General features: G+C 51.2%; 48 protein-coding genes (1 of these 48 running past the window's edge). 11 read left to right on the top strand and 37 right to left on the bottom strand.

The window, feature by feature from the left end:
- On the bottom strand, nt 1-189 hold the 5' end (the start) of the coding sequence (gene recQ / locus RIN56_07035; GenBank protein ID MDR7866560.1) for a DNA helicase RecQ. Its footprint begins 1,935 nt before the window's first position; only the first 189 of its 2,124 coding nucleotides appear in the window; its start codon is at nt 187-189; the stop codon falls past the left edge of the window.
- A gap of 184 nt (nt 190-373) precedes the next feature.
- Between recQ and RIN56_07030 the strand changes: the two genes are divergently transcribed.
- Complete coding sequence (locus RIN56_07030) at nt 374-739, top strand: hypothetical protein (protein ID MDR7866559.1); 366 nt, start codon at nt 374-376, stop codon at nt 737-739.
- Nucleotides 740-756: 17 nt separating this feature from the next.
- Here the strand turns inward: RIN56_07030 and RIN56_07025 are convergent, their stop codons facing one another.
- From RIN56_07025 to RIN56_06990, 8 genes are all read right to left on the bottom strand, one after another.
- Nucleotides 757-1,611, bottom strand: a complete 855-nt coding sequence (locus RIN56_07025) for a methyl-accepting chemotaxis protein (protein MDR7866558.1) — start codon at nt 1,609-1,611, stop codon at nt 757-759.
- Nucleotides 1,612-1,651: 40 nt separating this feature from the next.
- The gene (locus tag RIN56_07020; protein MDR7866557.1) at nt 1,652-2,302 is read right to left on the bottom strand and encodes a 3-oxoacid CoA-transferase subunit B; all 651 of its coding nucleotides are present in this window, start codon (nt 2,300-2,302) and stop codon (nt 1,652-1,654) included.
- A gap of 11 nt (nt 2,303-2,313) precedes the next feature.
- On the bottom strand, nt 2,314-2,961 hold the full coding sequence (locus RIN56_07015) for a CoA transferase subunit A (GenBank protein MDR7866556.1): 648 nt from the start codon (nt 2,959-2,961) through the stop codon (nt 2,314-2,316).
- A gap of 59 nt (nt 2,962-3,020) precedes the next feature.
- Nucleotides 3,021-4,073, bottom strand: coding sequence for a ketopantoate reductase family protein (locus tag RIN56_07010; protein MDR7866555.1), 1,053 nt, complete (start codon nt 4,071-4,073; stop codon nt 3,021-3,023).
- Nucleotides 4,074-4,094: 21 nt separating this feature from the next.
- Nucleotides 4,095-5,675: a sodium:solute symporter family protein gene (locus tag RIN56_07005; protein ID MDR7866554.1), complete on the bottom strand. Its 1,581-nt coding sequence runs from the start codon at nt 5,673-5,675 to the stop codon at nt 4,095-4,097.
- 203 nt (nt 5,676-5,878) lie between these two features.
- Nucleotides 5,879-6,907, bottom strand: a complete 1,029-nt coding sequence (locus RIN56_07000; GenBank protein ID MDR7866553.1) for a ketopantoate reductase family protein — start codon at nt 6,905-6,907, stop codon at nt 5,879-5,881.
- A gap of 19 nt (nt 6,908-6,926) precedes the next feature.
- Complete coding sequence (locus RIN56_06995; GenBank protein ID MDR7866552.1) at nt 6,927-7,856, bottom strand: 3-keto-5-aminohexanoate cleavage protein; 930 nt, start codon at nt 7,854-7,856, stop codon at nt 6,927-6,929.
- 416 nt (nt 7,857-8,272) lie between these two features.
- Complete coding sequence (locus RIN56_06990) at nt 8,273-9,619, bottom strand: sigma 54-interacting transcriptional regulator (GenBank protein ID MDR7866551.1); 1,347 nt, start codon at nt 9,617-9,619, stop codon at nt 8,273-8,275.
- A gap of 432 nt (nt 9,620-10,051) precedes the next feature.
- Between RIN56_06990 and speD the strand changes: the two genes are divergently transcribed.
- Entirely contained in the window at nt 10,052-10,867 is an 816-nt protein-coding gene (gene speD, locus RIN56_06985) for an adenosylmethionine decarboxylase (GenBank protein MDR7866550.1), read from the top strand.
- A gap of 96 nt (nt 10,868-10,963) precedes the next feature.
- On the opposite strand, the gene RIN56_06980 is transcribed toward speD, so the two are convergent.
- Together RIN56_06980 and msrB are read right to left on the bottom strand one after the other, a co-directional pair.
- Nucleotides 10,964-11,128 carry a hypothetical protein gene (locus RIN56_06980; GenBank protein ID MDR7866549.1) on the bottom strand — a complete coding sequence of 55 codons (165 nt, stop codon included), beginning with the start codon at nt 11,126-11,128 and terminating at the stop codon, nt 10,964-10,966.
- Between the two features lie 157 nt (nt 11,129-11,285).
- Nucleotides 11,286-12,359: a peptide-methionine (R)-S-oxide reductase MsrB gene (gene msrB / locus RIN56_06975; protein MDR7866548.1), complete on the bottom strand. Its 1,074-nt coding sequence runs from the start codon at nt 12,357-12,359 to the stop codon at nt 11,286-11,288.
- A 298-nt stretch (nt 12,360-12,657) separates the two neighbouring features.
- On the opposite strand from msrB, the gene RIN56_06970 reads away from it, so the two are divergent.
- A complete protein-coding gene (locus RIN56_06970) occupies nt 12,658-13,785 on the top strand; it encodes a hypothetical protein (GenBank protein ID MDR7866547.1) in 1,128 nt (375 codons plus the stop codon).
- 58 nt (nt 13,786-13,843) lie between these two features.
- On the opposite strand, the gene RIN56_06965 is transcribed toward RIN56_06970, so the two are convergent.
- The 11 genes from RIN56_06965 to RIN56_06915 all read right to left on the bottom strand — a co-directional run bounded on the left by RIN56_06965 (nt 13,844) and on the right by RIN56_06915 (nt 26,003).
- Complete coding sequence (locus tag RIN56_06965) at nt 13,844-14,365, bottom strand: DUF1453 family protein (GenBank protein MDR7866546.1); 522 nt, start codon at nt 14,363-14,365, stop codon at nt 13,844-13,846.
- A 62-nt stretch (nt 14,366-14,427) separates the two neighbouring features.
- A complete protein-coding gene (locus RIN56_06960) occupies nt 14,428-15,522 on the bottom strand; it encodes a metallophosphoesterase (GenBank protein ID MDR7866545.1) in 1,095 nt (364 codons plus the stop codon).
- A 75-nt stretch (nt 15,523-15,597) separates the two neighbouring features.
- Entirely contained in the window at nt 15,598-16,545 is a 948-nt protein-coding gene (locus RIN56_06955; protein ID MDR7866544.1) for a hypothetical protein, read from the bottom strand.
- Between the two features lie 35 nt (nt 16,546-16,580).
- Nucleotides 16,581-18,101 (bottom strand): hypothetical protein, encoded by a 1,521-nt coding sequence (locus tag RIN56_06950; protein MDR7866543.1) that lies wholly within the window; start codon nt 18,099-18,101, stop codon nt 16,581-16,583.
- Nucleotides 18,102-18,163: 62 nt separating this feature from the next.
- Nucleotides 18,164-18,850 carry a carboxypeptidase-like regulatory domain-containing protein gene (locus tag RIN56_06945; GenBank protein ID MDR7866542.1) on the bottom strand — a complete coding sequence of 229 codons (687 nt, stop codon included), beginning with the start codon at nt 18,848-18,850 and terminating at the stop codon, nt 18,164-18,166.
- A gap of 42 nt (nt 18,851-18,892) precedes the next feature.
- Nucleotides 18,893-20,011, bottom strand: a complete 1,119-nt coding sequence (locus RIN56_06940; GenBank protein ID MDR7866541.1) for a hypothetical protein — start codon at nt 20,009-20,011, stop codon at nt 18,893-18,895.
- Nucleotides 20,001-21,182, bottom strand: a complete 1,182-nt coding sequence (locus tag RIN56_06935; protein MDR7866540.1) for a hypothetical protein — start codon at nt 21,180-21,182, stop codon at nt 20,001-20,003. Before RIN56_06935 ends, RIN56_06940 begins: the two co-directional genes overlap by 11 nt.
- 58 nt (nt 21,183-21,240) lie before the next feature.
- Nucleotides 21,241-22,236, bottom strand: coding sequence for an HAD family hydrolase (locus RIN56_06930; protein ID MDR7866539.1), 996 nt, complete (start codon nt 22,234-22,236; stop codon nt 21,241-21,243).
- Between the two features lie 47 nt (nt 22,237-22,283).
- Nucleotides 22,284-23,210 (bottom strand): transporter, encoded by a 927-nt coding sequence (locus tag RIN56_06925; GenBank protein MDR7866538.1) that lies wholly within the window; start codon nt 23,208-23,210, stop codon nt 22,284-22,286.
- Between the two features lie 58 nt (nt 23,211-23,268).
- Nucleotides 23,269-24,978: a TIGR03768 family metallophosphoesterase gene (locus tag RIN56_06920; protein ID MDR7866537.1), complete on the bottom strand. Its 1,710-nt coding sequence runs from the start codon at nt 24,976-24,978 to the stop codon at nt 23,269-23,271.
- 224 nt (nt 24,979-25,202) lie between these two features.
- Complete coding sequence (locus RIN56_06915) at nt 25,203-26,003, bottom strand: LytTR family DNA-binding domain-containing protein (protein ID MDR7866536.1); 801 nt, start codon at nt 26,001-26,003, stop codon at nt 25,203-25,205.
- Nucleotides 26,004-26,071: 68 nt separating this feature from the next.
- Here RIN56_06915 and RIN56_06910 point away from each other — a divergent pair, with 68 nt between their 5' ends.
- Complete coding sequence (locus RIN56_06910) at nt 26,072-27,376, top strand: GHKL domain-containing protein (protein MDR7866535.1); 1,305 nt, start codon at nt 26,072-26,074, stop codon at nt 27,374-27,376.
- A gap of 244 nt (nt 27,377-27,620) precedes the next feature.
- Here RIN56_06910 and RIN56_06905 read toward each other — a convergent pair whose 3' ends face one another.
- Nucleotides 27,621-27,977 carry a GHKL domain-containing protein gene (locus RIN56_06905; protein MDR7866534.1) on the bottom strand — a complete coding sequence of 119 codons (357 nt, stop codon included), beginning with the start codon at nt 27,975-27,977 and terminating at the stop codon, nt 27,621-27,623.
- 120 nt (nt 27,978-28,097) lie between these two features.
- Here RIN56_06905 and RIN56_06900 point away from each other — a divergent pair, with 120 nt between their 5' ends.
- Entirely contained in the window at nt 28,098-29,063 is a 966-nt protein-coding gene (locus RIN56_06900; protein MDR7866533.1) for an IS481 family transposase, read from the top strand.
- A gap of 184 nt (nt 29,064-29,247) precedes the next feature.
- On the opposite strand, the gene RIN56_06895 is transcribed toward RIN56_06900, so the two are convergent.
- The 8 genes from RIN56_06895 to RIN56_06860 form a co-directional block, all read right to left on the bottom strand.
- Nucleotides 29,248-29,694, bottom strand: coding sequence for a chemotaxis protein CheW (locus RIN56_06895; GenBank protein ID MDR7866532.1), 447 nt, complete (start codon nt 29,692-29,694; stop codon nt 29,248-29,250).
- 14 nt (nt 29,695-29,708) lie between these two features.
- Entirely contained in the window at nt 29,709-31,394 is a 1,686-nt protein-coding gene (locus RIN56_06890) for a methyl-accepting chemotaxis protein (GenBank protein MDR7866531.1), read from the bottom strand.
- Between the two features lie 444 nt (nt 31,395-31,838).
- Nucleotides 31,839-32,273, bottom strand: coding sequence for an ATP-binding protein (locus tag RIN56_06885; protein ID MDR7866530.1), 435 nt, complete (start codon nt 32,271-32,273; stop codon nt 31,839-31,841).
- On the bottom strand, nt 32,270-32,578 hold the full coding sequence (locus RIN56_06880) for an STAS domain-containing protein (GenBank protein MDR7866529.1): 309 nt from the start codon (nt 32,576-32,578) through the stop codon (nt 32,270-32,272). The genes RIN56_06885 and RIN56_06880 overlap by 4 nt, the downstream gene beginning before the upstream one ends.
- Nucleotides 32,579-32,608: 30 nt before the next feature.
- Nucleotides 32,609-35,182, bottom strand: a complete 2,574-nt coding sequence (locus RIN56_06875) for a PAS domain S-box protein (protein MDR7866528.1) — start codon at nt 35,180-35,182, stop codon at nt 32,609-32,611.
- Nucleotides 35,183-36,658: a diguanylate cyclase gene (locus RIN56_06870; protein MDR7866527.1), complete on the bottom strand. Its 1,476-nt coding sequence runs from the start codon at nt 36,656-36,658 to the stop codon at nt 35,183-35,185.
- Nucleotides 36,659-36,842: 184 nt separating this feature from the next.
- Nucleotides 36,843-38,240 carry a sigma-54 dependent transcriptional regulator gene (locus RIN56_06865; GenBank protein ID MDR7866526.1) on the bottom strand — a complete coding sequence of 466 codons (1,398 nt, stop codon included), beginning with the start codon at nt 38,238-38,240 and terminating at the stop codon, nt 36,843-36,845.
- A gap of 147 nt (nt 38,241-38,387) precedes the next feature.
- The gene (locus RIN56_06860; GenBank protein ID MDR7866525.1) at nt 38,388-40,409 is read right to left on the bottom strand and encodes an ATP-binding protein; all 2,022 of its coding nucleotides are present in this window, start codon (nt 40,407-40,409) and stop codon (nt 38,388-38,390) included.
- Nucleotides 40,410-41,391: 982 nt separating this feature from the next.
- Here RIN56_06860 and RIN56_06855 point away from each other — a divergent pair.
- Entirely contained in the window at nt 41,392-42,237 is an 846-nt protein-coding gene (locus RIN56_06855) for a hypothetical protein (GenBank protein ID MDR7866524.1), read from the top strand.
- Nucleotides 42,238-42,571: 334 nt separating this feature from the next.
- On the opposite strand, the gene RIN56_06850 is transcribed toward RIN56_06855, so the two are convergent.
- Genes RIN56_06850 through RIN56_06840 form a run of 3 tightly spaced genes read right to left on the bottom strand, consistent with a single transcriptional unit; the run spans nt 42,572 to nt 47,017 of the window.
- Entirely contained in the window at nt 42,572-43,669 is a 1,098-nt protein-coding gene (locus RIN56_06850) for an AAA family ATPase (protein ID MDR7866523.1), read from the bottom strand.
- A gap of 14 nt (nt 43,670-43,683) precedes the next feature.
- Nucleotides 43,684-46,260 (bottom strand): TnsA endonuclease N-terminal domain-containing protein, encoded by a 2,577-nt coding sequence (locus tag RIN56_06845; protein MDR7866522.1) that lies wholly within the window; start codon nt 46,258-46,260, stop codon nt 43,684-43,686.
- Nucleotides 46,250-47,017, bottom strand: coding sequence for a hypothetical protein (locus tag RIN56_06840; GenBank protein MDR7866521.1), 768 nt, complete (start codon nt 47,015-47,017; stop codon nt 46,250-46,252). Before RIN56_06840 ends, RIN56_06845 begins: the two co-directional genes overlap by 11 nt.
- Nucleotides 47,018-47,877: 860 nt before the next feature.
- Between RIN56_06840 and RIN56_06835 the strand changes: the two genes are divergently transcribed.
- On the top strand, nt 47,878-48,159 hold the full coding sequence (locus tag RIN56_06835) for a helix-turn-helix transcriptional regulator (GenBank protein ID MDR7866520.1): 282 nt from the start codon (nt 47,878-47,880) through the stop codon (nt 48,157-48,159).
- Between the two features lie 96 nt (nt 48,160-48,255).
- Here RIN56_06835 and RIN56_06830 read toward each other — a convergent pair whose 3' ends face one another.
- On the bottom strand, nt 48,256-49,173 hold the full coding sequence (locus RIN56_06830; protein MDR7866519.1) for a PD-(D/E)XK nuclease family protein: 918 nt from the start codon (nt 49,171-49,173) through the stop codon (nt 48,256-48,258).
- Between the two features lie 598 nt (nt 49,174-49,771).
- Here RIN56_06830 and RIN56_06825 point away from each other — a divergent pair.
- A complete protein-coding gene (locus tag RIN56_06825; GenBank protein MDR7866518.1) occupies nt 49,772-50,905 on the top strand; it encodes a nucleotidyltransferase in 1,134 nt (377 codons plus the stop codon).
- A gap of 76 nt (nt 50,906-50,981) precedes the next feature.
- Here the strand turns inward: RIN56_06825 and RIN56_06820 are convergent, their stop codons facing one another.
- Nucleotides 50,982-51,425, bottom strand: coding sequence for a hypothetical protein (locus RIN56_06820; protein MDR7866517.1), 444 nt, complete (start codon nt 51,423-51,425; stop codon nt 50,982-50,984).
- On the opposite strand from RIN56_06820, the gene RIN56_06815 reads away from it, so the two are divergent.
- The 3 genes from RIN56_06815 (at nt 51,406) to RIN56_06805 (ending at nt 54,396) form a co-directional block, all read left to right on the top strand.
- A complete protein-coding gene (locus RIN56_06815) occupies nt 51,406-52,368 on the top strand; it encodes a CBASS cGAMP-activated phospholipase (protein ID MDR7866516.1) in 963 nt (320 codons plus the stop codon). The genes RIN56_06820 and RIN56_06815 overlap by 20 nt on opposite strands.
- 112 nt (nt 52,369-52,480) lie before the next feature.
- Complete coding sequence (locus RIN56_06810) at nt 52,481-53,572, top strand: zinc dependent phospholipase C family protein (GenBank protein ID MDR7866515.1); 1,092 nt, start codon at nt 52,481-52,483, stop codon at nt 53,570-53,572.
- 41 nt (nt 53,573-53,613) lie between these two features.
- Nucleotides 53,614-54,396: a hypothetical protein gene (locus RIN56_06805; protein ID MDR7866514.1), complete on the top strand. Its 783-nt coding sequence runs from the start codon at nt 53,614-53,616 to the stop codon at nt 54,394-54,396.
- Between the two features lie 270 nt (nt 54,397-54,666).
- On the opposite strand, the gene RIN56_06800 is transcribed toward RIN56_06805, so the two are convergent.
- The gene (locus RIN56_06800; GenBank protein ID MDR7866513.1) at nt 54,667-56,574 is read right to left on the bottom strand and encodes an AAA family ATPase; all 1,908 of its coding nucleotides are present in this window, start codon (nt 56,572-56,574) and stop codon (nt 54,667-54,669) included.
- Nucleotides 56,575-57,671: the final 1,097 nt, after the last annotated feature.

Here is a 57,671-nt window from a genome sequence, read left to right as displayed (position 1 = left end):
TTTCATCAGCGAGATCAGCGGCGAAACAACGATAGTTATCCCCGGCAGCATCAGCGCCGGCAGTTGGTAGCACAGCGACTTCCCGGCGCCTGTCGGCATAACGGCCAAAGTATCGGTACCATTCGTCAGGCTGTTGATTATCTCGGCCTGTCCTGGGCGAAAATCGGCGTAGCCGTAATATTTCTGCAATAAAGTCCGGGCATTTCGCACTATCTTTTTCTCCTATTGGCTTTATTTTAATTTCTTTTACGCACTCTCCCCCATTATAACACGCTCGCAGGAAAAAGCCTCTCAATGGAGAGAGGCAATAGAAAAGCAACTTTGCGGCATTTTTTGTTTAATATGCAATTTCACCACAGGAGGCAACAATACCGTGACCGCTTTTGACAAGTTGAGGGGGATAATTATTGAACTGAAAAAAGGCAAATTCTCCCCAGCCGACATGGAACCGGGCACTATGCTGGTTGAAGATTTAAAACCGGATTCTCTCGATTTGGCCGAGCTGCTTGTCCTGATGGAAAATGAGTTTTCCAAGCGTCACAGCCGGGGATCTGATGAAATCGCTAACGCGCCACCTGCCGGATTATATGATTCCTGCCCACATCATAAAGCTCGACCGCCTGCCGCTCAATTTCAGCGGCAAAGTCGACCGGAATGCCTTGCCTGCTCCAGAATGCTAAACCAGCAAGAGCCCCGGCCGCCGGAAAGGCGGACGGGGCTCTTTAACGGAGTTATCTGACTCGCATCACAGAGATCCTAACTTTTCATCTTCAAGCCTTCCGCCACCTGATCCAATTTGGCGGCCGTCGCGCCGACCGCCTGCACTGCCTCAGCCACATGACTGATGGCCGCGGCAATCTGGGAACTCATCTCATCGATATTGGCCAGTTTCTCTTGATTATGCTCGCTATCGGCCTGAATACTTTTTATAATATCGGCAATTTTTTTAACCGATGCTGCCGAATTATCGGCGAGTTTCCTGATCTCGTCGGCAACCACCGCAAAACCGCGCCCCTGCTCGCCCACGCGGGCGGCCTCTATGGCGGCGTTGAGGCCGAGCAGGTTTGTCTGCCCGGCGACGTTTTTTATTATCTCCAGCACTTGTGCTGTTTCCTGGACCCTGGCCCCCGAGTCGTGCGACAATCGGACCAGCGCCTTGCAGGCAGCCGCGACCTCCTGAGTCTGCGCCGAGACCTCCTCCGTAGTACTGGCGATTGTACCTAGTGCTTTTGAAAGCTCCGCCGCCAAATCAGTCATCGTATCTTGAAGGTCCACCGACTCGACGAAAGCCACCGCCCCGACTACCCGGCCATCTTCCGAAAATATCGGGGCCGCGGCCCCGATATAGGGTACGCCGAATTTTTCCTTGTCCCCGCGCATATGGACGACCCTTCCTTCGTCCATCGCCTTGACGATGGCCGTACCGGGCTTCAGCGGCATTCCCGCCTGAACCCCGGTATCTATTTTGGGGTTTATCAGGCTGAATATATACTTTTCCCGGTCACATACCGCCATCGTAATATCGCCGCGGACAAGCTCCTTCACAACCGGCAGAGCCGCGAAGAATTTCGCCAGAACCGTAGAATTCTCCCCAGCGTCCAACTCTCTCACCGCCTTAGCATCTAAGTCCTTTTTGCCGGGATTGCAAGCGTCAATCCAGCCGCATGATGGATAAATCGTCAGCGATGGCAAACTCGGCCGCAGTATTTGCACTTACATCCTGGGCCGTCACGCCCGGAGCCAACTCTTTGAGCAAAAGCCCCTTATCCGTCACCGCGAAAACGCACAGGTTCGTAACGATAATATCCACCACCCTGCTGCCCGTCAGCGGCAGAGTGCATTTCCTCAATATCTTCGGAAGCCCGTCTTTAGCCGTATGCTCCATAGCGACGACCACCCTTTTAGCCCCCGACACGAGATCCATCGCCCCGCCCATGCCTGGCACCAGTTTCCCCGGCACCATCCAGTTAGCCAGGTTTCCCTCCTGGTCGACCTCCAACGCCCCGAGCACGGTCACATCCACGTGGCCGCCGCGGATGATCGCGAACGACATGGCGCTGTCGAACACGGCGCCGCCGGCGGCGATCGAAACCGGCTTCCCGCCCGCATTTGTCAAATCCTCATCAGCCCGTCCCTGCAAGGGAGCCAGCCCGACAAACCCGTTTTCCGACTGCAGGATGACTTCCACGCCGGCCGGCAGGAAATCGGCCGCCAATGTAGGGATACCGATGCCCAGATTGACGACATAGCCATCCTTGAACTCTTGTGCCACCCTTTTAGCGATTACGGTCTTGGCATCCATCTCTCCGCCCCCTACCCTTGTACAATATAGTCGACGAATATTCCGGGCGTCATCACCTCATCCGGGTCTATCTGCCCTGCGTCGACGATCAATTCTGCTTCCACGATAACAACATCGGCCGCCGTCGCCATCAGCGGATTGAAATTGCGGGCCGACCGGCGGAATACCAGATTGCCGGCGGTATCCGCCATATACGCCTTCAGCAGCGCCACATCGGCCTTCAGCGGCTTTTCCAGAAGATAATCCCTGCCATCTACCTTAATCGCTTCTTTCCCGTCGGCGACCGAAGTACCGATACCCGTCGGCGTGAGAATACCGCCAAGGCCGGCGCCGCCGGCGCGAATCCGCTCCGCGAGCGTGCCCTGGGGCACAAGCTCGACACTAAGCTCGCCGTTATTCATCTGCCGGCCCGTCTCGGGATTAGTACCGATATGGGATACAACAGCCCGCTTCAGCCTTCTCGCCACGACCAGCTTGCCGATTCCCTTTTCCGGCGTCGCGGTATCGTTGGCAATCACGGTAAGCCCATCCGTGCCTTTCTGCAGCAATGCGTCTATTAATCGCTCCGGCGTCCCCACGGCAAGAAAACCGCCGATCATCACTGTCATGCCGGCCTTAACCGCCGCGAGGGCTTGGCTTATCGCCCTAACTTTGTCCATCATATCCTCCCGATTGTTTAATAACCGGAGAAGCCGGATTCCTCCGGCTTCTCCGCTTCTCACAGTGTCACTTGGATGCCCTTCGCATATTGTTCTAGCAGCGCGTCGAAACGGCTCAAGTAGCTGAAATCGTTTACCCCTCTTCTATTCTGGGCTTCGGTTACCAACTCGACGACTTTGTCGTTGAAGGGAGTCGGAACACCGCTTTCGCGCCCTTTCCGGCAGACGATCCCGTTGATATAGTCGATCTCGCAGTCGCGCCCCTTTTCGAGATCCTGCAGCATACTGGCCTTCAGTTTGACATGCTGCCCCCATATTTTTTTGTAAAGAGGCATTTTCGCGGGGATTTCCCTGGGATCCTCAAATTCGAAGGATTCCATATCCTCCCCCTGCATTTTCGCCATCTGGACCCCCTGCGCATGGCTGACTTTGATACACTCGTCAGCGATGAATGCCAGGCAGGTCATGGCCTTCGGATCGGCCAGCACGTCCCCGAACGTGCACCCCAAAGCGGCCGACATACCGCTGAAAGTAGAATTCATCAACACCTTGGCCCAACGGATACCGGTAAGATTCGTCAGAATCTCCGTAGTTCCCACACACTGCAGGTACCCTTGCACCGCCGTCAGGCGGGGACGGACGACGCCATCCAGTTCGCCGATTTCAAAGGCGAATTTCCGGACCGCTTCCTGGGTGGTTGTCAGCATCGAAACGCCCGGTTTCAGCCAGGTGGCGCCAAATCCTACCGCCCCGCCGATGGTCCGCTGGCGTCCCACGGTCTCGGCCACACTTTCTTCGGGAATACCGTTCTGCAGTGTGCAAACGATGCTTTCCTCATGCAAAAAAGGCAGCAAATTTTTCAATACCACGGGGTTGGTCGTCTGCTTGTTCAGCAGGAACACCAGATCGTACTTCCCGGTCATTTGCTCCGGCGTATACGCCCGCACCGGTACATTCAGCTCCATAAAGCCCGTGATCGTCGCGCCGGCGGCATTGAGCGCCGCCACATTCTCCTTGCTGGCGTCAATCAGATCAACGCTTTTCCCCTTATGATTCATCAATGCCCCGATGATCGTTCCCAGAGACCCCACACCGATAATTGCGGCTCGCATAACTAGTTCGTCTCCTTGTTGTTATTTTGCCGCCGGCCTGGCGGAAAGCGAAACCTTCTCATGCGACGCTTCGTCGGACTCCTGACGGATACGCATGGCAACCTCGCGCGTCGACGGGCTCACATCGGCTTCGAAATACGCTTCGTAAGCCTCCTTGGGCGGAGCGTCGGTCATGAATACCACGATCAGCACGGCGACAAGCGACACTGCGGCCCCAACGGCAAACGGGTTCGTAGCGTCCATTATCTTCGCGATAACATATACGGCCGCGCCGACGAAGACGCCGGCATACGCCCCGGCCCTGTTCATCCTCTTCCAGAAAAGCCCGAACCAGACCGGCCACATAAACGCAGCTCCAAACGCCCCGTATACGTACGTGAAGCCCATGGCCAGCATCATTGGCGGCTTTATGGCGCTGAGGACCGCCAGAATACCAAGCACGAATACGGATATCCGCAGATGGTTCGTCGCCTTGGCTTCGTTTATTTCGCGATTGGGGAACACGGCGCGGTAAATATCGTAATAAATGGATGTCCCGCAGTGGAGCAGCATCGAGTTCGCCGTGGATACGGCGGCAGCCATAATGGCGATCAGAGTCATGGCGCCCACGAACGGCGGAGCGTACTGCTGGACGATAAGCGGCATGATATAGTCGGTCGTCTTGCCGGCCGGCAGGCTGGGCAGCAGTGCTTTGGCCCCGAGGCCGATGATTATCAGGCAGATAAATATGGGAATAAGCGCGATTACCGTCCACATCATCTGTAGCACGGCCGCCTTGGCGTTCTTGGGAGCCATGAACCGGGCGATCCAGTGCGGAGCTACCGAAGCTCCCAGCGCGTTAGCCATAAAAATCGCCATCAAGGCGCCCCACCCGAAGCTGCCCTCAGGCGTGAGCATAATCCCCGCCTTGATCGGCGGCCCGCCGACGTTGACCGGGGCAGTGGTTACGGCCACCGCGTCGAGAATATTGCCGACGCCGCCCGTCGCCGTCAGCACGGCGCCCAAGCCGAACGCCAAGCCGATGAGAATCAGGATGGCGTTGACGGTATCGGTCGCCGCCACCGACCAGAAGCCGCCCATGCACGTCATGAGCAGAAATACCAGGAAGCCGAAAATTGCCCACTCGTAAGGAATCCCGGTAATAGTATTGAAGACGATGCCAAAACCGACCACCTGCAGGTGGGAAAAGATAAAATAACCGATAAACATAAGAACGGCGACGATAATTTGCAGACTGCTAACCTTCTGGAAAGGCTCGTAACGCATGCGGATAAATTCCGGGAAAGTCCGCGCGGGAATATCCGGCCGCCTAACCTTGTAGGCAAGCATCGGCATGATCGCCGTGGCCAGGAACCAGCCCGCAACCCAGCCGATAATCGCCGCCGCGCCGGTGCGGTACAGAAACCCGGGGACACCCATAACGGACGCTACGCTGACCCAGGTAGCCACCGACGTACCCACGCCGAGGAACAGCCCCATCCGGTGTCCACCGGTGGTGAAGTCGGACAGACTTTCCACCTGTTGGGAGCTTTTCCAGGTCGTCCAGGCCAAAAAGATAACATATAGGCTGAAAACTATGATGTAGGAAATATCCAAATTCATTTATTTCGCCTCCTCCTTTTCATAACTGAACAAGCTACCCGTCGCTCCCCACCGCTTGACGCCGGATGCCTCAATCTTCTGGCACAGGATCAAAGCAACCACCAAAACGAACAAAATACTGCATCCCCAGAATAGTAACGCTATGGCCACTACACTCACCTCCCTCCGTTCGGATTGCATTGCTATTTGCCCAAGCCGCGATATTATTGGGCCGCGGCGATAATGTCGGCGAATCTGGCAAGATAACTAAAATCGTTTACTCCTTTCCTGGCTTCGGCTTCTTTCACCAACTCAACCACCTTATCGTTGAATGGCGTAAGAATACCGCATTTGCGCCCGCCCCGGCAAACAACGCCATTAATAAAATCAATCTCCGTCTTTTGACCCTTTTCCAGGTCCTGGAGCATACTGGCCTTATTATTGTGGCGCCCCCAGACTTTTTTATAAAAATCCATCTTCGCCGGGATATCAGTCTTGCTGTTAAGCTCCAGGAACCCGAAATCGACCCCCTGCATCTCCACCATGCTATAGCCCAACCCCCGGCACACTTTTATCACCTCATCGGCGATATGCGCCACGCAAACCATCGCGGTCGGGTTGGCCAGCACCTCGCTGAACGTGCCGTTAAGGGCCGCGGACATGCCGCTGAAAGTCGCGTTCATCAGCAACTTGGTGTAACGGATACCCATAAGATTGGTCAGGATCGTCGTTCCCCCGGCCGCGCTGAGGATCTCTCTCACTTTTTCCAGCCGCGGGCGCAACACTCCGTCTACCTCGCCAATCTCAAAGGCAAACTTCTCGACCGCCTCCAAAGTCGAGGTCAGCTCGGACACCCCAGGCCTGAGCCAGGTGGCGCCGAACCCGACCGCGCCGCCGATTGTCCGCTCTTTGCCCACCAAGCCGGCTACCGAATCTTCGGGAACGCCGTTCTGTAAAGTACATACGATACTGTCCTTGTGAAGAAACGGCAGCAACTTCGTTAACGCGATTTCGTTGGCCGTCTGTTTCGTCAAGACAAAAACAAGATCGTACATTCCGGTCATCTGCTCCGGCGTAAGCGCCGTAACTGCCTGATGCAAGCTAAGGTTGCCGGTGACCGTGGCGCCGTTGGCGTTCAGCGCATCCACATTCTCCTTATATGAATCGATCAGATCGACCTGTTTGCCGTTCTTGGTCATGAGCGCGCCGATGATAATCCCGAGCGCCCCTGCCCCCAAAATAGCCGTGCGCATAAGAATCCCCCTGTTATTCTTAATAATTGACCTTATCGATCCCCTTGAGAGCGAGCATCGTCCTGGCCTCGTCGGCGGTAGCTACCGCCAGCCCCAGTCGCTCGGCGATCTCTTTGAGCTGGATGACCTGTTCGGCGCTCGACTTCGCCAGCACCCCCGGCTTGAGATAAACATTGTCCTCCAGGCCGACCCTGGCATTGCCGCCCATGCACAGCGCCGCAGTCACAAGCGGGAACTGGGCCTTGCCGGCGGCGGCGCACGACCAGACGAAATCGCCAATCTGTTCGCGGGCCGTTTTGACGAGATAGGCCAGATTCTCGACCGTAGCAGGAATGCCGCCCAGAATGCCCATAACGAACTGCATATATATCGGTTTTTTCACAATTCCCTTATTGTAAAAATAAGCGATATTGTTGATCATGCCTACGTCGTAGACCTCGAATTCGGGCCGGATGTCGTATTTGTTCATCGTCTCGATGTAATACTCCATGCCGGAAAAAGTATTCGAGAAAATCAGGTCGTACGTACCTTTCAGATGAGGAATCTCCCAGTCATATTTCGGGTTTTTCAACTTCGCCGCGAGATCGGCGAATACAAAGTTCACCGACCCGGCATTGCACGAAGCCAGTTCCGGCTGCAGATCAACCGCCGGAGCAAGGCGCTCCTCTTTGGACATCCACACTGCGCCGCCGGTAGTAACGCACACAACAGCATTACACTGCTTTTTGATGGAAGAAACGATATGTTTCATAATCCCCAAATCGGAAGTTGGCTTGCAATCCTCGGGATTGCGGGCATGGACGTGGACGACCGCCGCACCCGCCTCATGGGCCTTGACGGCATCGGCGATGATCTGTTCCGGCGTGGACGGGAAATAGGGACTAAGGCTCGGGGTATGGGTCGCCCCCGTAACTGCTGCGGTAATGATGATTTTCTGTTGTTTCGCCATCTGGATTCCTCCATATTCTGATAATTGCGCCTGCTAACCCGCACAGTGTCGCCTGTGCCCTGGTATAACGCCCTATTGCAACGCGTTGCTGGCACCTATATATAGCACAAGTCGTGCCACCGTCAAGTTTATGTAGACAAAATATTCGTTCAGCCCTCCTTATCCGGCGGCCGATTCGCACAACCAAGCCGGTCACAGCAAGCAGCAAGCACTTTCAGCCGGGCCGAAAATTCGCGCTAATTTCACCGATAATTAGTTGACAGTGAATGAATCAGCAGCCGCCAAAAATGTAAGCGAAAAATTACACAAAACTGTGCGAATATTAAATAAGTTGCTAGCAGACCCGATAAACGGCCGAAAAGAAACAGTGTAAGCTGTCGCTTACACTGTTTCTTTATACTTACACAATATTATCGTTAGCCTATTCCCAGCCGGCGCATTTTTTGATACAGCAAGGGTCGGGCGATATCGAGCAGCTCCGCGGCTTTCTTTTTATTTCCCTGCGTTGTGCGCAAGGCGTTCAGGATCATCTCCTTTTCGGTGGCCGCCTTCGCTTCCTGGATACCGCGCCCGGCTGACAGCTGACCCCTGCTTTCTATCTTCGGCGCCAGCCACGCGAAGTGCCGCTCTTCAAGAAAATTGCAATTGCACTGATTGATCGCCCTTTCCACGGCATGCTCCAGTTCGCGGATATTCCCCGGCCAATCGTATTTCATGATCAGTCCCAACACCTCCGGGGCTACGGACACCGTCCCCAACCCCGCCTGGTCCCCGTATTTTTCCGCGAACTTTTCCACGAACAGCGGTATATCCGCTCTTCTCTCGCGCAGGGGCGGCAGCTTGATCGGAATAACGTTCAGCCGGAAAAACAGATCCGAACGAAAAGTCCCCCGCTTGACCAGCTCTTCCAAACTGTCGTTCGTGGCCGCCACGATCCGGACATCGACAGGTATCGAATCCGAGCCGCCCACCCGTTCGATCTCCTTCTCCTGCAGCACCCGCAGCAGCTTCGCCTGGGCCGCCGGCGACAGCTGGCTTATCTCATCCAAAAACAGCGTCCCCTTGTCGGCCTGCTCGAACTTGCCTTTCTTCCCGGACTTTCTCGCCCCGGTAAAGGCCCCTTCTTCATAGCCGAACAGTTCCGATTCGATAAGCTCCTGAGGGATGGCCGCGCAATTAAGCTTGACAAAGGGATAATAGGCCCGGTGGCTTTCCTGATGCAGGGCATGGGCCACCAACTCCTTACCGGTGCCTGTTTCCCCCTGAATCAGCACGGTGGAGTTCGCGGACGCCGCCTTGAGTATCGCCGCGCGGATCTCCACAGCGGCCCCGCTGGCCCCGATGATATCGGCCAACGAATAACGCACCCCGGAATATTTTTTGACCTTTTCTTTATAGTAGTCAAGCTGGCTTTGCAGTTCCTTGATAGATTCAAACAGCTTTTCAGCAACCTCAAACACCTGAAAAGACATGGCGCCGATAATGACGCCGTCCTTCACCAGCGGAATCCGGTTGACGATCAACGGCTTTCCCTGATGGTAAAATACATCTCCCAATATCGGCTTGCCGGATTCAATCACAAGAGGCAGCTTACTTGTCGGCACGACATCCTTGATGTTGCACCCGATAACCGCTTCCGGGTCGTAACCCCTGGACCGCGCGTACTTCTCTTCCATAAAAACAATGCGGGATAAATGATCGACAACGACCAACCCCCACATATGCGCGAAAACCTGTTTCATTATCTCGCTGTGCTTGGCCAAACATAACCCCTCCTTTCAACTTCAAGGCTCGGGAATCGCCAAACGCCGACTAGGCGGCTCAATTGTTCATCAGTTATGATTTTAACTATACGCCTACAAAAACGGTCAAGTCAACAAATTTACCCTGTTTCGCAGTAAACCGGCCTCAGCGGCGAAGCAGTCGATCTGCCGCAAGACATAGCCCTTTTTTCGATTATACCCTTTTCCGGCAAAATCGAAAAGAGCATAAACTTGCCGTCGAAATGGCAGCCGAATGTCCTCGGCCGCCGCCGCCGCCGGCTCGTCGAAAAATGACTGCCGTTACCCTAACATGGTGGAAAAACGTACTATTTGCCAGCCATTATCGTATATTTACTTATTTTTAACAACTTATGCGCAAACTTGCATTATAATAAAGAATGGGAATTTATTATATAGCGAAGGTGATTGATATTGGAGATTAAAGCGCTCAAGAAACTGCAATTATACGGCTTTAACAATCTTACAAAAACCCTCAGTTTTAACATGTACGACATTTGTTACGCCAAAAGCATACATCACCGCAACGAATATATCGCCTATATCGACGAGGAATACAACGCCGAAAGATTGACAGCCATCCTGACCGAAGTGGCCGACATAATCGGGGCGAATATCCTCAATATCGCCCGCCAGGACTACGAGCCGCAGGGCGCCAGCGTGACCATGCTCATTTCCGAAGGCAAGAACAACCCCGGCGCAGCCGACGAAGAAACCTTGCAAGAAACTACGGCTGGGGGGGAAGACATAGCAGCACATCTCGACAAAAGCCATATTACCGTCCACACCTACCCGGAAAGCCACCCTGACAAAGGCATCAGCACTTTCCGGGCCGACATCGATGTTTCCACCTGCGGCGAGATTTCCCCCCTCAAGGCCCTCAACCACTTAATCAGCTGCTTCAGCTCCGATATAGTAATCGCCGACTACCGGGTGAGAGGCTTCACCAGAGACATAAACGGCAAAAAGTTCTTTATCGACCATAAAATCAACTCCATCCAGAACTACATCGCCAAAGAAACCCGCGACCTTTATCAAATGATTGACGTTAATGTATACCAGGAAAACATCTTCCACACAAAAATGCTCCTGAAAGAATTCGATCTGGATAATTATCTGTTTGGAACCGCGAAAAAAGAACTGCTGCCCGGCGAAAAAAAGAAAATCAAGCAGCGCTTGAAAAAAGAAATGACCGAGATATTCTACGGCAAAAATATCCCGAAAGTATAATACCGATACCCCAAAAAATTTAACCATAAGCGTGCCGCAAACGACAAACTTATGGTTAAATCACACTATCCAAGCAAGCCTTTCTCTACAAGGCTCTCACCTTTCGCCGGTTGCCACTAGCGACTTAACAAATAATATTTTTTCGACCTTCACCGTAATTTTGCCGAACAAGCCTGCCAAGCTCGGCTTATAATAGACGCCAACCCCGTCGAGTTCCGTCTGATTGTAATTCTCCGGCTTTTCAGGTTTACCCAGTCGCACGGACGGGTAGCGGGGCGTCCCGCAATTGCCGCCGCCTCAGACGCCGCCGGCCCATTCCCGCACATCGAGAGCAATGACCTTCTCGGCTTTAGTGAATATATAATCCTTCGCCGGTTGGTCAATCACTATCTCCATAAATCTTCCCGCCCTCCCGCCATTATTTCACAAAAGGAATAAACTCCTCGTACCCTTCCGCGGCCATTTTATCAAGCGGTATAAATCTTAGCGAAGCGCTGTTCATACAATACCGCCGCCCACCCCGATCCTGGGGGCCGTCAGGGAAGACGTGTCCCAGATGGCTGTCGCCGTATTGGCTGCGGACCTCGATACGTTCCATTGAAAGACTTCTATCCGTCTTGGTAGTAACAGCATTGGCGACAATCGGTCTTGTAAAGCTCGGCCACCCGGTCCCTGAATCGTACTTGTCCCGGGAACTGAACAGCGGTTCGCCGGTAACAACATCGACATATATGCCTTTTTCATGATTATTCCAATACTCATTGGCAAATGGCGGCTCCGTCCCGCAGGACTGGGTGACCCGGTATTGCGTGCTGGTCAATTTCTTGCTGATTTCTTCCTGGCTCGGCTTGGCGTAAGTCCTGGAAGCCTCTGCCGCTTTATCGGTCCGGGGAACAGCCGCAGGTTCCACCGGCACGTTTACCTTAGCCATAGGGTCGTTAGCCAGGCTGGAAAGGTCAATGTGACAATATCCGTAGGGATTTTTATCGAGATATTTCTGATGATATTCTTCGGCCGCGCAATAGTTGCGAAGCGGCAACACTTCCGTAGCTATCGCCGCGGAATATTTTTTTTGCTCTTGGGCGATTACCTGATCGATTATTGCCTTATCGGCCATATCCTTGTAGTAAATACCGCTACGATACTGGCTGCCCCAGTCGTTTCCCTGCCTGTTTACAGAAGTTGGGTCAACCACTTTAAAAAAGTACGTCAACAGAGTGGCCAGATCAATATGCCTGGGATCATATTGAACATAGACCGTCTCCGCGTGACCGGTGTCGCCGCCGCAAACCTCTTCATAGCTTGGGTTCTCCGTATTACCGTTCGCATAACCGACGTTCGTGCGGACAACCCCTTTAAGCTTATCCAGATATGCCTCCAGTCCCCAAAAACAGCCGCCGGCAAGCCATATTTCCCGCCTGCCCTCAGCGACCAGCGGTCGAATTTGGCTGCTGCCTGTTTCCCCGGTGCCCCTGGGGTTATCCCCGCCCATTGCCACCCCTCCTTCGATTATCATTATTTATTAGTTTATCCCGATTTTATTGTATCATATTTAAGAATCTTACCGGGATAAGTCCCCGACAAACGACAAAAAACCGCGTACTGCGCGGGTTATCGGCTTTACTCAGCGATATTTTCCTTGCTCAAATATACCTTTCGCGGAGATTCGGCAGGTTTTTCGGGAAAATTGACGAAAACGGATAAGTCGTACATTTTAGCAGCACCAGCAAACGACTACATGCAGCATTGCAAGAAGAAAGATCGGGCGAAATAATCCGGATGGGGAAAAAATGATTAAAAACCTTAATATCGTCTGCGTTATGCTGATCGGCTCGGCCCTAATCGGCAGTCTGGTCGCTCAGCCAGCTTTTGCGAGTGGCGAGCCGCCGCTGTCCCGCGCGCTGCAGATATCGGGCCTCTATGTCGTTGATTTCCGGCTGATTGACGTATCGCCAGACCGGGTCGAATTCTTTAAAAACCAGAAAACCGTATACATCAGAAACAAGACCGACTTCAACGAAACCCTTTGGCTTAATATGAATATGCGGCTTGACAAAAGCTGGACCGCTTATGCGCGCGTTACGCAGAATTTTGCCCAGCATCCTAATATTTTTTCCGCCGACCAGTCCAGGTATATCAAGGGCGGCGACAATTTGGTCGCATATCTGGATATGTATGGCCTATCCTACGCAAATGGAGCCACTCACGCAAAGATTGGCCGCCAGGATTTGAAACTCGGTCCCTTGGGAATGTTGGCCGACACCACCCTAACGGTAGGCGATTCAAATGTCTACGGTGTCAGCATTTCAACAAAACGAGGCAAAATGACTTACACTGGTTCGTATTCCAGCCAAGTCGATAACAATACCCCAAGGAATTACGAAAATAAGATATGGTCTGTGGGCGCTTCTTACGCGGCTGACCAAAAGGTGACTGTCGGCGCCTACTACGCCGCGAAAACCAATGCCGACGCAGCCCTTAACTGGGGTTCTAAAACCGCCAACTACGCCGAAGTGAACCTGAATTACAAAAACATCGTGCCTAATGTCAGCTTTACCTGCGAAGTTGCCTGGACAAAGAACGATCCCTTCGTCAGCGGCCTGCCGGCACGAGTGTTGGCCACCTTTCCATCCGGCACGATCAAGTCATATATTTATCAGCTTGCGTACCAGCTGGACCGCCAGAATGTCCTGAAAGCCGGGATAGTTTCCATCCCCTTTCTGGCGGGGACCGGCATGTCCTCCCTTGCCCCCAGGGCGCACTTCATCAACTTCCAGCACGCCATTAACAAGCAGGAAATGGTGGAAGTGTATTATAAGGCCGGCAGATACGATTTCCCGTCCGCGCTTTACCAAATCTACGGGCCGGGCCCCTATCCCGAAAGATTCCTGCGCATCACTTACTGGCACAAGTTCTGACCCTCACCCGGAATTTGCCGAAGGCCCCCCGACCCGTAACTCCTGGCTAACCCAGGGGTTACGCTCTTTCTGCGAGCTTCGTCTGTTGCTCCCTCCGCATGAGGAACGTATAGAAAAAGATATAATAAGCGATCAATACAAACATAATAGCCGTTACAGACGGGTCGCGGACATACTCGGCTGACGGTACTTGCCGCGCCAATTGCCCATTGGCGGCCGCGCCAAACAAGGCGGCAATATCCTCATAGCCTTTGTGAATAAAACGGCCTACCAGTATCACGAAAATGCACTTGCCAATCACCTGATTCTGGCGGTAGAACCAGTCGTTGTCACGCCACTCGAACGCCGAGGTGCGGATCGAGTACCAGGCGATAATATACCCCAACAAAATGCCGATGCCATCGAAGAGGTACCGCACAGGATTCGCGTAGCCCGTGACCAGCAAACCAACCCCCAACCCGATCATCAGCGCTATCCTCAAAAGCGCGCGCCATTTGACGAACTTTTGAAACCTGAGTTCACGCCGGGCACGCAGGTAAATTTTGAACAACACCAGCACAACTATTATGATGATCGCCACTGTATGATGCTGCATACTTACTCCTTCAAAAGCCTGCCCCGTTTCCCGAACCCGGTGTAATGTCAGGGAATAAGCGCATATGTGTCATAAACGTATTTATTGTTATTCTGATCTAACCAATACTCCGTGGCCGTGAGCGACTTTTGGCCGTCATCCACCGTGAAAATGCTATACCCGGGGCGCCCCTGCGTATTGGGCACCGGAGTCGTCGGAAAGACATTCGTCAACCGGCTGTCCACCGTGGCGGGGTTATAATTGGCATCTGAACCCAAATTGCCGATAACGATTTGCGGCAGCCCGTTCGCCCGGCCGCGGAAATAAAGATGCTCATGTCCGGAAATATACGCCGTCACCTGATTATCAGTCAGCAGCTTCCAAAATTGATCACGCAGGTTAGTCTGATCAAACAAATTAAACTGAGCTATCTTGCTGCTGGCGGTTGTATCGGGAGTAAAAGCCGGGCTATGGCCCATAACGAAGATATGTTCCGCTCCTTGCCTGCTTGCCAGTTCGTCCTTTATCCACTCCATCGGCAGCGTAACAATGCCGTTCGCCGCATTAACATATTGGTCTACCATGATGAACTTTATTTTATTATGCACGAAACTATAAGATAATCCTTTTGCCGCCGGCGGTCCGTTCTGCGGCATGGTTCTGGCAATATCCGCCATATATGCCTTGTTTAATGCCGGATCCTCATTATGGAGACCATAATCATGGTTGCCCCTGATCACGAATAAAGGGATATTCGCCCGGCTGAAAGGGGCGGTTACTTGCTTATAATAGGCATACTGCATATCATATTTTCTAAATACCGGCGAAGTCATTAAAGTTTGGGCTCCGGTGATCAGATCTCCTGTTTGTATAACGAAATCAGGATGTTCGTCGACAATATAGTTTACGATGGGGGCGAGATGAGCGGTAACCCCTGTCCTGGTTCTTACCATGTCGCTGTCATGGGTATCGCTGATCATGGCGAATGTCCAGGTTTGCGCGTTTACCCCACCTGGCCGCGTTTCCGCCCGCGCGACGACAGCCGGCAATATAGCCGGCGACAATCCCAATAATCCGGTCAGAGCCACGCATGTTTTGATAAAGCGGCGCCGGGGCAATTTGCCCTGCTGCAACAACTCCCACAAAGACGGCCTATCGACCATAGAATCTTTTCATCCCCCAACACAGCGTTCCTCCGCGCCGGGAGGAACGCTGTTGTTTTGTTTCCGCTTCCGCGATTACAGCCCTTTCAGGAGACCGTTGTTATTGCTCGGCACCGCCAGGAATATCAACTGCATATCGGCATAACCGCCGGCCTGAAGGATAACGACCAGATCAAGCCCGGGCGTACCGCCGGCCACAGCCGAAAAATTGGGATAAGCCAGGCCGGAAACATTCAGGAAGGCCGGTATCGGCACTGGTGTGCCTTTTGCCGAGCCGTCCGCCCCTGGTTGAGTGTTCCAAAATCCGCCGAGGTTTTTGACTATCGGCTTCCAGCTATTAGCATTTGTCCCCAGCCCCTGAATCATAAGGAAATGCGTGGTGTTTTTCCAGTTGCTGTAGTAGATCATCGTATCATGGGCTGTAAAACCGTAATTATTGGTGCCGTCGCCGAAGCTGAGGGCGGTTGCCGCATAGTTCTCGGTATTCCCGGCATAAGGCGTGTCAAAGCCCACGCTGGAGGTGACGATAAAATTCAGGGCCGCGGTATTTCCGCTCTGGGTAAAACTGTTGCTGTTGAACACAATCGGTACCGAATCGTACCACATTGGCTGCGAGTAGCCGGACTTCACCTCGTTTTTCAGCACCCAGCCGTTGTTCAGGTTGTTCAGCGCCACCTGATAGGAATGATAGGCGGCGCTGCCGCCGAAATTGTTGGTGTTTGTGCTTGGCTTGTGGATGCCGGCCAGCCAAAACCCGTTGAACGACCCGGTCGTCATCCCGCTAAGCATGGGTTTGCCCAACCCGGCGCCGAGCGATATATCCCAGGGCGTCATATTGATAATATCCAGCACTCCCAGTGTGGAGACATTGGGATTGTTCGATGACACCCCCCACCCCGGAGCCATCTCATTATAGGCAATTATGTTTGCATAAGGAGCGGCGGGAGCGGCGGCGAAAGCCACGCTGCCGAATACCGTCAGCAGCACCACCAGCGAACACAGCAGGATCTTTCTTTTTGACATTGGCGTATCCTCGCTTTATCGTTTATTTTCCTTGCTTATTTCCGGGCCAGTTTTGTGAGGTATTGCTCGATGGCAGGCAACTCATTCTTATGCTTTTCCAAAACCGTTTTCAGTTGGACACCCAGGTTCTTCAGCGCGGCGGGGTCGTTTTTCACCTGGGCATGCTTGCCGCGAACACCGAAAAGATCGATAATCAGTTTCGCGTCCTGCGGATTCTTCTTGGCAATCGCCGTCAGTATCCCCAGGATTTTCGCCGATTCCTGGGCCTGGGCCTTGGTCGGCTGGTACTTGGCGCCGCCGGCCATTTGCGTCGGGGCGTTATTATTGATATACTGCTGCACCTGGTTCGAGGCGTAAACGCCTTGATTCAGCACGACGACGAACAGGATATCCGCGCCGTTAGGCAGGCTTACTCCATAATTGTTTTGCGGCGACTGCCGCCAGGTTGTGACAAACACGGCGTTTTGCTGGGTCAGCGGCAGCTGCTGGTTGGCAGCGCTTTTAACCTCATACATCAGCGACTGGCTGTCGCCCGAATAGGCGCTCAGCGTCGCCCCGCTGGGGAAACCGGCTGGATCCGCGGTAGCCGTAACGTTGATGCCCTTGGATTTTGCCGGATAAGCCTTATCGGTGGTAACATTGACATTCGTGCTATTGGCATTGGAAACAGCAGTGACGATTCCGTCGACTGTCTCCCCTATTCCGTCGATTAAATCGATTATCGCCAACGGATCGCCTTCTATTGCCATCTTGCCATCGGCCAGGATATCGGCCGCCGTATGCAAAGCATGCAGTATCGAGAACCCCGATTGGGGGATGGCAACGCTGCCGGACGTGCCTCCGCCCAAACTATTGATGTTGATGTCATAAGCGGCCTGCACCGTTCCGTTCGAATTCAGCAGGTTCAGCTTCAGGGTGGCGACCGCGGCCTGGCCCGCATTGAGAGCACTGGCACTCACGGCGCCGAAGTTGGAAGTGATGTTTTTGGCGTCGCTGCTGGGATAGCCGGTGAGCACTTCGGAGTTGTAGGCTGCCGCTCCCTGATTGTTTATTTCGTTGCCAAGTTTCACGAACTGGACCTGTTTGTACATGCCACTTAAAGTCCAGGAGGGAAAAGTGGTAAACATACTCATCCAGCCGGAATTCTTGCTATAAGCGATATTGTTCTGCGAATCCACAGTTGCAATCGGGTTCAGCGAGAAATTACCGTTATTCGTAGGCGTGACATTTGGCGTAAGGATATTGGCGAAAGTAGCCGTTTGACTGCCATTGAGATAGTAAACTCCCGGCAGCCCTGCAGCTATGGGCAGAGGTACCGGCCAGCCCGTTGTCGCGTATCCGTTCGGGGCGGTGAACGACATATTCATATTGATCGGCGACTGGGTCAGGTTTAAGACTACCACCGGCAAACTCCCATAGGTGTTCAGCGCCACCGACGTCGCCGTCGGCGGTGTAGGCGCCTGGCCGTCCGCCGCCGCCACCGTGCCTGATATAACACTAAGCGCCAGAATCAGGGGCAAAACAACTTTGAATATCGGTCCTTTAAAAAAACTCATCGACTGTTCCTCCTTGAAATTTTATTGCCTTCCGGCCTGTGCCGACTCTGATGAGAACAAAGCTACAGTAGCTCGATCCGCAGCCCGTTATGGGCGTAAAACTCGATAATCCAGGAATCGAAATCGCCGCTTTTCACCGTGATGATCGAATATTTTTCCCCCATCGGCATGTACAGCTGGATAAAGTCGGCGGAGCCTATCGGGACGTTCTGGCCGATGCCCTGCCTTTTGTTCATCAGCACGATTTTGTCCGGTTTATATACATCGAGGAAGGTCTCGAGCATAACATAGGCGCCTCTTTTTATCGTCAAGGTACACTCCGCGTTTTCACTGAGGTCGAACCGCTTGGTCTCCGAAACATAGTAAGAGCTATAGTTCTTGGTCTCCTTGATTATCGCCGGAAAATCGTAGCCATCATGGCTGCGGAGCGCCCGGACATTGGCGTAAAAATAATACGCGCCGCTCTTCAAATGCTTGAACACCGCTTTGCCGCTCTCATCCGTCCGGGCCCGCGCTTTTTCCTTGCCAGCCAGATTGGCCGGCATGGCATGAAGCTCGACATCGCTGATCGGCTGGCCGTCCTCGTCCTGCAGCGTCACGGTAAGGGTCGGCGGCAAAACATCCTTTTGCCCCTCCGGCCCGTTGCCCGCCGCATAACCGCCGCGGACCGGCAAGCCGCAGGCAATAATGACGAACGCCACGACAACCGCCAGCGGCAACCGCCGGTATCGCTTAAACCATTTTGTCACAGGCATCCTCTTACCTCCGCTCATGTAAGGCGCTCAAACAGTCTACTGCTCCGGCAGAATGCGTACAGAAACGGTCAACACGCCGACCTTGTGGGTCATTTGCTTGGTTTCCTGGCTGAATAAATACTTCAGGAAGGGTATGTTCATCAATATCGGAATGCCGCTGACCGACCGCGTTTCGGTGTCGCCGGCGAAAACACCGGCAACATAGACGCCGCTGTCCGCCCTCACGAGCCCTGTAGTTGTCAGCGTCTTGGTGGAAAATTCTTTGGCCGACTGCTGCCCTACCTGGACACTGCCGGTAACCAGCGCCATCTGCATATATACATCAAGCTTCACGACACTCTCGGACGGCCTATCGGCATTATACTTGACAATCGTGGGGGTAATCTTGACATCGCTGCTGATCGTCTGCGAGGTCAAGGTTGCATTCCCGTTGCTGTCGGTCGTCTGCAGAGGAACGATTGTCTGACTGAGCAGCTCGCCCTGAATACCGTTGGGGGTATAAATATTACTGCCCATGATAACCCGGCTCTTGGACAGCGACCTGGTCAGCTGGGCGTTGAAGCCCAGCGCGCCGCTCGTCGGCGCCGGCATCCCGGTCGTAAGCGTATCGGTGACCGAGCCCTGCACCGTCTTCACCCATTGCCCTATATTGGGGAAAAATTGATAAGTATTGCTGCCGACCGAACGCTGCCACGCACTGACGCCGTAAGTCACGTTGCCGGTGAGCGACGACCAGTCGATCCCCGTAGACTGGTTATTGGCCATATCCAACTCGCGCAGATAAGCGGAAATTATTAAGAGGTGCGGCCGGCCCACCTCCGCCAGCAGCGCTTGCAGCTTGGCGGCCGCGTTTCGCAGCTGCCCTTCGTCCGTCCCCGACAGCAGCGCCATCGCCGGCGCGCCCTTCGGCTGCAGCAGACTCACCGACATACCGGCGAATTCGGGCATTTGCTGCAAATAGGTCAGCAGGTTGGTCACCGCCGGCGCGTTGCCGTGAACCACCGGCAGCGCTACCGTGCCATTTTCCACCGCTATATCCGAAACATTTCCTTCGGCGTAAGCCGGAGCGGCATATGCGCCGATGAACACCAGCGCTGCCGCCGCCAGCAACAGCATTTTACCGATGATCCGGCAGGCGTTGTTGTCAGTACGCATAGCCATCCTCCTTCGTTACAGGCAGAATGCGCACTGCCAGGGTCAATATCGACGCCGAGTGTTGCAGGCTTACCGATTCGGAAGAAAACAGATACTTGAGTACCGGCACATTCATCAGGATCGGAATGCCGCTGCTGGATTTGATCCAGGCGTCGCTCGCGAACAGCCCGCCGATGATCCGCTCGTTATTGGCCTTCGTATAAAGAGTGGATGTTAAGGTTTGCACGGTATACTGCAGAGCCGACGAGCCGCCGCTGAAGGTCACCGTATCCGTCGGCACGCTCAGCTGCACGACTACGTCGAGGCGGACGACGCTTTCCTCCGGCCTCTCCGCGTTGAACTTCACTATTGTCGGCGTTATCTTTACATCGCTGCTGATAACCTGGGTATTGAAGGTAACGACGCCGTTCGAAGTTAGGGGAACAGGCATCGAATCATCATTCTTTATCTCGGCCGTTGTGCCATTGACAATATTGATCTCGCTGCCGACAATGACCTTGCCCTTCGACATCGCTTTCGTCAGGCTCGCCGTGACGTTTACGGGATTAGTCAGCCCGACCGTGTAACCGCTCGTGCTCTTCGTTATCGTAGGCTGCTTATTCAGGCTGGGCGGCGCCGCCCCATTGCTGTCCCATTCCCGTGTGTACGTCGTCGTTACCCCTGTCGTCAGACCGCCCTGCACACCGTTGGGAAACCACGATAACCCCGCCTCGTCGTCATTTTCTATCGTTATTTCCCGCAAATAGGCGGCAACCACCAAACGATGGGGCTGTCCCATCTTGCCTACGATAGTTTTTAGTTTCTCGGCCGCATACCGCAGCCGGTCTTCACCCTGATTGCCTGCCAACAGAATCTTCGGTTTTGTCCCGACAGGAGCGAACAGCGTCATGCTGATCCCCTGAAAATCCGGATCCTGGGCCAGCGATTGCAAAAGACCCTGTACCACCATCTCATTGCCGGGCATTATCGGCAGAATGACGACGCCGTTGACGAGGCGATAGCCGGCGACATCGGCGGCAACAGCCTCCGCAGGCGTCACCGGTGCGTTGGCAGCGTCGTTCACGGCATCCTGGGCCGCCCAGCCCCTCGCGCCATAGCTCAAGAAAAACAAAGCTGTCGCGAGAACGATGAAATACGGCCGTATGCTGTGCTTTTTTAACGACAGCTTCATGAGACCACCTAATCCCCAAATGCTATTGAAAGTTTCTTTTCCTATGCCCTAAAAAATGTTACTCGTTCTCGAACACGTAGATGCTCTTCCAATCCTTCTTCATGTCGACAACCGTCCAGCCTTTCGCCCGTGCTTCGTCCAGCGCCTTGTCAAGGCGGCCGTAGACGGATGTACGGTCATAAGCCCATTCGCGCTCGGCGTCGGTGTGGTGGACAAGGAGCGCGAACCGCGTGTCTTTGCCGGCCATCGTCCACTGAAGCATTTGCAGATCGCCGTCAGAGTTGCCGAAGGCGGCGATGGGACGGCGGCCGATGTACTGTTCAATGCCGATCGCTTTGCCCGCGCCTCCATCGATAAAGCCGACCTCCGGCAAAAATACTATCACCGGCTTGCCGTCGCGCATCTTGAATTCCGTCTTGATACTGCTGCCGACCACCTGCTCGGGAGGGATGCCATAAACCCTTTCCGACAAGGGGCGCATGAAATCGGCCAAACCGCCGGATACGATGAAGGTCTTAAAACCGTTGGATCGCAGATACTCAAGCAATTCGCGCATAGGTTGGTAAGCCATTTCCGTGTACAGTCGGCCGGTCTTCGGATGCCTGGCCGTTGCCGCCCAGTCCTTGACGGTCTGGGCGAACTCTTCCGTGGTGTAGCCGGCGTGCGTGGCATAAACGAGCTCGAGCATGGTATTATAGCCGCCGGCGTGGACCGTCTTCAGGTCGCCCGCCAGCACAGCCTTGACCGGCTGTTTATCATGCCATTCGGGGTGCGACGGCGCCAGCGCCTTGATGCGGTCGTACAAAAAGGCCTCCGGGAAATACATCGGCTGCTCGGGCCACAGCGTACCGTCATTGTCGAAAGTGGCGATACGCTCCGCAACCGGGACAAAGCTCGGCGAGCCTGGCCGGGTCACTTCTTCGACAAAGGTTATGATGGCCTTCTTGGTTGCGGTATCGTTCCATGACGGCAGCGGATCGGCAGGCACGGCGGCAAAGGCCGTGTTTGCAAGCAACAGCAGGATAAGAAAGCTCTTCATAAGTAGATTCTGCATTACTATTCTCCTTATAAACTCAGATTGCGTATTTGCTGCCGCCCATTTCAAAACTTATAGACTACCGTAAGTTGCCCGTAATCGCCATGCATGCGATTCGTCTCACTGAGGTCATGGAGCCACTTGGCGACCACCGAAACCTTTCCCTTGCCAGCCTTGGGCGTCCACAGAAGAGCCGGCCCAATACCGTAGGCTTCGCCCTTGAAACTGCCAAGCACAGCGCCGCTGCCGCTGTCGCCCGACACCTGGCGGTAGTAATAACCGTGGAGACCCACGGCAAAGCTTGGCGTAAGGAACTGGTTCGCCGCGAAATCGACGTGGAACTCATTCCCCGACCGGTAATTAGTGGCGGTGTTCGTCTTATTGACCATGATGCCGGGCGTGACGGAGATTTCGGTCCCGGTCTTGGCATTGAGCCACGTAATGGTCAAGGAGGTGTCGAAACTCCAGTAATTCCTGCCGACATTGGCGAGATTGCCGGCAGTATACCCGCCTGTCGGGACAAAGATCGATTCGACAAGCTTATAATGGAAATCGCCCTTCCCCCAATACAGCGCCGCCGAAACCACCGCATCGCCGATATCCGTTTTGCTGTCGGTTGCGCTGCGGGCAAGCGAAGCTGTCCCGACATTCGCCCGAACGCCCATATGTCCCACGGGAACAGCCGCGCCTATCTGCAGCCGGCTGCCGAGAACAGGCTTCTCAAATGTATAGAAGCCCCCGATATAATCGTAAAAAGCCTCGGCTTTCAGATCCAGATGAACAGCTCCGCGCAGCACGGCCTTATGAGCCGTTCCGTTGTAATACAGCATCTGGCTGGCCATCATGAATCCGGGGGCAGGCGGCACGGCGGCGGCGAAGGTTGTGGAGGAACCGGGGAAGTAATGGCTTGACGCCCCTTCCGTGGCCTGCGCCGTTTGCATCCCCATAATCAGGCAGCACACCAGTAGGGGAACAACAAGCATTCGCTTCATAAGTGGCTTCTCTCCGTTCTTGTAGCAAGATTCGTTGCCGTTCAGCTTGGGGTTACCGTTACTCGCGTATCGGTGTGCCGCAATTGCTAATCTTCGCCTGCATCTCAGGGCTCAACTTTTTGACAAGCTCTGCATTGTACGAGCCGGAAGGGAGAAACGGCATCTCATTGTTGAATACCTGCTGAGCCCCGACGGCATAAGAACGCGAAATCGCTGCCGGCGAGCCGTCCTCGACGGTCGGATTAACGTTGGTTACAAAGATCGAAACCGTATTATCGCTGTTGCGGACAATCTCGAACGTGCGGAACTGCTGGGGGAAATCGCGCAGCGACGCCGTTTCGACCTGCCAGAAGCCAAGTTCGGGGCGTTCCGGATCAGGCGATGTAAACGCGGTGACGGTATTGATATGACGGTGGCCCGCTATCCACGCGATGAGATTGGGATATTCATGCAGCTTGGCAAAAAGCTCCCCCTCGGATACATAAGCGTCTTTGCTCCACGCCATCATGGAATCCCCGGATTCGACGCCTATCGGGATATGCGCGGCGATAATCATCAGCTTGCCCTCGGCCTGACCCTTTTCCAGCTCGCGCACCAGCCAGACATAACGTTCCTCGTCGATAGAGCCGTGGCCATAGCCGAGAGAAGGGGGATTGTTCGACTCGTCGTGCCTTTGGGTATCGTCGAGCACGATAACCTTGAGCGGCAGATCGGCCTTCGGTTCGAAGCTATAACAGGCAAAATCCTTGTCCACATTGGCCTGGCTGAAACCGTGACCGACAGGCTTGGAGGATGTTTTCAAAAACTCGCTCATCCACTCCTTTTTCGACAGCGAACGGCGGTCTGGATCGGCTGCCGCTACCTTCGGGGGAGTCGGAAAATCCTTTTCAGGTCCTGCGCCGATAATGTCCCCATAAGGCGTCGAGCCATCGATGGCGCCCATGTAAAAGCCCCGGCTGTCCAGACCGCGGGGATCGGCAAAGAGATTGCCCAGATTGACGATATTCTCGCCGACGAGACTCTGGCGAATATAATCGTTCGGCGGCATGAACCCCATCCAAAAATGGTCGTGGTTGCCGAGGGTCTGATACCAGGGGATATCAAGCCCAGCCGCCTTGTAAGGCTTCTGATAATCGATAGTGTCGGCGCCGGCATGCTTTCCGGAACTCGGCGCAATAGCTCCGCCGTCGAGAACATCGACATACCAGCGCAGTTCGTTATACTGAGTGCTGTTGCAGGTGTCGCCCAGGGAAATGCCGAAATCCAGAGGATTTTGCTTATGAATAGCGTTGACCGTCCGGACGACGGCGTCGAGAACATGGGTGGTATACAGCATAACCGGAGAATACCCTGAGGAAACCCCGCCTTTGTAACCATAAAAAATCGCCTGCGCAGGACTTTCCTTGTCGGAGATATGGATATCGGCTATCGTAAAAAACCGCAAAAGCCTGGCCGTCTTTTTAGCCGCTTTGCCGGCGTACGCGGCAGGCATGAGGTCCAACCTCTTTTCATAACCGACCCCCTCGGCGAACCGCCAGGCGCTGTAGCCATACTGGGCATATCTGGAGACCTTTGACGGCAGAATCTTCGGCGAAGTGGCCGGCACGGGCACGGGCACGATCGTACGCTCGACCGTCGTCTGGAAACCCGGCGCGGCCCCCACCGGGTGAAGCAGCCACTTGGCGCCGGGCAGAAGCGCGCCGCACGCCACCAGCGCCGCTCCGGCCAGACCGGTTTTGATGAATGTCCTTCTGGATAATCCTTTCATAAACCCTTCTCCTCCTTATTCCTGCCGGCGAATTCTCAGTGGTCAGAATATCAGCCGTCGCAAAAAACTCGCAAATTATACAAATTCCTTCTTTAATTATACAAAACCTCCGGAAAGTATCATTCGACCAGGGAAAACTTGCAGGTTTTTAAGGAAAATTAACGAAAATAAAAGAGCCATGCGTCACGTTGTCGCATGGTCCATAATAAATTGCTGCTATTTAACTATCCATCGGCATGCAAAAGATCAAAAAAAGCTGCTCTGGCCACATCCTTGTACACCCGGCTGATCGGTATCACAGTGCCGTCCCTCAGCACAAACTTATCGCCTGCGTATTGCTCGATATATAAAAAATTGACCAGATAACTTTTGTGAGACCTTATCCACAGCTTTGACCGATGAGACTGTTCGAACCCGTCCAGCGTCGTATAAACAGCCAAGCGCTTGCCATTGGCCAGTATAATCATAACCTTATTCTTCTCGCTCTCCAGATAAAGGATATCCGTGAGCAAAATCCGTTGGGTTGCGCCCCCGCTGGTAATCGCGATGCTTTCTTTCGCCGCTTCTTCTATCTGGTCGCATGCTTTGTCTATAACTCCCGCCAACTTATCCGCATTAATCGGTTTTACCAAATAAGCCGTGGCATTGACCTCATACCCCTCATAAACATAATCCGTCGAACTGGTCAAAAATATGATCCTGGCCAGCTTGTCCTGCTGACGGATCAACCGCGCGCACGTCATGCCGTCCATATCTCTCATGATGATATCCAGAAACACAATATCAAACTTCAGTTTTTTACTCTCCAGTACCGAATTCAATTTCTCGGCGCTGTCATAATCGAGAACTTTTCCGGCACTACCCTTGTTATGCAAATAAGCTTCCACAGCTTTACAGATATGGACTCTATCATTAAAATCGTCGTCGCATACCGCAATAATTAATATTCTTTTCCCCTCCCTCCCCGGTGGTAGCCCGCTGCCATCTTGCGCTACAAATGGAGGCCCTATACCGGGAACTAGCATTATTGTACAATATTTGCCCGATATTGTCTTCCATATAACAGACAGTCTTCTACAATGGAGGAAATCATATGGCGGAATCAACCCTGCTTCTGGTCAATATAAGCCGGGCAATCTTCTTCATCGCGAACCTTTGGCTTACATACTCCTTCCTGACCCCCAGGCGGCCAGTCTGGTTTCAGATTAGCGCCTACGCCGGCACATGGGTGGCCCAGTACCTGGCGCGTCTCCTCCTGACGCCGACGGGCCTCGACACGTTTTTGATCGGCCATATGCTGACCATATTGTACTTTATCCCCATTGCCCTCATTTTCAAAGAAACGCTCAACGCCAAATTTTTTGTTCTCTTCATGGTCACCTCTTTGTCCCTGTTCAATTTCCTCATCTGCCTGTTTCTGGAGCAAATAATCTTTGGCCGTATGGTGGGCGGTTTAGTTCTGGCGGGTCAACTGCTGGAACTGGCATCGATACCGCTGATAAGAAAACATATCACCCCCCATGTCAAAAACATCCTCGAAATCATCAACCTCCAGAATCCCCTTTTTACGGTGTTTCCGCTCCTGTCCTTCATCCTGCTGGCTTTCTACGCCGTACAAAGAACCTACCTGCTGTCCATTTTTATTCCCCTGGTATTATCGGCTGTCATCATCTCCATCGCCTATTACCTGATCGCCATATCCATCGACCGCACCAAGCGCCATCAACTGCTCGAAAAACAACTGGCCCTGCAGCGCGATCACTACCGCAACCTCAGCGACAGCATTACCGCTGCCAAAGCAAACCGCCACGACTTGCGCCACCACCTGGTGACAATCTCCGAGTTCTTAGGCAAAAAAGAAGCTGCCGCCGCCCACGAATATCTGAACACGCTCTGCAATCACTACGACGACAGCCATATCCCCACTGTCTGCCAAAACCAGTCCGCCGACGCGCTCATCTGCCACTACTTAAAACTGGCTAAGCAACAAGGCATCGAAGTCGACCTCAACCTGCACATCCCTGATAACCTGGGCATCGACGACCAGGACCTGTGCGTCATCATCGGCAACTGCCTGGAAAATGCCACCGAAGCCTGTAATAAAATCAGCGGCACCGAGCGGCGCTTGATTGATTTTAAAGCCTCCATCACTAAAGGATATCTGGTAGTCAAAATAACAAATACATTCAACGGTATCGTTCAGCCGCTGAACGACGGTTTTGTCTCTTCGAAAAAACATGCCGGCAGCGGCATCGGGCTATCAAGCGTGAAAACCCTTGCCGCCAAATATCACGGACAGTGCCTTACATCCTTCGATCACCGCGTTTTTAAAGTATCCATCTCCCTGAAACTCTCGGAAACGCATGCCGCGCCGGAGTTTATCAACATCCCCGGATAATATTCCGGTTTCAGCCCGCGGAAAGTTTCATCCCCACCACCAGCCCCGCCACAACCAACAACAAACCCGCGTACAACGCGGGTTTGTTGTTTTTCCGGCTTTGCCTGGCGGCGGCTGTGCCTTGCCCCGGTATCTGATACCGGGGCAAGGGGTTGTTTGCCGGACAATGGGGGACGTTCGTAGCGGAGCGCTGATAGCCAGTCGATATAAAAGTGCGCCAGTTGAAGCAGATGATTACTTTAATTCAGGGGATACTGAATGAGCGCGATTCGGCAACTGTTTCCGGAAGTTGCAAAAAGACAGCAACTTTGAATACTTGTTGTTCACAATAAATAGAGCAATAACCGTGGTATTTGGAAGTTAGCGCTTTCACACTGGCAAGCCCCATTCCATGATCATCGCCATCTTTTGAGGAGACAAAACTATCGCCTTGACGGAGGACGGAACCATAAAAAGAATTAGCAATTTTAATTACCAGATGATTCTTAGCTATGGTGGTATTAATGTCAATATAACGCAACTGATCTTGGGGCATTTTTACTGCAGGCTTCAACAGCGTTTTCCAAACAATTGCCAAGAATAACGCACAGGTCTTGATCATCAATACCTAAATCATTAGGCAAATACAAGTTTGCATTTACAGTAACACCTTGCTCCTGTGCTACCTTTAGGTGTATGATTCACCTACATCGTTTCACCCCAGAGGTGGAATACTTTGGATATGGATAAAGAAATGTTGAAACGATGGAAATGGGTTCAAACCTATCAAAAAACCAAAAATGCGGGCCTAACCTGCTTGCGATGCGGCATATCCCGACCGACACTTCGGAAGTGGTGGCGACGGTATCAAGACCATGGCTTGGAGGGGCTTAAGAGCCAAAGCCGACGTCCCCACAGCTCCATCCGGAAAGTGCAGGATTTAGAGCATGGTTGGGTTATGGAGCTTCGAAGAAAACGGAAACTTGGAGCACGCCGAATTGCCAATGAGCTTCGGCGACTATACGACTTTTCAATCAGCCTGGCTACGATACAGAAAGTCCTCGTAAAAGAGCAGTGCTCCTTTTTGCCCCGCAGGAAGCGCTCTGGGCAAAAGACACGCCGCTACAATCGCTCCATACCAGGCGACCGGGTTCAAGTGGATGTGATGAAGGTTAGACCGGGATTATACCAATATACGGCCATTGATGATTGCACGCGATACCGGGTTTTGGGACTGTATCCGCGACGAACCGCCGAAAACTCCCTGGACTTTTTGGAGAAGGTGTTGGAGGAGCTGCCGTTCCCTGTCCAGCGGATTCAAACAGATCGTGGATTAGAATTTTTCGCTTACTCCTTTCAGGAAAAGCTGATGGAGTATCACATCAAATTCCGCCCTATCCGCCCCGGCTCACCTTACCTGAACGGAAAAGTGGAGCGGAGCCAGAGGACTGATAAGGATGAGTTTTATGCCACTGTCGATCTGTACGATCCTGAGTTATCTACGAAGCTAGAAGAGTGGCAGGATTACTACAATTGTTTTCGTCCTCATCTTTCTCTTGGCAATCAATCGCCCTGGCAGATCTGGCTCGACAAAGCTGCTGTTACGCCACTAAGTGAAGAAATCTTTGCAACCTATGATGAATCACGGGAGACGATCCGCGATCAAGATTATGCCTGGGATTCGCGTTATCAAAAATTGAAACGATGAAGGTGAATCTCACACAGTAAGATATTTGTTATTAAAAATATAGCTCGGGCGAAGCCTCTTTAACCACTATGCATGCCCCGAGTCCGAGCGCAGTTGCTTTGATCAGGCTTGGCGTAATGCCTTAACCATCCTCTGGAAAGTATGTCTGTCAGGGAGGCCGCCTGCCTGGGCGGCCTCCCTGACATTAACTCCCAGGGAATGCGATTGCCTGTTGCTCTTCTTCGCTCAACAGCTTGTCCAGGTCGAGGATAATCAGCAGCCGCCCTTCCAGCTTGCCAATGCCCCGCAGGAATTGCCCGGCGTGGCAGACCGTCTGGGCCAGCTCGATGGCGCTGTCCTCTATCCGCAGCACCTCCGTGACCCCGTCCACCACCACTCCGACTTCCCGCCTAGCCGCCTCCACGATCACCGCCTGCGCACCGTCTGTCTTTTCGCGCACCAGCCCGAACCGTTTCGCCAAATCAATCACCGGGATTACCTTTCCCCGGAGGTTGATGATTCCCTCCATGTGGTCGGGGGTGTTGGGCAGTTTTGTCGCCCCGCCGTAGCGGATTATTTCCTTCACCTGGGTGATGGAAACGGCGTACTCCTCTTTCCCCAGCCGAAAGACGACTAATTGTTCCGACGCCATGTATTTCCCCCTCCCTATACCCGGAACCTGGCAACCGCCGACTGGAGCTCCTGGGCCAGTTTTGCCAGCGCCTGGCTGGAACTCGCGATTTCCTCCATCGAAGCCAGTTGCTCCTCAGTGGCCGCCGAGACGCTCTGAGCTTCGCCTGCCGACGTCTTGCTGAGGGTGTCTATCTTCCTGACCGAGCCTACGATCTGCTGGCTACCGCTCGCCATTTGCTGCACGGCCGCCGAAATCTCCCGCACCTGGCTTGAAACCTGCGACACCAGCGCCACGATTTCCCCGAACGCCAGCCCGGCGGCGTTGACCACTTCGGCTCCGGTCTTCACTTCCCGTGTACCGTCGTTCATCGCCACGACCGCTTTGTCGGTGTCCCCCTGGATCTCCCCGATCAGTTCGGCGATCTTCTTGGCCGCTTCCTGCGACTGCTCGGCCAGCTTCCGCACTTCCTCGGCAACCACCGCGAACCCCCTGCCCTGTTCGCCGGCGCGTGCCGCTTCAATCGCCGCGTTCAAGGCCAAGAGATTGGTCTGCCCGGCGATGCCGGAGATTGTATCGACGATCTGGCCGATCTCCTTCGAGCGCTCGCCCAGTTTGGCGACGACCTTGGCTGACGTGTTGACCGTATCTTCGATCTGGGCCATCTGACTGACCGCCCTATCTACCGCCTTGCCGCCATCCTTGGCTTTATCGGCAGCCTGAGCCGACTGCTCGGCCACCTGGTTGGTGTTGGCCGCAATCTGCTGGATGCCGGCCGACATTTGCTCGACAACCGCTGATGTCTCGTTGGCCGCCGCCAGTTGCTCCGTCGCCCCGTTGGCCACATCGGTGATCGAGGTCGCGATCTGGTTGGCCGCTTGGGCCGACTGATCAGAGCTGGCTGTCAGTTCTTCGGACGAGGCTGCCAGCTGTTCGGCGTTGGCGTTGATCTGCTGAATCAGAGTCTTGAGCTGAACTACCATCGTGTTGAAGGCCGTGGCCAACTGGCCAATCTCGTCCTGGCGATCCACCTTCACTTGTTCGGTCAGATCGCCGCCCGCCACCTTCTGGGCCACCGCCGCTAGCTGGTTGACCGGCCGGGCGATGCTGCGGGCCGCAAAGAAGCCGATAACAATGCCCAGCAGAGCGGCAATCAGGGCGGCGCCGATGGCCACAGTCGTTGCGTGACGTGCGTTGTTCGTCGCCTCCTGCATTGCTTCGTTAATCCGCTTGTTTCGATACTCCTGGGCCTCGTTGAGTTTATCGATCAGGGCCTTGGCTGCAGGCACCAGTTCCTGTCTCATCACCTGTAGCATTTCTTCCTGCTTGCCGGCCTGCACCAGGGGGATAAATTTCTTTTCAGCAGCTTCTTGATACTTGTCCTCCAAGGTTTTGATTTCGCTGGCCAGTTGTTTCGCCTCTGGTCTCCGTGCAGAGTTGATAAGGTCTGTTTCGATTTTTTCGTTGGCATCGGCGGCCTTCTTGTAGTCGTTCAGCAGCTGCGGATCTCTGGTGATATAATATCCGCGCAGGATAGCCACCTGGTCTGATGCGTTTTTACTGATCTGATTGGTTTTGAGCAGGCGGGGTAAATCTTCCTTGTCGACCTGCTCCACCAACCGCGCCGTGTCGTTGACCTCCATGATGGTGAAGACGAACCCCGCCGACGCAGTCAGCACCACCAGCATGAAAAAAGCCACCATTTTCATCGTCAAATTCATTTTCATGTTCTCTTTCCCCCCTAAAATATATTCTAATTTCATCGGCGGCCATCCGCCGGGGTACGCGACGCGATGTCTGTCCGACCTTGTCCCGTGCTTCGGGTGTTTTATTGGTTACACGCTTGTGGTGTCTTCGTCACCTTCAACGCCATAACAAGTGAGTTTGGACCGTTAGGTAGTTGGTCAACACTTGCGTCGATATTTCTGTGGAGTTCCGTACAGACAGCTGCCGTCGATAGCGTCCCATCCTGAAAGTACGCCTGTATAACTCGCCAGGAAATAGTGAACCTCCACTTTGCAGTCAAGGGCGCCATCCAGCCAGTGTCAATTCCTTTCGCGTTGGCGTCTTTCAACTTCCAGGGTTCAGCGCGAAGAACTTTACCCTGTCAAACCTCCAAACTTACGGTTTTGTATCGATCAGTTCATTATCCCGAAGTATCGGCTTTAACCGGAAATATCGCTACTACCCGGCATCTTTTTTGTCATCCGGACCCGGTTTCCGCGCTTGTTATAACTCAGTTTATCCGCCGCAGCTTTCATGAGGAATATACCCCGCCCGCAGTCGTTGTCCAGCACCATTTCGGGAAACTCCTCCCTGCCGGCCTGCTTCAGATGCTCCTGAAAATCAAAACCTGCGCTGTAGTCTCTTACTTCAGCGACTACTTCGTTGTTGCGCACACCTAGTGTCAGCGAAATTCCCTTCGTGGTCCGTCCGTACTTGAGAGCATTGTTCACCGCCTCGTTAATCGCCACTTCCATAAGGATGGAGTGCCTTGGGATAAATTGTTGGAAGTATTCCCGGATGAGAGTGCGAACATAGCGGAAACCGTCCCAATCGTAAAACCTCAGTTTTAAACATGAATTAAATTTGTATGTCATGGCACAATCTCGAATACCTTATTCAACCGGGTTAATTGGAAAAGTTCGCTTACCAGACCGTTGAGCCCCCTCAAGGTCACTCGCCCGCCCATCTTCACGGTCTGTTTTTGAACCGCGACCAATACGCCGAGTCCGGAACTGTCGATATAACCGACTTTCGTCATATCGAATTCGAAGTATTTGGCCCCGCTCTGTATTTTTTCTAGCAGCTCTTCCCGCAACACCGACGCATCCTCCACGTATATATCCCCCACAAGAGATACGGTAACCCGGTCGTCGACGGCCGTAATTTGGTGTTCCAGCATTTTTATCTCCTCCTTCGATTGAGATTTTCATCACTTGATTGAGATACACAGGGCGGAGCAGTCGTCGCGTCTACCCTCCGACTGGGTCAGTCGGCGCAACCACGCGACGGACGCATCAAAATCTGTCAAATTCAGTTCATCCTGCGGTAGAAGCTTCTGAAATCCGTCGGTGATAAAAAAGAAGTTGTCTCCCGAACTGATGTGGATGGTATTCTCCTCATAGACCGCATCGTTTTCGATGCCTACCAGCGAACCTTCACACACTATTTGACCGGACACACTGTTTATCGAAGCTAAGAAATGGGTGATCCCTCCGGCCACATAAGTAAGCGTCCCGTTGTCAAGGTCGATCTCGAAACAAAACGCGGCGGCGAAGGAGTCATCGTTAAAATATCGCATCGCCTCTGCGTTCACCCAGCCCATTTTTTCCTTCAGGGATATATCACTTTCAAATGCCTGGGAAAAAAGAATCATTAGCGCTGAAGTCTTTAACGTGGTTGCCAGACCGTGTCCCATGATGTCGAATAAGAAGCCCGATAGTTTTTTCCCGTTACTTAACCACTTGTAGCCATATAAGTCCCCGCTGACGAGATGGACCGGCTCGAAGATGGTCTCGATGCAAACCCGGTCCATTGTAACAGGAGGCGGCAAAAAACTGTGCTGGACAGCGGCGGCCAGGCGGAAATCATTGTGTAGCGCCTCTTGCCGGCGGCGGTTTTCCGTTACGTCACGGACATTGATCATGACAACATGCCGGGCGTCGACGAGCACCATGGATGCGCTGATTTCGACGAAAAGCAATCTATTGTCTTTGGTTCGAAATTGACGGAGACCGGTAACTGTTTGATTTTCATCGAGCTTTTGCCGGCATTCCGCCAAAGCATCGGCTTCTTTCGATACACTGATATCCCCGAGAGTAAGCTCCACAATCTCCGCCGAACTGTAGCCGAGCATCGCCATAAAACGGCTGTTGGCCTCCTCGACCTTCCCGGTATTGGGGTCAAAGGTAAAAATGCCGTCGGAGGATTGTTCGAGCAACGACCGGTATCTATTCTCGCTTTGCCGCAGCCGCTGTTCAGCCAGCCGGCGCTCGGTTATATCTTCTTTTACGGCGACGAAGCGGGTGATAACCCCTTCCCGGTTGCGGAACGCCGAGATGCTCGCCGACTCCCAATACAGTTCACCGTTCTTTTTTTTGTTTTTGAATTCTCCGTACCAGGCCTTTCCGGCGAGAATTGTGTCCCAAAGCCGCTTGTAATGTTCCTGCGTATGATACCCTGAATTCAGAACCCGGACATTCCGGCCGATAGCCTCCTCTGCCGTATATCCCGTGGTTTCGCTAAACTTGGGGTTGACGAAAACAATGTCCCCTTGGATGTCGGTTATAACAACCATGCTGGCGCTTTGTTTAATGGCATGGTACAGCATGCGGCTTTCGCTAAGATTTTTGTTTTGCTCGGTTACGTCGCGGACCAGCACCAGCACCTCTTGCTCACCGCTGGAAAACAGTCTGGCTTCGCGGTCACATCTGACGCCGTCGGCATTTATCCGGTATTCGAGCATTTTTACCGAATCGTCCGTCAGTGCCTCCCGCGCCTTCGCTACATAGCTATCAGCGATATCGTCCGGAAGAATGTCGTAGATATTCTTACTTTCGTCGCCGGGAAAGATCTGGGCGGCGAACTGCTTTGTCGGCATGATCTCGACGATGGTGCCATCCGCCAGCATACGAAAGAGGAAATCCGGCAGGGAATTGACAACAGCGCGGTACTTTCTCTCGCTGGTTTTTAACGCAGTTTCCGCCTTTTCGCGCCCCGATAATTCGTTTTTAAGATTACTGTTTGCGGCGCATAAATCATGGAACATTGTTTGATAAGGCGCTTGCAACGTTGCCTCGATCAGCGCCTTATACATGAAATAGAACGACAGGTAATTAAGCACATGCGCGACCATGAAGGCATTTGATTCGACGGTTGTATTTACTTGTATCAGTTCACAGCCGATGGCCGTTAGCAGCGCCAGAAACATAAACCGGTATACCACGCCGGCAATTCGCTCCCGGTTTTTATTGAGCAAATAGAACGCGCCGCCTAATAACACGACGTTTAGACCGGCGACTTCGAGGATCATCCTTTGATCCGCGTTCCTGATAAATATAGCCAATACCGCCAATATGAGGGTATATGCCAGCAATATCGCCGTCGATTTTATGTTGCGTCTCAGGAAGTAAAACGAGGCAAGCAACGAGATGCTCTCGATCAAGCGTGCCGCAAGCCATAATGGCTGCTGACTCAAGGACTCCAGCCACAATTTATGCTCGACAAATCCATAGCCGGCCAGCGCGTGCAATAGATTCAGAAGTCCCACGGAGCCGAAGGCCAATCCCAAAAATACAAAGAAGTGGTTGCGGGAAATCCGGTAGGTATTCAGGGCAATTATGAACATACCAAAACTGACGCCTGTCGTCAGCACTTCGACTGCGATATGAAAAAGATAATGTTCCTGATAATAATGAAAAACTACTACCAGAACGGCAATCAACAATAAGGGAAAGATACCGAAGCCGATAATCTTGCCATCCTTCCAGATCTTATTAGTTTCCACTTATATAACACTGCTTTCCGGCGTAGAGTATGCTTCTGATTCGATCAATTGGTTAAATATCGCTACCAGGGAGGGATCGAACTGGGTTCCGGCGCATGACTTAAGCTCGGTTAGCGCGTCTTCCATAGACATGGCTTTACGATACGGTCTATCGCTGGTCATGGCGTCGTATGCATCCGCTATCGCGAGCATTCTGGCTTCCAGGGGTATCTCGGTTCCCGTCAGGCCAAGCGGATAACCGTTGCCGTCCCAGCGTTCATGATGCTTGAGAATAAAATCTGACAGCGGACAGAGCTCCACGGACGCTTTGGCGATACGGTAGCCAATCTCGCTATGGCGTTTTACTTCCTGATACTCCTCGGCTGTCAGCTTTCCGGGCTTAAACAGTATCCGGTCCGGAATCCCCACCTTGCCGATATCATGGAATTTAGCGAGCAGTCGTAGTGTCGATATTCTATTGTGCTGCAGCCCATGGCGCTTACCGAACCGCACAAGCAGTTCCTCGATTCTGGCAACGTGCGCCTCGGTTATAAGGTCGCGGGCTTTGAGCAGCCGCATTACGATCTCCACAATAGCGCTGCGTGTGCTTTGGCTGCTGTGGAACTTTTCGCGGTACATGTTATTATCGGCTTCCCGCAGCACTTCGTTGAGGTCGCCCCGTTGCCCACTGCTGAGCGCGTACCCAATCGAGAGCGTAAGCGGTAGCGACCGGTCCGACGCAAAACACTTTTCGATCTCGTTTCGTATTCTTTGGCAGGCCTTGTCCAAAATTTGCTCATTGCAGCCCGGCAATATAATAGCAAACTCGTCCCCGCCCATCCGGGCTATTATGTCTTCTTCCCGGAAACATTTCGTAAGTATCCCGGCCAGTATCTTCAGATGCATATCCCCGGTAATATGTCCCAAAGAATCGTTGACCAGTTTTAGGCCGTCGACATCGCAGGCTATGATCCCGATGGCGGAGTGATCACCGTCTTCAAGCCGTTGCAATTCGCCTTCAAAAAACCGCCGGTTGTATAATCCGGTCAAAGAATCCTTTATCGACATTTCTCTTAAGCGACTTTCAGCCTCATGGCTTTCCGTCACATCCCGGACAAGAATCAAAACTTCCTGACGGCTTTTCGCTGCTAGGACCCGCACTGCGCGAAACCTTTTTTCTCCGCTGACAAGAACTTCGTAAGTGAACGACCGCGATTTACCTTCGTCCAAGGCCTTGTGAACATTACAAAGATACTTTTGGGCTAGGTTCTTGGGAAGAAACTCGCACAAATTTCCAAAGCAGTCCTTGCTATTGTCAAAAAGCGTAACAAACCCATCGGGAACATGGAGGTCCAGTATTTTGCCGCTGTTATCCACCCTCAGCACCATATCCGGCAACGCGCCGAGTATAGCGGCATACCTTTCCTGGATTTCGCGGTAAGCTATCTGCACCTGCCTGCACTCGGACACATCGCAGCTTATTTTCGTCATTTTCATAAACACCTCTTCCAACGCGGGGCTACTATCGGCTTGATACCGGCAGTATCGTTGCATAAATCGTGCCAATCGCCACGAAGCCTTGCTGCCAAAGGTCTTCTGTGCGGATAATTCGCTAGCAAAAAAAAAGAAAGGCAATTGTGCCATTTCCGCACAGCTACCTTTGTATTGCCTGAAAACCGCTTTATTTCGCCGCCTTCTCCAGCAGGCGGTATATCGAGCGGCGGGAGATCCCCAGATACTTGGCTGTCGCCGTCTTATTGCCGTTGTTTTTGCGCAGCGCGTCCAATACTATTTGGTCGACGTGTCTGTCTAATAACGACCCCTTTTTCTCCAGGTATTCAGGCAATGCCCCCACCGGTCCCGAGATAATATCAGTCACGAAATTGGCGTTCTCCAGGTGGTCCGGTTTAAGCTCCTCACCATCATGCATGAACACCGCCCATTCGATCGTGTTCCTTAGTTCGCGGACATTTCCAAACCATTGATGGCCCAAAATGGCCCGGGAAGCTTCCTCGCTTATCCTTTTAAAGCCCTTATTTCTTTGCCTGGTAAACTGGTTCAGGAAAAACATCGCGAGCGGCATAATTTCTTCTTTCCGCTCCCGCAGTGGCGGAATGAAGATGTATCCTATCCGGAGGCGGTAATAAAGATCCTGACGAAACTTTCCTTCGGCCACCGCCTCCGTCAGGTTTACGTTGGTGGCACAGACCATCCTGGCATCTGTGCGCACTTTAGAAAGACCGCCAACTCGGTAATACTCCCGTTCCTGGACGACCCGCAGCAGTTTAGCCTGCAGTTCCAGGGGAATCTCACCCACTTCGTCCAAAAAGATCGTTCCGCCCTGTGCGGCGTCGAACTTGCCATGCTGGTCCTTATTCATCCCGCCGGTAAAAGACCCAGCCTTATACCCGAACAACTCACTTTCAAACAGACTTGGCTGGAGCGCCGCACAGTTGATATCGATAAACGGCTGATTGGTTGGCTTGCCGCCGTCATGGATAAGCCGGGCTATCAGCTCTTTACCCGTTCCGGTTTCTCCCTCAATCAATACCGGTATTGACCGGTCCGTATGGTATTTTATCGCCGCATTTACGACCCGACGCATCTGGTTGGAAAAAACGTTGATTGTATTGGTATTTCCCCAGCTTGTTCTCTTGGCCTTGCGCATTTTTTCATCCGGTTGTGCGTTCAAGCACGAGTCTCCACGCTTCGTGGGCGATATCTGCTCTTCGATTCTATTTATGACCGCCGCAAGCTCATCGACATTGACAGGTTTGAGCAGGTAATCGTATGCTCCCATGCGCAGGGCTTCGATTGCCGATTCCATGGAACCGTGCCCAGTGAAGAACACTACATTCGTCGCCAGGGAAAGCTGCGAAACGGCACGTAGCAAATCGATCCCCGACATATTCGGCATCTTGATATCCGACAGCACCACAGGGAAATCACATTTATCGCATAGCCTGATTAACGCCTCGCCGGCGCTCCCGCACTCGTCGACATGGTGACCCAATACCTTGAGAAACCGGCTTACGCTTGTCCGGCTGTCAACATCATCGTCAACCAAAAGAACTTTCACTTTTCTATCTCTCTCTTTCCCCACTACACTGATACAAAGTTATTAGCATTAAGCGTGCCATTCACTCCGCACGCTGTCCCTCGACATAGAAAACGCAAGAAGTGTGACAATACGACGCAATTAGTGCTAATTTGACACACCGACCTCCTAACCCGCAATTCCTGATTCTGGTGGAAAGATGATCCGGAAAATTGCCCCCCCGGAAGAATTATTGTAAGCATATATATGGCCGTTATAAGCGCTTACGATATTATGCACTATCGCCAGGCCCAATCCCATATTCGTCTCTTTGGGATGTCGCGAAGAAAACGGCTCGAAAATTCTCATCAGTTCTTCTTCGCTTATGCCTGTACCGTTGTCGAGAACCTCTAGGACGATGCCCCCTCTAGCCACGGCCTTAATCTCAATGACCTTTTCACGACCGGTTACATCCACAAGTGATTGCGCGGCGTTCTGCAGAAGATTTACGATTACCTGCTCAAAGTGCAAAGTGTTTCCCCGCACTGCAGGAAGATTATCCTCTATATTCGCCCTGAGGGTAACTCCCTCGAATAGCGGCTGATTGGCAACTATATCGATCGCCCGTTCGGCCACGGCGTGTAGAAGAACGGGCTCGTGACTGGAATAATCATGCTTGACCAGCGCCCTGATACTTTTTATTATCGAGTCGATACGGTCTGCCTGCCTCGCTATCGACTCGAACTCTCTTAGCATACCCGCCTTAGAGTGTCTAATCTTTTCTCTGGCCGCATATACTGCCCCGGCTGCTGATACCTTTATCGAGTTAAGCGGCTGGTTAATCTCGTGAGCAATACTGGTGGCCATAACTCCCAGTGAGGCCATCGTCTGCGCCTGCTCTACCAGTCTGTGAGCTTCGAGGTTTTCCTGCTCCGCAACCCTCTTTCTGGTGATATCCCGCACCAACACTATCGCTTCTTCATCGTTGTAAGCGACGATTCTTGCCTCACGGAATTGCTTATTCTCTCCCGTATTGATTTTAAACTCAAAGACCTGTACGACTCCAGTCGTTAGTGCCGCCTTAATGTGGCCCAGATAAAGTTCGGCCAGTTCCGCAGGAAAAAGCTCGTACAAACTTTTGCCAACCTGCTCTGCAAAAGGGCGAAATGGCTCAAATGTGCCTCCCTGCGCAGAGGTTATTATGCCTTCGCGATTCATTCGGAATTTCAGATCGGGAATTGCGTTTAGCAGCGCCTCCCTTTCCTTCTCCCGCATGCATATATCTTCGAAGAAGCGCTTGCGCTCGACCGAATTGACTATTAATTCGGAGACTGTTTTCAACCAGGAGATTGCATCGCAATCCCATTCGATCTCGTTGTAAATCATGCCTAACCCCAGATAACCCATGATATTTCCTGCAACCGTTATCCGAATTAGCAGCACCGATTTGAGACCGAAGTACTCCATAAACTGTCTTTCGCTTCGAGCTTCCGGCGGCAGTTCACCCACCGATGAGATCGCCAGGTAGTCGTATTCCCAGAGTTTCTCTACTCCCCAACTATACTGTTCACGATCTAAGCTTTGAAAATTTGTATAACGATCATCATATTCCTTAGCCCAAAAGTGTGTTATTTCGCTCCTGAAACCCTCATCTTTGTCCAGTATGACGAAACAACGATCGGCTCCAGCGAACTCACCGACATCTCGCAGGACTTCTTGGATTCTGCCTTCCACATCTTTAATGGGGCAAACCAGTTTTTTCGATATTGCGGCAACTATCTGCTCGTTTTTTAGTCTCAACCTTAGAAGTTCTTCCGCTTTCTTGCGCCGGCTTATATCGCGCGCAACCAATATCACAAGCCGCTGTCCGTCCAAATCAATAATATTGGCGTTGAGTTCCACAGGAATCGCACGCCCTGTTTTTGTTAGGAGCACTGTTTCAATCACCGTTTCTGTGTCAGTACCCTTTCTAAGAATCAAAGATATGTCGCGTTTCGATACCTCTGCGCATATATCTGTCGGATTCATTTGGAGAAGGTCCTCTCTGGAGAATTCTAGCTGCTTGCAGGCTGCTTCGTTGACATCAACAAAAGCATCCACTCTTTCGATTGGATGCAGCAGAAACACAAAAACAGCATCGGTTATACTGTTGAGAAGAAACCGATAATACTTCTCTCCGTTTGCTAACTGGTACGCCGCTTGGCCCTGCAAAGTAGCACATCTCCTCCTGAAAGAAATTAGAACGCCTATCATCTTACATTAAAGGCATCCACACATTACCTTGGAATTTAACTGCTTCTAGCACTGTCGTATAGGGTAATTTTATAAATAGGGATAATCAATAGTTTGACGATTTCGAGTCAAAACCTTTGGAATATCTTGGGACATTCCCTACTGATAGATATGAATCGTGTCGCCGACTATTGCCTACTACGATGGTATCTTTGCCGACGACTCCTCAGGCCATTCTATGTATTCCACCAGCCTCGCTCAAGTAGCTCCTAAAACTCCGACTGTTTACAGTAAGTTGATGCTGGTTCTCCGGAGCAAGGCGACGCATCTTATCTTACCCGCCTGCTTAATAAACGCCAGCTTCTGGCCACTCATTGAGCCGCCGTGGGGGATCATGAGATTCAGCAACAGCCGCACAAGTGTACCATTGCCTGTATTTTCTACCATGCCAAATTCAAACAATATATACTAAATTGTTTAATAAACACGCGGCGCGCATCACATTTGCCTGCCTATTCATGGCCAAAATATCCATTTTACGGTATGGTATTCGACAGAAGATGGTATCTTTTGTTTAGCTATATATTGGACTGTATGCAGGAGTGCCCCTTACAACCGCAAAACCACCGTCCCGGGACGGTGGTTTTGCGGAAACCCTATAAAATTTCGCAGATCCAAGCACTATATATATGTCAAAGGGGTTGGCCAGCTTTATTCTCAATAAAGGCCCGACTTCCTTCACACTCAACTGAAGGAACAACATAATGGCCAAAGCAGTTTGCACCATTTCGGTGTCCGCTTTGGCCATTATCGTGTCTTAGTCACATCGTGGTCATTTTTAGTGGGATTTGCATGGTGGAGTCGAGGCGTGACCTTGCAAATCCAATAATTTTGCAGCTACAATGCATTGACACCTCCCATGAATCTTGTTAATCTAGCACATATAGGAGGATGCCATAAAATGACAATTGTTGCAACTTGGTTAAACAGAGAATCTGGGGTACCAAGATTATGGTCAGTCAGTGACAGCCGACTTTCCTTGCCCAGCTCCGTATTTGATTTCGGTGCAAAGTTATTCTCCATTCGCCTATCATGCTTAGAAGCAGGCCCCGACGGTTTTATCAACAAGGTGCATTTTACGAACACAATTGGGTTTTCTTTTGCTGGCAGTTCTTTACTGGGATTAAATCTCCATGCATTGCTTAGTCATTTTCTAGGAAATCTAACCTCTCCTACGCAGCAACGAGAAATCCCTTCCATGGAAGACGTTGCGAACTTTGCAAAGAACCTTCTTGAACATTTAATTCAAGAACACCAAATGACAATGGTGCAAGGGACTCCTCCCGTATGCGAAGTCGCAATCAGCGGTTATTGTATAAAAAAAAGCGAATTCCAGGTTTTCCATCTTTCTCCTGTCCCCGGAATCGGTCCGATACAAGTTAACGTTTCCAAAATTGATTTTTCAGATGAGCAGACCGTTCACCTACTGGGAGATCACAAGTCTGAAATTGCTAAGCTTATCGAAGATGCTCGGCTTATCCTCCCCGAAAAGAATATAAAGTGGTGGAGAGCTCCGCAAAATGTGATTGAAAGAGTAATCAGAGATAAGACATTCTCAACAATTGGAGGCGATTTACAACTAGGGTTCACCACGCATTTTGGTTTTCAACTTGTATCTTTGTGCCGCCCAATAGAGGAAGGGAAACCATCTGCGACATTTTTCCACCAGAACATCGACGTTGGCTCGCCCAAATTTAACGCTATAGGACCTTGCATGCTTAATATTATGGCAATGGCCCCACTTTAACCCATATTTTCCCATTCGCAATGAAGATACAAGGGATCACTTCTTTTGTATCAATAATCCAGTCTTACCCATATTTCCGGTTTTAGCTGGTGGAGGTACCCGTGACCTACCAAAACAGCAAACAACAAAAAACCCGCGTACTACGCTGTCCATTTAAGCATAAAATGTCGTTCTATTAAAGGATATCTTGGCGCGATTTGGTGTATGACCCGCTTTTCCAAGCCCTCGTAAAGCCTAATACTAAAGCATAATGTGGCGGAGATTTATTATTAAAGCAAATAATGGCGGAGAATAACTTTAATGTACAAAAAAAGAGGCTGCGAAGCAGCCTTTTTTAGGACATTCCACCACATGCTCGTCTTTGAGGTTTGCACTCGCCGACCCTTCTCTTCTTTATTGGGAGCATACGTTGAGGCGCCGGAATATCTGCGGCGGGTAATTTTGATGTAAGCAACATCTCCCGCAACTCGCGATTCATTTCTGGAGTCTCCTTTATAGCATTTTCACTATATATTGTCTCCCTAGCTATTGCATGTGCAGTTTCGAGACTCGGGGCTCTATTAATAAACAATTCCTTCGTCAGTTCCTTATGCCCTTGATTTAATGCAAAGGAGACTGCGTTATCCAGCCAACTCTTTAAAGTTCCCGTACAACCGAATGTCCTTAGAAATATTAACTCGACCTCTGATAGCAAATCAGGCTTATTCTCAAAAGGCATTGCTTGCACAAAAGTATTAATCAGGCTGCAAAACGTTTTCATGTCTTCTTGGTCGTTCGGATTATAACGTGGAAAGTGTACTTCACGACAACGTCTACCAAGCTGACCATTTAAATTACGCATTGCCAAGAGGTCATAAGTTCCAAACAGTATAATGGGTACTTCGGCACAATTTGCCAACGACTTCAAGATATCGAGCTGCTTCCTGAGAACCCACGAGCTTCGGACAGAACACCAATGTTGTGCTTCGTCAATAAGAATAGCCTTAGGTCGTCGAAATTTAATTGCGTTTTCAAGGGTACGACGTAACTGCGTTTCCCCTCGACGTTCAGTAATCGTCGCGAACGAGGTCTGCGGGAAGAGGGAGCCCTGAGGTCGCAAAACCGGGTCCTTTAAGTCGGCTAACAGTCGATGATAAAAGTCGGCCCAGTCGATTCCATTTCCTTGGCTCGGGCTGATTACTTCTGTTCTAGCAACCGCAATATGCCCTGAAGAACCCGTATCTGCTGACATTTCCTGGTTTAGAGTTTCTGCAACCAACTTTAGCAGCGTTGTCTTTCCGACACCAGTGGGTCCATATACTAACACAATTGGGCTTCCTACCTGCTCCTTGACGATACTGATTATCTCCTCGTGAAGTCCTTTGATTTTGGGGTGCTTTGCGATATACTTGAAGAACTTGTCCTTCGCTTCTAATGCCGGAATATCCATCATTTTTCACTCTCCTGTTAAAATTGTTCATATACTTGAAGCTCGCCTTTAGCGACGTCCCAGATACAGTCAACAGTATCGACGGCAGCGCTATCAGTTTCTTCATCATAATTATTTACAAGCACTTCAGCCTCACCTTGCTCTCTTTGCTCCTCCTCTTTTTGGTGAGATTTGGCCAAGTGCGTGCTAATCGATTTGCCATTGGGGGTTATGCCTTTGCTAATCAGTTCCTCCGTGGCGGCCTTTACATCCCAGTAGTCGTAGTTCTCAAAGTTATAGTACGGGCTCCTAAGTTCGACCACCTTTCCGTTAATACGGGCGTAAGCTACCCCAGCATTGAAGGGGTCATAATATGCTTCGACCTTTTCCCCATGTAGCCGCCCAAACGAATTGTGCCAGTATGGTAAACGGTTGATAAGAACGCCTCTTGTACTGTTTACTGTCACCGTCCCCGTACGAACCGGCATCATGCTATTTAAATAGAAGTCATCAAAACGGATAATTTTTTGGTCCCGCCTCCCATGGTTCCTTGCGGACATCTCTCGCGCTTGGCGCGGGCTCATACCTAACGTCGAGTGCTCATTCGTGTCATATGCTTCATATGCCCATTCCATTATCGCCTCATTGAAGTCTTTAAGAGTCCAGACAGCAAGGTTCTTGGGGTTTATGGACTTCGTAACCAGTCGGACTTGCTTCATTATTTTTGTATTGCCTATTAAGTTGTGTACGAACTGGGTATTGGCTGTTCCGAATAACCGTTCGCAAACTGAACCCCACCTGGGTTGCGCGGGCGGACGAACCTTCTTCTCAACGTCGTATCGCGCGAGCAAACATTCGGTGTAGTTGCTGTGAAACTCTTTGCCTCCATCGGTCACGAGCACCTGTGGCAATCGGTTCCAGCGACGAACGCATTCCCTGAGCACCATCATCACAGATACTCTTGATGGCGGCGCAAACGTAATGTAAACCGCGAGAAGTGTTCGTGTGTAGGCGCACATAAGAAACGTCGCCCAAGGTTTCTTTTTTATCCCTGTTTCAGGGTTTTCTAGCTCGATGTCTAACTCGGTATGGTCAACATGGCATATGTGCATGAAAAAGCTTCCATGTCTCGGGACGCTTGGCCCTAGGAACCAAATGAACGGCTTATGTTTATATGCGGCCCTTTTCCCAAATCGTTTTTTGACTTGCTCGTATATGGGCCTAGCGATTACACGAGCGCAAAAAGTAGGAAAGCTTGGCGGCTTAATATTCCTTCGCGCGAACTCCTCTTTCAATAAACCGTAAACTGCAGAAGGCCCCATACCTCTTTTGCTTTCGTATTGATTAACAATAAAATCATTTACCGCGTCGTTAACTTCGGCCGGCAATTTGCATGAGCGATTTCCCCGACGTTCCTCTGAAGGTATTAGCCCTAAAAGCCCTGAACCCAAGGTTCGCTTGGCATCGTTATATGCGTGCGCCCATCGCTGGAGTGTTCGAAGGCTTGTCACATGCGCTGGAACTTCACCAGTCTTGAGATACCGCTCCACAAAACTCAGCCGTTCTAAAGCCTTTTTCAGCATGCTTTCGCTGGCATTCTGCAGTGTTTTACCCCCAACTACTCTCGTCGAGGGCCCGGGTACTATAAGCCTTCCGTTGACCAGCTTTTCTAGGTCAGGATAGGCAAGAAAACCTACTTGCCCTTTTTCAGACTTCAGCGTAATGCCCGTACCACCAGCATTAACGATTTCCCATGACACGCCGTCCCAAAATATCGTCTCCCCTTCTATTGGGGTAATGAAAGGTGGTTGCCTCTGCTGTTCTTGGGGGGTATCTGTTATTTCGGCTATAGACTCTTTCGAAAACACCGGAACTCGTTGTAGGTCACGCAAGGAATATGTCTCAAGGTCCACATATATTTCTCGCGCGACAATCATATTATTGATGTCGTCAACTGCCTCCGGGAAACTCCGCTTAACATTAAGCAGGCTTATGCCCTCATTTTGTTCTACGTAAGTTTTTATGAGTGTCCGCTGCTTTAAATCAACAGACTCTGGGACTCCCATATAGTTGCGCAGATAGTCATAGTTATCTGTGAGGGTAACATTTATTTCCGAGTCTACCCTTATTCTATAATACAGGCCATACTGCTCCGCGTACTTTTCCGCTGGGCGCGACCGCCATGTACCGTCAGTTTCTCTTTCGTATCTGTTAGGTTGTATCTTGGCTAGTTCCTGGAGTTTAGCCTCAGGCTTAACTTCTTCCCACCCTGCACATTGGGTCCTTATCACAAAGTAATCAGGCGTGTGCTGCGCTGTGACATTACGCCCGCTGGGTGTCTTATAACTAACCTGAATCGGTCCCGGTTGGTCATAAAACTCTAAGACGTCCGAATCGTGCTCATACTCTAGCAAAAAACTTCGCTCAACGGTGTGGCTTTCGTATTGAATGGTTACATTCATCTTTCGGCTTGGGTAAGCACCATGGACATTACCTTGACCCGAAACGCAGTTTCGGGACGGCGGCGACGAACGAATCTCGCTGACGCGCTTATCTGCAAAATCAGTGAATAGGTTCATCTGAACCCATTTTCTATATTCTTGGTCATCCATCATAGTGCATGTCCTCCTTAACTGCTTGGTTCCATACTTTGCGTAAAGCGCTTTCGCGGAGTACACCCGGCTTTTGAAGGCGTTTTTCCACCAAACGTCGCGTAGGATAAATTCCAGCACGACTTATTTCCGTTACAGCCTCCTTAACCAACTTAGAAAGGTGCTCTCTACGAGTATTCTTTCGCATTTCCCGGTTAGTGGCGAATCTCTTGGTAATTGCTTTTGCGAACTCGGGATATTTTTGGCGGACCATTTTCCGGTCCTTTCTTAATAACGTCGAAACCTGCTTTAACGATAGCGGCTCAGCCGTCTTTAATAAGTCACTGAAGAATCCACTTACACTGCCGCAGCTTACGCTCCTCATCGTCTTGTGTCTCGAGCAACCAAGCGTTTTGCCCGTGGCGTTAAAAAGTACTTGTGGCGTTGCTTCTGATATCACCATGCTCTTTAACAGTAAAGGAAGCGGCGGTAAATTATTTCCGTGCACCCATCCGGCTAGCGTACCCTTAGCCACTCCAATTAACCTTGCGAATGCGGCGTTATTCCCTTCGGTCTTGTGATTAATTGCCCACTCAAAGAATTGGGGGACTGATGGTTTCTCGTTACCGGTATGCTGAGAAAAGTGTTCGATAAGTTGAGTCGCCATTGTTGCGACAGTGACGTCTTGATTTGAAGCCAAAAGCTCAGTATCAGTGTCACCGAGCCAAGAACCGCACCTCGCGCAATATCCGGGGCGTGTTTTTCGTTCTAGTAGCAACATGCCCTGTCCACATTGAGGACACTGGTGAGTAAGCTGTGTTCTGTGTATCGGGCATGCCTCAACTACCTGCAATGCCCATATAAGCATGTCATAGATATCTCCGCCTCCTTGTTTTTGCTCCTCATAGCACCGGGCGCACCAAGCACGTTGCTTCCGAACAAGGTGTCGGCTAGGAACTATATTATATAAAGGAAGCATCGTTGTAGAAACTAGGTCGGTTCTTCCCGTTAGATGCATTAAAGCTCGGGAGAATTCGTTTGCTGCGCGTCCCGTGCCGACAATCATACACGAGTTCTCGTAAAACCGGGTCCCCCCGTTTTCGGCTATGTTGAGAAGGTACTGTTTGTTCATTAATGGCGCTAACTCTTTATCGACGATGTAGCCCGCCGTTACACAATGGCTTTCGGCTAACCGGGAGATGTAGCCTGACAGGCCTTCAATTAGTCCTGTCCCAATGCCCAATGGTACCAAATCAAACAACCGGCTCACAGCGCTGTTGTTATGCTCATCATCAAGGAAACATACCTCATCTTGCGTACATACAATCATATTGGTATAACCCCTAAAAACACCGAATGGGAAGGCGCCGTATTCTGACCGGCTTGCCTTCCCATTCGTGCTTGTTATTTTGTTTTATTGGTGCTTTTGGTTTCACGTACATCATCACCTTACAGGTTGATTATTCTTATACCATAATTATTAATTTCAATCTATGCCTAAAAAAGCTTCATGGGAAGATTGCGCCAGATATTGGCACATATCTTCCCATGTTGTTATTTTGATGGCTTTGACCAAAAGAACAATTAAACAGATAATTAAAAATATAATATAAAAGTTCTGACTTCTTGACAATAGGTTTCATGATAATCACCCTATTGATGAAACTTTTGGAAGGAATTTGCCAAATGTCTGTTCAAGAGATGTACAAGACCATAGGCCGAAACATAGCCGCCTGCAGAAAAGTAAGTAACCTTACCCAGCAACAACTAGCAGATAAAATCGGCATCAGTAAAAGCTACCTAAGTAAAATTGAGGCCCCTTATTCTGAACAGAATTATTCCCTTGCGGTGTTATTCCATATCGCCAAGGGGCTAGACGTAAAAATAGTCGACTTACTGCGCTCCCACGACAGCCTTCCGTAGTATTCTTCCGATTTATTAACGTTATTCATAACTCACAAAAAAGTTGACCGCTATGGGCGACCATAGCGGCTTTGATTTGCCGCTATTTTGCTTTCGTCATGGAACCATCTTTAAAAATGCTTTGCCCTTGTACTGGTCACAGACTTCGATGAAGTTACATCTATAGCAAATCTCGTCATTATTTTGGCCCGGAAAAGCGTCGGCGGACAGCGGAGTATTCTTTGCGCGATTTTTTAAAAAGCCTTTCATTTCGGCAATCGAAGTTCGCATAAACTCGGCCGTGTGGTCAATAAGGCGCGTCGTTACCGGAAAACGTTTTGCCTGATTGTGATTTAGATACTCAATGTAAGTTTCGACAGTGTCTTGCGGAACGGCAAACCTATTCATTACAGCCAAGGTATAGAGCGGCGGCTGGTACATGTCTACCGTGTCACCAGTCTTGAAATCTCGAATGACGTAAATCGGCGCCTTAATAGAGTCGAGCAAGTCGAGTTTGACGAATATTTTGGTGCCTTCGAACCTGAAATCAGTGAGTCTGTCGACTTCAAGTACCTGCCTGCTTTTTGAGGGGTCGATTTCCTTGAGCGTCTGTGAAGCAACCAAATTATTGACTAGCAATTTAATTTTTTCGCGAAAACCCTCTATTCGCCTAATAAGGCTCGCGTCCATGAAGTAATAGGCTTCTTGCAGCATAACCACTTTCTTACTGTTGAGCCTTGCCCAATTCGCCTTATCTCTGCAGGCTGACATCGTCTCATTCAACTTTTCCATAGCCAACAATAATAAAAGGTCCTCCTCGACCGAGCCCGTAGCCAGTTTGCACCAAATAGCGGTTTTCGCAACCGAATGAAGAACGCTTCCAACAAAACTCGGTAAAGTCTGCATTCCCTTTAGCAACGCTATATTAGGGTCATATTGGGAAGCGTAGTAATGATAATAGTAACCGCGGCGGCAACGATAGAACGTTTTGGCTCTTGAAAGGCTCCATGAGAATTCCGACATATAATCACCCATTTCTTCAAAATACCCCCATATTGTTACCGCTGAAAATAAGTTATATGCATGAAATTTAAATATTTTTTCGACTTACATCTTTTTATGTCGAAAGTAAGGTTATGCGTAAACAACTATCGGATAAAAATAAAAAATAAAAAACAGGGACAAAATCCCTGTTTTACTATGTTTAGAGAAGCGGTTCGCTACTGATAATGGACCATTAGGCCGAACATTATGCTAAATGTATCCCATATGGTTCATTATTAGTCGTTGCCGCCCCAAGTCTTTCAGCCCTACATATTGCTGTACTCGACAGGCAAAAACCACAATATTTTGTATAATCAGTCAAAAGGGGGTTGATTTTCTGAATTTATTGTCGTATCATTAACTTGGAAAAACGTTCATATTCGCTTTTTGTTGGTTTCTTGGGTTCCTCAAAGGATGACTCATCAGGACCCGTTGGCACGGACCGAGTGAAACCGGCTTTTACAAAGCTCACCGTAGGGATAAAAACCCTGGCGGACACGCGAAAGAGCGTATCCCTAGGGTTTTTTTGTCCTTTTCGTCAGGTTTATGGGCCATTTCCAAAATAATTTAAAGAAAGGAGGAAATCAGCATGTTCATCACCGATAGTCCAGACGCGATGCTTGACGACCTGCTCGCCCGCATCGGCCGGAAACTCGAAATCACGTCCGACCAGCGCGATTTCGCTAAGCGCGAATACGTGGAAGTCGGGAGATGGTTGGGTGACGACGATAGCCCCTTGACCCCATTCACACCCGTCATCTACGCTCAGGGGTCACTTGCCATAGACACCACTGTCAAGCCCTTAAAGCAGGACGAGTTCGACCTCGACCTCGTTTGCGAACTGGCCGGTGGCTGGAGAGGCCACGGCCCCGTCGAAACGCTCGACCTCATAGAGAAGCGACTCCAGCAAAACGGTGCCTATAAGCCCATGGTCAAACGCATGAACCGTTGCATCCGGCTTGACTACCCTCGCAATTTCCACATGGACATCCTTCCCGGGTACCCAGACAACGACAAGACTCCCGGGGCCCTCAAAGTTCCGGACCGGAAGCTCCTCACCTGGAAGGATAGCAACCCTAAAGGATTCGCGGCCTGGTTCGACGGTAAGAGCCGTCACCACGTCTTCCTCGAAAAGGCGGCGAAGGTCGAACCCTTCCCGGATTACGACCTGCCCCAGGACAAGCCCACCCTGAAGAAGATTGTGCAGCTTTTCAAGCGGCGCCGCGACATCGCTTTTTCTGACGACCCCGATAGAGCACCCATTAGCGTCGTGCTAACCACCCTAGCGGCCAACGCTTACTCCGGTCATTATTCCGTGAGCGAAGGCCTTGCGGAGACCTTGGCCGGTATTATGCACTCCATCCCGTCTGGTAGGCGGCTCGTTGTTCCTAACCCCACGAATCCAGCTGAGGATTTCAGCGAAAAGTGGGACAACGACCGGGCCCTATATGATTCGTTCCTAAAATGGCTCCGAAGTTTCATCAGGGAATGGAATGATATCCGCCTTGCGGCTCGCGACGGGGCAGGTCTTCCTCACATACAGAAGCTCCTCTCCGCAATGTTCGGCGAGGCAGTTTCAGTCCACGCCATCAGCGAGCAACAGGAATACATCCAGAAAATTAGGAATTCCGGTATGCTGGCCATCGACAGCTCCAGACGGGGACTCGTCCTTGCCGGCTCGGGAGGCCTTGATGTCAAGAAAAACACGTTTTACGGAGCCTAAGTTCGATAATCGGGAGCGATTTGACACCCAGAGGTTGCGTTACGGCATCATGCGGGGCGAACTCACCATCCCTCTCTCAAGGCAAGTCTCCACCATGAAAGAGAGCTTCCCTGGCTTCAACCATCAGTGGACCGGGAACACCGTCATATGGGAAGGGTTTATCAAACCAGCTCCCCTTAGCCAGAATTACAAGGTACAGGTGACTTATTGTCTCGAACGGCCGCCCAGAGTGCTCGTCCTCGAACCGAAGCTTCTCAGAAGGCCGGACGGTAAACGAATCCCCCACACTTACCATAGCGGCTATCTTTGCCTGTATTACCCCAAGTGGAGGGAGTTCACCCGTAATAATCTGATTTGCGACACCATCATCCCCTGGACATCCCTTTGGCTCTTCTGTTACGAGGGCTGGCTCGCCACAGGGGAGTGGCTGGGCGGCGGTATCCACCGCGAACCTGACGAAGAACCTTGAATCTTCCTCCCCGCACTTTAGGAGAGATATTATGAAAAAGATTCTTTCCATCGACGGCGGGGGCGTGAAAGGCACGCTCCCCGCATCCTTTCTTGCTCACGTCGAAGAGCACCTTGACGGTTCCGTCGCCGAATACTTCGACCTTATCGTCGGCACATCCACTGGCGGCATCATCGCCCTCGGTCTCGGACTCGGAATGACCGCTAAGGAAATCCTTGGTCTTTACGCAGAACTGGGCCCTAAGGTTTTCCGGCGCAATGGTGGTAAGCTGGCGCGCATCGCCAAGATGATATCAAAACCCATGTACGAAGATGTACCTCTCAAGGAAGCCCTGGAGCCGCATTTCGGCGGAAGAAGGCTTGGCGAAAGCAGGAACAGGCTTGTGATTCCCGCTTTCGATTTCGATTCCTGCGACGCCTACCTTTACAAGACCGCCCATCATAAACGCCTAATGAACGACTACAAGGCCCCGGCCATGGATGTAGCTCTCGCCACTTCCGCAGCCCCGATGTTCTTCCCGGCGCACCGGAACTGCCACTCGGTGCCCTTGGTCGACGGCGGCGTTTGGTGCAACAACCCTGTTCTCGTTGCCGCCATGGAAGGTGCAGACGTGCTCAGCTGGGACCCCAGCGAGATAAGAATCCTGAGCTTAGGCTGCTCTCAGGCCCCTCTTGACTGGTCCACTCCCGGAAAAACCCCAGAAGGCATGGCGGACTGGGTCAAATCGCTCCTGATTGTCGAGCTGTTTTACCAGGCCCAATCTGCCGCGGCAATGAACATGGCTACCTTACGACTTGGCGGTGACCAATCCAGGATTTACAGAATCAACCCGGTCGTGGCGCCGGACGCCTATAGCCTAGACGGCATCGACGGCATCGACTCCCTAAAAGGCAAGGGCTACGTCATAGCAAGAAAGGAGTTCCGCCATCTCAAGGACACATTCTTCTCGGCTAAGGCCGAACCGTTCACGCCGGAATATGTACTGTGCGGCTAACTGTCCGCAACCGACCATCTCCTCCCCCTTCCCAATCCGGTAACCCCGATTTCCTTTCCTAATTTGAAGAAGCTTGGAGAAATTTTTGGAGGTGTCTCGAATGTCGCAACCTGTGACCCATTACCTAGTATGCAAGGACGCCATCAAGCGCCTTGACCCTATCTTCTGGAGAGAGTATTCCAACTTCGTCGGTTTCGGTTCCTTCGGCCCCGACCTGTTCTACGTGAAGGACGTATTTATTTCCAAAGCTATCAAATCGTTCTCATACAAGAAGGTGTCCGACGAGATGCACTGGGACGGCACCCTCGACTGCTTCTGCGCGATGCTCGACTACATCAAGGCGAGTGCCGCACCCGCCGACGTCATCGGCAAGATGAAGGCGTTCGCCTACGGATTCTACGGGCACGTCGTAACCGACTGCGTCTTCCACCCCTTCGTCTACCGTAGTACTTGCGACCATTGGCGAAACCATCCCGAAGACGAGTACAAGGACCACAAAAATTTCGAAGGTATGGTCGACAGCTATATCTTCGCCACCAAGAAGAACGCCGACCCAGATTTCGCACTCGATGTAGCGGTCGGATGCGGAGCTGGCAACAACCACGATATGCTCGACCCCGATATCGCCGACCTTTACATGGCCGGAATCCGCGCCGCCTATTCCGGCAAGCTCGATTTCGAGGCCCTGTTCATGAAGAGAGAGTTTAGCGACGAGAAGCACCCCATCCACAAGGCTTACGAAGACTTCGCCAAACTTATTGGCGGGGACTTCTACGCCGTAGGAAAAATCCACTACAACTTCATGGCGCTCGAACCCGTAAAACCTTACGAAGAGTGGGAAGCTGCTCACATCGCCCGCATGAACGAGGCTCAGAAACCTTGGTTTCCAGCTCCCGGCAATGACCGACTCTTTTACTCCGCACTCGGCCTATACAACTATACCGTCAAGGCTGTTGAGACCGTCTTCTCAGCCGGCGAAGCCTACTTCGGACAAAACGAAGCATCTGCGAAGGAGTTCTTGTGTCAGCAAGCCTTCCCTTACTTCACCGAGAACTACAACCTCGACACAGGCCTTCCCGCCTCCCTCAACGGAGACGAGACTAATGCGTCTGCCGACAATGCGACAAGGTTCGGTTTCGGAGCCGAAATCCTCGACTCGTACTACCGCGGCTTAGCTACCACTCTTGCGGCAGCGGGCAAGTGACCTGAAGGAAGGTGATTTCCGTGGGAGACACAGCTAAACCGGTGATGAAGACCTATTTCGATGACAAGACCCTCGGATGGCTTTTGGTTGGAGCCCTCGCCGTGATGACATGGGCTGCGTGGAGTCTTCCGAAGGGTTGGAACCTCTTCGGCGTGACGGTGGCCTTGGTGTTCTTCCTGATGCTACATGGTCTCCACAGCAACGGCAAACCTTTAGGCATACTCATAGGTAATCGGAACATGATGAGCCTCTCCCGTTTCCAGGCCGTGCTATGGACTATCATCGTGCTTGCGGCTTACATCACCATTGTTTTCGTTCGCATCCGGGCCGGTTCCGAACTAGTGCCCGAACCGCTTGCAGTGGAAATCGACTGGCGGCTCTGGGCGCTAATGGGCATCAGTTACGCATCAAGTTATTTCAGCCCCCTCATTGTAAACAATAAGGCCGTCAAAGCAACCCCTTCCGACGAGGAAGTCGAAAGAATCGCCACAAAGTTCGACCTCAAAGCGGACGAGGTGAAGTCGGCTTCGAACGGAGTCGTTTACGCCAACCCAGACATCTCTCAGGCTGACCTGGCGGACATGTTTGAAGGAGACGAAATCGGCGACGCTGCGTACGTCGACATATCCAAAGTACAGATGTTCCTGTTCACAGTCGTTGCTGTCATTTCTTACGAAGCCCTTGTCATCAACACCATCATGACCGTCCCTCCGGATAAAATCGTTAGCTTCCCGGCTCTTTCCGAAGGATTCCTCGCAATCCTTGGCATAAGTCATGCTGGCTATCTCTCGAGTAAGACGGTCACAAGCACCAAGATACAGTAACTATTTTCACTAACAGGACCTTTCGCCAATGCCAGGGAAACGCAGGTCTTAAGACCCACACTTTCCCTGGCATTTTTGGCATACACATATATTCACTCAGGTTGCAGAATAGCTTAGCTACTATACAATTATAGCCAGAAATTGATGTGGTGTGATTTGTCATTAATACCGAACTTTGGCCGTTTGGGCATTATTTGAGTCCAAACGGCTATTGTCATATTTTGATTCCCAAAACTACGTTCATAACGTTTTGAAAAGCAACGATATTAACTATTTCGCAAAGGTCAAGATTTTTTCGCTTAGAGTCTCGAGGCTGGCCGGTTTAATACCATTTTCAAATAGCCAGGCTAGCCGTGCCCCGATGTGGTATGCATTTTTTTGAATGTCGCCGGCTTGTCCGCATACTCTACTCGCATACTCGTACGCCTTTTCCCATGCTTGATTTTCGACATCAGCTTTTACTACTGTACCCATATCGGTGCTCCAAACTGCATAGTTAGGTCCCCACATAGTTGTTGGAGGGAAAGGATTGGTCGCATCTGCACCAATTAGCCTTAACAACGCGACATTATCTTTTTTATGCTCTTCTGGATGTTTTGCTCCACTATCTCCGTCGAAAACGAGAAACACCGGTATATCTAGACCTCTTGCAATCGAAAGAGGCTGAATCATCATGCTTTTGCCATTGCACGGAACGATGTGACATCCGAGACGCCGATATTCGTCCCAGCGCCCGGTTATACTTAGCCAAGCACTGATGTAAGCGAAATCCTCTAAGCCTTCAACAAGAATTAATCGGTGGGTGAAGAACATTTCGTTAAGTGATGGCTGGAGAACTTGATGCACTTTTGCTAATGTGCCAGCCGGCTTTAAAGGTTTTTCACCCAAAGCAGCGGAAACGGTACTAGCAATCTGCTCAAAAGCCATATGTTTCACGACAGCATATTTTTCCGCTATGTGTCGGCGAACCATTCTAACTTTTTCAAAACCTGTTCCTGAGACAAAGTGGGGGCTGTGCGTAGTGATTATAACTTGCGCATTCTTTTGACTGAGAAGCTGCAGAACGGCGGATAAATGTCGTTCTTGTGGCGGGTGTTGATATAATTCTGGTTCTTCACATCCAATAATGAGCCTAGGGCCACTGTCTTCGCTACTAGCCAATTCCTGTAAAAGGGCTAAAAGGAATGACCGCTGGAGACCGTGACCGAATCGCGCGAGCTGACCTTCGAAATTACCCTCTCCGGCAAGGATTCCAGCAAAGGGTGCTTCAACTTTAATTGATTTTTGAGGGTCTTGTTGCCACTGAACTTTTAGATTCGCCTCCGGATGAGCCCACTCGCAAATTCTTTTTTGCAGCGATTGTGTTACTTCATCCAAAACGGACTGACTTCTATCGAGTAGACATTGGTATTGCTGCTGTGCTCCCTTTAAAATATCCTCAATGTCATCGGCAAAATTGACTTTGCTTCTTACTGCTCTGGCTAACAGTTTTCCCAGCGCACTGTTTTTCGATTCAATCTGTTCCTCAGATGCGTCTTTAACGGCCGGCACATAAACCCACTGCAAATGTTTTGCAAGACGATTAGTACCTTTACTCACTCCATAAAACTGGTCTTCGCTCGGAATAAGTTCGCATTGCTCCGGGCGTGCGGCTTCGTATTCACGAAGAGCGGTAATCATAGCCTCTTTAGTTCCGGCTGCTTTTAAGTCAGGCAGTTGTTTACACAACTCCGCATATATTGCTTTTAATTCAGGTACTTTAGCTCCATCGCCCTCAGCCTCAAAAAAATTTTTCAACTGAGGCATGCCCATACGTTGCCCAAACTGCTTAACTTCAGCACTCTCAGTTTTATCGTTATATGTCGCGACGGCTGATATTACAAGCTTCCCTTGCCTATAGTAGTCTGCAAAATCGGCTTGGGCCTCTTCATTAAGGCCTACAAAGGTCAAAATAATCTCAATTGGATTTGAGGTGTTAAGCAGATGGAAATCTTCTTTACTCAGCGTTATTAAATTTGTCGATGTACCTTGCGACTCTCGGAAAAAGATGTTTAATGCACACAGAACAGTCGATTTCCCCGCACCATTGGGGCCAACAAAACAGTTATAATCATCTAGCGATATTAATTGGTCCTTAAAAGCACGTAAGTTTTTAATATGGATTGATTCGATGTTCATGTACCCACCTCCAATCATCCTAAAACAACAACATTCGACTCTAAGTTTCAAATTCCTACCAATTGAGGTTCCTCAAGGCGACAAGTTGCTGGTATCGGCTATTGCTAACGGACACCAAGCATCCCAGCCCCGATACCGATAGCGGTGAGGGCGATGCCCGACATTGCTTCGTAATGAGGAAATGCCGTTTTTGTTATCGCAAGGAAAATCGTGATAATAACCCAAGTGAAAAGGGCCGCCCCAATAATTAGGCTTCCGAATACGCACTTGGCTGAACTATTATTCATGGATTCATACCCCCCATGATTAATCTTTGCTTATAGACTATCATAAAAAAAATTAAGACAGTCCACTAAAAGTCCACAAACCGTCCAAACGCCCGGTATTACTGAATCAAATTTTCTTTATTGCGATATAATACCCCCGGGGAGAAGGACTTCTGATATTTTCATGTTGGTAGTCTAGGCTACACTACTCCTTTGTAAATGAAGCCTTCGCCTCATGCCATTATGGAGGAATAATTCATTTATTTGTCAAATACTGTATAGTGCATCTGGAAATGAAGGGAGTTCCTTTAATGGCCCCGAAAGAAGCTGAACGTTGCGCGCTTTGTGGACGACGGTTACGACTTGACCGGAACAAGCTCGCGGTAGAGATGGGAAAAGCGCTTGAGGAAATTCGCGATATCAAGACCGTAATATGCGGGCCATGCACTAAGAGCGAAAAATATAGGTCAGATTTTTTCGAGAAAGTACCGCATATCTCTTTAAATATAGCTGCAGAATAGATAGGGGACTCTTTCGAGTTTTATGTTGTCGTCATCTGTACGAACAACTGCCACATGTCTGGAGCCCCTGAACATGAAAACGCCTCATTAGAGGCGTTTATTTTTATGAGATAGTGACAACAATAATCCTGAATTTGCATTAAGGAGAATGTATGGAAAGCGATATACAGTCATCTGCTACTGTCAGCGCCGACGATAAAATGTAGGAAAGTGGCGATATAAAATTGCATATTTGCGGCGGTCGAAAATGATCTGTGATACACTTTTCCCTGTCTTTGCTTAAGAGGCAGGAAGGGTGGAAAAATGGAAG

The organism is Sporomusaceae bacterium (assembly GCA_031460455.1).
Lineage (GTDB): Bacteria > Bacillota > Negativicutes > Sporomusales > UBA7701 > Anaeroselena.
This window is presented reverse-complemented; position numbering and strand designations above follow the sequence as displayed.

What these genes read in the sequence shown, in the direction of transcription:
- RIN56_07000 (MDR7866553.1), bottom strand. Translation starts at nt 6,907, where the DNA reads ATGCGCACGGCTATTTTGGGGGCAGGGGCGCTCGGGATTATCATCGGC.
- RIN56_06840 (MDR7866521.1), bottom strand. Translation starts at nt 47,017, where the DNA reads ATGTTGCTACTAGAACGAAAAACACGCCCCGGATATTGCGCGAGGTGC.
- RIN56_06915 (MDR7866536.1), bottom strand. Translation starts at nt 26,003, where the DNA reads ATGCTAGTTCCCGGTATAGGGCCTCCATTTGTAGCGCAAGATGGCAGC.
- RIN56_06925 (MDR7866538.1), bottom strand. Translation starts at nt 23,210, where the DNA reads ATGAAGCGAATGCTTGTTGTTCCCCTACTGGTGTGCTGCCTGATTATG.
- RIN56_06825 (MDR7866518.1), top strand. Translation starts at nt 49,772, where the DNA reads ATGTTCATCACCGATAGTCCAGACGCGATGCTTGACGACCTGCTCGCC.
- RIN56_06910 (MDR7866535.1), top strand. Translation starts at nt 26,072, where the DNA reads ATGGCGGAATCAACCCTGCTTCTGGTCAATATAAGCCGGGCAATCTTC.
- RIN56_06920 (MDR7866537.1), bottom strand. Translation starts at nt 24,978, where the DNA reads ATGAAAGGATTATCCAGAAGGACATTCATCAAAACCGGTCTGGCCGGA.
- msrB (MDR7866548.1), bottom strand. Translation starts at nt 12,359, where the DNA reads ATGGGCGGGGATAACCCCAGGGGCACCGGGGAAACAGGCAGCAGCCAA.
- RIN56_07015 (MDR7866556.1), bottom strand. Translation starts at nt 2,961, where the DNA reads ATGGACAAAGTTAGGGCGATAAGCCAAGCCCTCGCGGCGGTTAAGGCC.
- RIN56_07010 (MDR7866555.1), bottom strand. Translation starts at nt 4,073, where the DNA reads ATGCGAGCCGCAATTATCGGTGTGGGGTCTCTGGGAACGATCATCGGG.
- RIN56_06950 (MDR7866543.1), bottom strand. Translation starts at nt 18,101, where the DNA reads ATGAGTTTTTTTAAAGGACCGATATTCAAAGTTGTTTTGCCCCTGATT.
- RIN56_06995 (MDR7866552.1), bottom strand. Translation starts at nt 7,856, where the DNA reads ATGGCGAAACAACAGAAAATCATCATTACCGCAGCAGTTACGGGGGCG.
- RIN56_06885 (MDR7866530.1), bottom strand. Translation starts at nt 32,273, where the DNA reads ATGACATACAAATTTAATTCATGTTTAAAACTGAGGTTTTACGATTGG.
- RIN56_06815 (MDR7866516.1), top strand. Translation starts at nt 51,406, where the DNA reads ATGAAAAAGATTCTTTCCATCGACGGCGGGGGCGTGAAAGGCACGCTC.
- RIN56_06890 (MDR7866531.1), bottom strand. Translation starts at nt 31,394, where the DNA reads ATGAATTTGACGATGAAAATGGTGGCTTTTTTCATGCTGGTGGTGCTG.
- RIN56_06960 (MDR7866545.1), bottom strand. Translation starts at nt 15,522, where the DNA reads ATGGTCGATAGGCCGTCTTTGTGGGAGTTGTTGCAGCAGGGCAAATTG.
- RIN56_06835 (MDR7866520.1), top strand. Translation starts at nt 47,878, where the DNA reads ATGATAATCACCCTATTGATGAAACTTTTGGAAGGAATTTGCCAAATG.
- RIN56_06880 (MDR7866529.1), bottom strand. Translation starts at nt 32,578, where the DNA reads ATGCTGGAACACCAAATTACGGCCGTCGACGACCGGGTTACCGTATCT.
- RIN56_07020 (MDR7866557.1), bottom strand. Translation starts at nt 2,302, where the DNA reads ATGGATGCCAAGACCGTAATCGCTAAAAGGGTGGCACAAGAGTTCAAG.
- RIN56_06830 (MDR7866519.1), bottom strand. Translation starts at nt 49,173, where the DNA reads ATGGGTGATTATATGTCGGAATTCTCATGGAGCCTTTCAAGAGCCAAA.
- RIN56_06870 (MDR7866527.1), bottom strand. Translation starts at nt 36,658, where the DNA reads ATGAAAATGACGAAAATAAGCTGCGATGTGTCCGAGTGCAGGCAGGTG.
- RIN56_06935 (MDR7866540.1), bottom strand. Translation starts at nt 21,182, where the DNA reads ATGAAGCTGTCGTTAAAAAAGCACAGCATACGGCCGTATTTCATCGTT.
- RIN56_06845 (MDR7866522.1), bottom strand. Translation starts at nt 46,260, where the DNA reads ATGATGGATGACCAAGAATATAGAAAATGGGTTCAGATGAACCTATTC.
- RIN56_06940 (MDR7866541.1), bottom strand. Translation starts at nt 20,011, where the DNA reads ATGCGTACTGACAACAACGCCTGCCGGATCATCGGTAAAATGCTGTTG.
- RIN56_06970 (MDR7866547.1), top strand. Translation starts at nt 12,658, where the DNA reads ATGATTAAAAACCTTAATATCGTCTGCGTTATGCTGATCGGCTCGGCC.
- RIN56_06820 (MDR7866517.1), bottom strand. Translation starts at nt 51,425, where the DNA reads ATGGAAAGAATCTTTTTCATAATATCTCTCCTAAAGTGCGGGGAGGAA.
- RIN56_06895 (MDR7866532.1), bottom strand. Translation starts at nt 29,694, where the DNA reads ATGGCGTCGGAACAATTAGTCGTCTTTCGGCTGGGGAAAGAGGAGTAC.
- RIN56_06905 (MDR7866534.1), bottom strand. Translation starts at nt 27,977, where the DNA reads ATGATCAAGACCTGTGCGTTATTCTTGGCAATTGTTTGGAAAACGCTG.
- RIN56_06855 (MDR7866524.1), top strand. Translation starts at nt 41,392, where the DNA reads ATGACAATTGTTGCAACTTGGTTAAACAGAGAATCTGGGGTACCAAGA.
- RIN56_06900 (MDR7866533.1), top strand. Translation starts at nt 28,098, where the DNA reads ATGGATAAAGAAATGTTGAAACGATGGAAATGGGTTCAAACCTATCAA.
- RIN56_06800 (MDR7866513.1), bottom strand. Translation starts at nt 56,574, where the DNA reads ATGAACATCGAATCAATCCATATTAAAAACTTACGTGCTTTTAAGGAC.
- RIN56_06955 (MDR7866544.1), bottom strand. Translation starts at nt 16,545, where the DNA reads ATGTCAAAAAGAAAGATCCTGCTGTGTTCGCTGGTGGTGCTGCTGACG.
- RIN56_07005 (MDR7866554.1), bottom strand. Translation starts at nt 5,675, where the DNA reads ATGAATTTGGATATTTCCTACATCATAGTTTTCAGCCTATATGTTATC.
- RIN56_06850 (MDR7866523.1), bottom strand. Translation starts at nt 43,669, where the DNA reads ATGATGGATATTCCGGCATTAGAAGCGAAGGACAAGTTCTTCAAGTAT.
- RIN56_06930 (MDR7866539.1), bottom strand. Translation starts at nt 22,236, where the DNA reads ATGCAGAATCTACTTATGAAGAGCTTTCTTATCCTGCTGTTGCTTGCA.